Source organism: Pseudolysinimonas sp. (genome assembly GCF_049651805.1).
Lineage (GTDB): Bacteria > Actinomycetota > Actinomycetes > Actinomycetales > Microbacteriaceae > Pseudolysinimonas_A.
This window is the reverse complement of record NZ_JBASCU010000048.1, coordinates 56,542-113,284: the sequence shown is the minus strand read 5'-3', so window position 1 is coordinate 113,284 and position 56,743 is coordinate 56,542. Positions and strand designations below refer to the sequence as shown.

General features: G+C 69.3%; 56 protein-coding genes and 1 tRNA gene (2 of these 57 running past the window's edge). 19 read left to right on the top strand and 38 right to left on the bottom strand.

Translation table 11 applies throughout. From position 1 onward, the window contains the following. Positions 1–998 carry the 5' portion of a redox-regulated ATPase YchF gene (gene ychF, locus WBL06_RS12230; protein ID WP_424456448.1) on the bottom strand. It extends 76 nt beyond the left edge of the window, so only the first 998 of its 1,074 coding nucleotides appear in the window; the start codon lies at positions 996–998; its stop codon lies off the left edge, out of view. A 73-nt stretch (positions 999–1,071) separates the two neighbouring features. Between ychF and WBL06_RS12225 the strand changes: the two genes are divergently transcribed. Continuing rightward, positions 1,072–1,662, top strand: coding sequence for a 3'-5' exonuclease (locus WBL06_RS12225; protein WP_424456446.1), 591 nt, complete (start codon positions 1,072–1,074; stop codon positions 1,660–1,662). Here the strand turns inward: WBL06_RS12225 and ppsA are convergent. From ppsA to WBL06_RS12210, 3 genes are all read right to left on the bottom strand, one after another. Continuing rightward, positions 1,659–4,037 carry a phosphoenolpyruvate synthase gene (gene ppsA / locus WBL06_RS12220; protein ID WP_424456445.1) on the bottom strand — a complete coding sequence of 793 codons (2,379 nt, stop codon included), beginning with the start codon at positions 4,035–4,037 and terminating at the stop codon, positions 1,659–1,661. The genes WBL06_RS12225 and ppsA overlap by 4 nt on opposite strands. Before the next feature lie 75 nt (positions 4,038–4,112). After that, positions 4,113–4,586, bottom strand: a complete 474-nt coding sequence (locus WBL06_RS12215) for a hypothetical protein (RefSeq protein WP_424456443.1) — start codon at positions 4,584–4,586, stop codon at positions 4,113–4,115. Between the two features lies 1 nt (position 4,587). Further along, a complete protein-coding gene (locus WBL06_RS12210; RefSeq protein WP_424456441.1) occupies positions 4,588–6,081 on the bottom strand; it encodes a CoA-acylating methylmalonate-semialdehyde dehydrogenase in 1,494 nt (497 codons plus the stop codon). Positions 6,082–6,174: 93 nt separating this feature from the next. Between WBL06_RS12210 and WBL06_RS12205 the strand changes: the two genes are divergently transcribed. The 5 genes from WBL06_RS12205 to WBL06_RS12185 all read left to right on the top strand — a co-directional run bounded on the left by WBL06_RS12205 (position 6,175) and on the right by WBL06_RS12185 (position 12,462). Continuing rightward, the gene (locus tag WBL06_RS12205) at positions 6,175–7,563 is read left to right on the top strand and encodes a DNA recombination protein RmuC (RefSeq protein WP_424456439.1); all 1,389 of its coding nucleotides are present in this window, start codon (positions 6,175–6,177) and stop codon (positions 7,561–7,563) included. A gap of 79 nt (positions 7,564–7,642) precedes the next feature. Then, on the top strand, positions 7,643–8,005 hold the full coding sequence (locus WBL06_RS12200; protein WP_424456438.1) for an ArsR/SmtB family transcription factor: 363 nt from the start codon (positions 7,643–7,645) through the stop codon (positions 8,003–8,005). Continuing rightward, positions 8,002–9,654, top strand: a complete 1,653-nt coding sequence (locus tag WBL06_RS12195; RefSeq protein WP_424456436.1) for a SulP family inorganic anion transporter — start codon at positions 8,002–8,004, stop codon at positions 9,652–9,654. Before WBL06_RS12200 ends, WBL06_RS12195 begins: the two co-directional genes overlap by 4 nt. Positions 9,655–9,766: 112 nt before the next feature. Continuing rightward, entirely contained in the window at positions 9,767–11,494 is a 1,728-nt protein-coding gene (locus WBL06_RS12190) for an AMP-binding protein (RefSeq protein ID WP_424456434.1), read from the top strand. Further along, positions 11,491–12,462, top strand: coding sequence for a bile acid:sodium symporter (locus tag WBL06_RS12185; RefSeq protein ID WP_424456432.1), 972 nt, complete (start codon positions 11,491–11,493; stop codon positions 12,460–12,462). The genes WBL06_RS12190 and WBL06_RS12185 overlap by 4 nt, the downstream gene beginning before the upstream one ends. A gap of 45 nt (positions 12,463–12,507) precedes the next feature. On the opposite strand, the gene WBL06_RS12180 is transcribed toward WBL06_RS12185, so the two are convergent. Together WBL06_RS12180 and glpX are read right to left on the bottom strand one after the other, a co-directional pair. After that, positions 12,508–13,311: a DUF1206 domain-containing protein gene (locus tag WBL06_RS12180; protein ID WP_424456431.1), complete on the bottom strand. Its 804-nt coding sequence runs from the start codon at positions 13,309–13,311 to the stop codon at positions 12,508–12,510. Between the two features lie 71 nt (positions 13,312–13,382). Continuing rightward, the gene (gene glpX / locus WBL06_RS12175) at positions 13,383–14,378 is read right to left on the bottom strand and encodes a class II fructose-bisphosphatase (RefSeq protein WP_424456429.1); all 996 of its coding nucleotides are present in this window, start codon (positions 14,376–14,378) and stop codon (positions 13,383–13,385) included. Between the two features lie 95 nt (positions 14,379–14,473). Between glpX and fbaA the strand changes: the two genes are divergently transcribed. After that, positions 14,474–15,508: a class II fructose-bisphosphate aldolase gene (fbaA, locus tag WBL06_RS12170; protein WP_424456427.1), complete on the top strand. Its 1,035-nt coding sequence runs from the start codon at positions 14,474–14,476 to the stop codon at positions 15,506–15,508. Positions 15,509–15,532: 24 nt separating this feature from the next. On the opposite strand, the gene WBL06_RS12165 is transcribed toward fbaA, so the two are convergent. From WBL06_RS12165 to WBL06_RS12150, 4 genes are read right to left on the bottom strand one after another with little or no spacing between them, the layout of a single operon-like run. Next, complete coding sequence (locus tag WBL06_RS12165) at positions 15,533–16,690, bottom strand: hypothetical protein (protein WP_424456425.1); 1,158 nt, start codon at positions 16,688–16,690, stop codon at positions 15,533–15,535. Then, on the bottom strand, positions 16,687–17,883 hold the full coding sequence (locus WBL06_RS12160; protein WP_424456423.1) for a sensor histidine kinase: 1,197 nt from the start codon (positions 17,881–17,883) through the stop codon (positions 16,687–16,689). The genes WBL06_RS12165 and WBL06_RS12160 overlap by 4 nt, the downstream gene beginning before the upstream one ends. A gap of 3 nt (positions 17,884–17,886) precedes the next feature. Continuing rightward, on the bottom strand, positions 17,887–18,408 hold the full coding sequence (locus WBL06_RS12155; RefSeq protein WP_424456421.1) for a DUF6264 family protein: 522 nt from the start codon (positions 18,406–18,408) through the stop codon (positions 17,887–17,889). A gap of 5 nt (positions 18,409–18,413) precedes the next feature. Beyond that, entirely contained in the window at positions 18,414–19,499 is a 1,086-nt protein-coding gene (locus WBL06_RS12150; protein WP_424456419.1) for a 4-hydroxy-3-methylbut-2-enyl diphosphate reductase, read from the bottom strand. Between the two features lie 67 nt (positions 19,500–19,566). Between WBL06_RS12150 and xseA the strand changes: the two genes are divergently transcribed. From xseA to WBL06_RS12125, 5 genes are all read left to right on the top strand, one after another. Continuing rightward, positions 19,567–20,790, top strand: a complete 1,224-nt coding sequence (xseA, locus tag WBL06_RS12145) for an exodeoxyribonuclease VII large subunit (protein ID WP_424456417.1) — start codon at positions 19,567–19,569, stop codon at positions 20,788–20,790. Between the two features lies 1 nt (position 20,791). Then, a complete protein-coding gene (locus tag WBL06_RS12140) occupies positions 20,792–21,022 on the top strand; it encodes an exodeoxyribonuclease VII small subunit (RefSeq protein WP_424456415.1) in 231 nt (76 codons plus the stop codon). Beyond that, positions 21,019–21,606 (top strand): DUF4245 domain-containing protein, encoded by a 588-nt coding sequence (locus tag WBL06_RS12135; RefSeq protein WP_424456413.1) that lies wholly within the window; start codon positions 21,019–21,021, stop codon positions 21,604–21,606. The genes WBL06_RS12140 and WBL06_RS12135 overlap by 4 nt, the downstream gene beginning before the upstream one ends. Continuing rightward, entirely contained in the window at positions 21,603–22,229 is a 627-nt protein-coding gene (locus WBL06_RS12130) for a carbonic anhydrase (protein ID WP_424456411.1), read from the top strand. Before WBL06_RS12135 ends, WBL06_RS12130 begins: the two co-directional genes overlap by 4 nt. Before the next feature lie 67 nt (positions 22,230–22,296). Then, positions 22,297–23,694, top strand: coding sequence for a class II fumarate hydratase (locus WBL06_RS12125; protein ID WP_424456409.1), 1,398 nt, complete (start codon positions 22,297–22,299; stop codon positions 23,692–23,694). 20 nt (positions 23,695–23,714) lie between these two features. Here WBL06_RS12125 and WBL06_RS12120 read toward each other — a convergent pair whose 3' ends face one another. Both WBL06_RS12120 and WBL06_RS12115 read right to left on the bottom strand, forming a co-directional pair. Beyond that, a complete protein-coding gene (locus WBL06_RS12120; RefSeq protein ID WP_424456407.1) occupies positions 23,715–24,809 on the bottom strand; it encodes a hypothetical protein in 1,095 nt (364 codons plus the stop codon). Further along, positions 24,806–25,117, bottom strand: a complete 312-nt coding sequence (locus WBL06_RS12115; RefSeq protein WP_424456406.1) for a PadR family transcriptional regulator — start codon at positions 25,115–25,117, stop codon at positions 24,806–24,808. Before WBL06_RS12115 ends, WBL06_RS12120 begins: the two co-directional genes overlap by 4 nt. Before the next feature lie 92 nt (positions 25,118–25,209). On the opposite strand from WBL06_RS12115, the gene WBL06_RS12110 reads away from it, so the two are divergent. Then, positions 25,210–25,614, top strand: coding sequence for an HNH endonuclease (locus WBL06_RS12110; RefSeq protein ID WP_424456404.1), 405 nt, complete (start codon positions 25,210–25,212; stop codon positions 25,612–25,614). A gap of 218 nt (positions 25,615–25,832) precedes the next feature. Here WBL06_RS12110 and WBL06_RS12105 read toward each other — a convergent pair whose 3' ends face one another. From WBL06_RS12105 to WBL06_RS12085, 5 genes are all read right to left on the bottom strand, one after another. After that, positions 25,833–27,092: a PhoH family protein gene (locus WBL06_RS12105; protein WP_424456491.1), complete on the bottom strand. Its 1,260-nt coding sequence runs from the start codon at positions 27,090–27,092 to the stop codon at positions 25,833–25,835. 212 nt (positions 27,093–27,304) lie between these two features. Continuing rightward, positions 27,305–27,871: an RNA polymerase sigma factor gene (locus WBL06_RS12100; RefSeq protein WP_424456403.1), complete on the bottom strand. Its 567-nt coding sequence runs from the start codon at positions 27,869–27,871 to the stop codon at positions 27,305–27,307. Further along, positions 27,865–28,593, bottom strand: a complete 729-nt coding sequence (locus WBL06_RS12095) for a hypothetical protein (RefSeq protein WP_424456401.1) — start codon at positions 28,591–28,593, stop codon at positions 27,865–27,867. The genes WBL06_RS12100 and WBL06_RS12095 overlap by 7 nt, the downstream gene beginning before the upstream one ends. A 174-nt stretch (positions 28,594–28,767) precedes the next feature. After that, a complete protein-coding gene (locus tag WBL06_RS12090; protein WP_424456400.1) occupies positions 28,768–29,892 on the bottom strand; it encodes an aminotransferase class V-fold PLP-dependent enzyme in 1,125 nt (374 codons plus the stop codon). Continuing rightward, on the bottom strand, positions 29,889–30,674 hold the full coding sequence (locus WBL06_RS12085) for an isoprenyl transferase (protein WP_424456398.1): 786 nt from the start codon (positions 30,672–30,674) through the stop codon (positions 29,889–29,891). Before WBL06_RS12085 ends, WBL06_RS12090 begins: the two co-directional genes overlap by 4 nt. Before the next feature lie 59 nt (positions 30,675–30,733). Here WBL06_RS12085 and trhA point away from each other — a divergent pair, with 59 nt between their 5' ends. Next, positions 30,734–31,453 carry a PAQR family membrane homeostasis protein TrhA gene (trhA, locus tag WBL06_RS12080; protein WP_424456396.1) on the top strand — a complete coding sequence of 240 codons (720 nt, stop codon included), beginning with the start codon at positions 30,734–30,736 and terminating at the stop codon, positions 31,451–31,453. A gap of 58 nt (positions 31,454–31,511) precedes the next feature. On the opposite strand, the gene WBL06_RS12075 is transcribed toward trhA, so the two are convergent. Next, the gene (locus WBL06_RS12075) at positions 31,512–31,736 is read right to left on the bottom strand and encodes a hypothetical protein (protein ID WP_424456394.1); all 225 of its coding nucleotides are present in this window, start codon (positions 31,734–31,736) and stop codon (positions 31,512–31,514) included. Between the two features lie 49 nt (positions 31,737–31,785). Here WBL06_RS12075 and WBL06_RS12070 point away from each other — a divergent pair, with 49 nt between their 5' ends. Both WBL06_RS12070 and greA read left to right on the top strand, forming a co-directional pair. Continuing rightward, positions 31,786–32,181 (top strand): DUF4307 domain-containing protein, encoded by a 396-nt coding sequence (locus WBL06_RS12070; protein ID WP_424456393.1) that lies wholly within the window; start codon positions 31,786–31,788, stop codon positions 32,179–32,181. Between the two features lie 99 nt (positions 32,182–32,280). Next, entirely contained in the window at positions 32,281–32,772 is a 492-nt protein-coding gene (gene greA, locus WBL06_RS12065) for a transcription elongation factor GreA (RefSeq protein ID WP_424456391.1), read from the top strand. Between the two features lie 45 nt (positions 32,773–32,817). Here the strand turns inward: greA and ilvA are convergent, their stop codons facing one another. Together ilvA and WBL06_RS12055 are read right to left on the bottom strand one after the other, a co-directional pair. Continuing rightward, positions 32,818–34,062, bottom strand: coding sequence for a threonine ammonia-lyase (ilvA, locus tag WBL06_RS12060; RefSeq protein WP_424456389.1), 1,245 nt, complete (start codon positions 34,060–34,062; stop codon positions 32,818–32,820). Then, the gene (locus WBL06_RS12055) at positions 34,052–35,275 is read right to left on the bottom strand and encodes an AI-2E family transporter (protein WP_424456388.1); all 1,224 of its coding nucleotides are present in this window, start codon (positions 35,273–35,275) and stop codon (positions 34,052–34,054) included. Before WBL06_RS12055 ends, ilvA begins: the two co-directional genes overlap by 11 nt. An 81-nt stretch (positions 35,276–35,356) precedes the next feature. Here WBL06_RS12055 and WBL06_RS12050 point away from each other — a divergent pair, with 81 nt between their 5' ends. Next, positions 35,357–36,565, top strand: a complete 1,209-nt coding sequence (locus WBL06_RS12050) for a winged helix-turn-helix domain-containing protein (protein ID WP_424456387.1) — start codon at positions 35,357–35,359, stop codon at positions 36,563–36,565. A 156-nt stretch (positions 36,566–36,721) separates the two neighbouring features. On the opposite strand, the gene WBL06_RS12045 is transcribed toward WBL06_RS12050, so the two are convergent. The 8 genes from WBL06_RS12045 to WBL06_RS12010 form a co-directional block, all read right to left on the bottom strand. Continuing rightward, on the bottom strand, positions 36,722–37,612 hold the full coding sequence (locus WBL06_RS12045; protein ID WP_424456385.1) for a M48 family metallopeptidase: 891 nt from the start codon (positions 37,610–37,612) through the stop codon (positions 36,722–36,724). A 123-nt stretch (positions 37,613–37,735) separates the two neighbouring features. After that, positions 37,736–38,302, bottom strand: a complete 567-nt coding sequence (locus WBL06_RS12040; protein ID WP_424456384.1) for a LemA family protein — start codon at positions 38,300–38,302, stop codon at positions 37,736–37,738. A 21-nt stretch (positions 38,303–38,323) separates the two neighbouring features. Next, positions 38,324–39,709 carry a glycoside hydrolase family 1 protein gene (locus WBL06_RS12035; protein ID WP_424456383.1) on the bottom strand — a complete coding sequence of 462 codons (1,386 nt, stop codon included), beginning with the start codon at positions 39,707–39,709 and terminating at the stop codon, positions 38,324–38,326. A gap of 4 nt (positions 39,710–39,713) precedes the next feature. Next, on the bottom strand, positions 39,714–41,120 hold the full coding sequence (locus tag WBL06_RS12030) for a glycoside hydrolase family 1 protein (protein WP_424456382.1): 1,407 nt from the start codon (positions 41,118–41,120) through the stop codon (positions 39,714–39,716). Positions 41,121–41,250: 130 nt separating this feature from the next. After that, a complete protein-coding gene (locus WBL06_RS12025) occupies positions 41,251–42,564 on the bottom strand; it encodes a D-arabinono-1,4-lactone oxidase (protein WP_424456489.1) in 1,314 nt (437 codons plus the stop codon). 20 nt (positions 42,565–42,584) lie between these two features. After that, on the bottom strand, positions 42,585–43,823 hold the full coding sequence (locus WBL06_RS12020; RefSeq protein ID WP_424456381.1) for an amino acid deaminase/aldolase: 1,239 nt from the start codon (positions 43,821–43,823) through the stop codon (positions 42,585–42,587). After that, entirely contained in the window at positions 43,820–45,073 is a 1,254-nt protein-coding gene (locus WBL06_RS12015; RefSeq protein ID WP_424456379.1) for an MFS transporter, read from the bottom strand. Before WBL06_RS12015 ends, WBL06_RS12020 begins: the two co-directional genes overlap by 4 nt. Then, on the bottom strand, positions 45,070–45,684 hold the full coding sequence (locus WBL06_RS12010) for a TetR/AcrR family transcriptional regulator (RefSeq protein ID WP_424456377.1): 615 nt from the start codon (positions 45,682–45,684) through the stop codon (positions 45,070–45,072). Before WBL06_RS12010 ends, WBL06_RS12015 begins: the two co-directional genes overlap by 4 nt. A 105-nt stretch (positions 45,685–45,789) precedes the next feature. Between WBL06_RS12010 and WBL06_RS12005 the strand changes: the two genes are divergently transcribed. Both WBL06_RS12005 and WBL06_RS12000 read left to right on the top strand, forming a co-directional pair. After that, the gene (locus WBL06_RS12005) at positions 45,790–45,993 is read left to right on the top strand and encodes an antitoxin MazE family protein (protein ID WP_424456375.1); all 204 of its coding nucleotides are present in this window, start codon (positions 45,790–45,792) and stop codon (positions 45,991–45,993) included. Next, positions 45,990–46,313 carry a type II toxin-antitoxin system PemK/MazF family toxin gene (locus tag WBL06_RS12000; protein ID WP_424456373.1) on the top strand — a complete coding sequence of 108 codons (324 nt, stop codon included), beginning with the start codon at positions 45,990–45,992 and terminating at the stop codon, positions 46,311–46,313. Before WBL06_RS12005 ends, WBL06_RS12000 begins: the two co-directional genes overlap by 4 nt. A gap of 11 nt (positions 46,314–46,324) precedes the next feature. Here WBL06_RS12000 and WBL06_RS11995 read toward each other — a convergent pair whose 3' ends face one another. The 10 genes from WBL06_RS11995 to WBL06_RS11950 all read right to left on the bottom strand — a co-directional run. Next, positions 46,325–47,446 carry an acetate/propionate family kinase gene (locus tag WBL06_RS11995; RefSeq protein WP_424456371.1) on the bottom strand — a complete coding sequence of 374 codons (1,122 nt, stop codon included), beginning with the start codon at positions 47,444–47,446 and terminating at the stop codon, positions 46,325–46,327. Beyond that, the gene (gene pta, locus WBL06_RS11990) at positions 47,443–49,521 is read right to left on the bottom strand and encodes a phosphate acetyltransferase (RefSeq protein WP_424456369.1); all 2,079 of its coding nucleotides are present in this window, start codon (positions 49,519–49,521) and stop codon (positions 47,443–47,445) included. The genes WBL06_RS11995 and pta overlap by 4 nt, the downstream gene beginning before the upstream one ends. Before the next feature lie 171 nt (positions 49,522–49,692). Further along, positions 49,693–49,766: transfer RNA gene (locus WBL06_RS11985), tRNA-Leu, on the bottom strand. Between the two features lie 99 nt (positions 49,767–49,865). Continuing rightward, positions 49,866–51,188, bottom strand: a complete 1,323-nt coding sequence (locus WBL06_RS11980) for an NAD(P)/FAD-dependent oxidoreductase (RefSeq protein ID WP_424456368.1) — start codon at positions 51,186–51,188, stop codon at positions 49,866–49,868. Between the two features lie 34 nt (positions 51,189–51,222). Then, positions 51,223–52,452 carry a S8 family peptidase gene (locus WBL06_RS11975; RefSeq protein WP_424456366.1) on the bottom strand — a complete coding sequence of 410 codons (1,230 nt, stop codon included), beginning with the start codon at positions 52,450–52,452 and terminating at the stop codon, positions 51,223–51,225. Continuing rightward, a complete protein-coding gene (locus tag WBL06_RS11970) occupies positions 52,449–52,967 on the bottom strand; it encodes a DUF501 domain-containing protein (protein ID WP_424456487.1) in 519 nt (172 codons plus the stop codon). Before WBL06_RS11970 ends, WBL06_RS11975 begins: the two co-directional genes overlap by 4 nt. Continuing rightward, a complete protein-coding gene (locus WBL06_RS11965) occupies positions 52,964–53,476 on the bottom strand; it encodes an FtsB family cell division protein (protein WP_424456364.1) in 513 nt (170 codons plus the stop codon). The genes WBL06_RS11970 and WBL06_RS11965 overlap by 4 nt, the downstream gene beginning before the upstream one ends. Before the next feature lie 124 nt (positions 53,477–53,600). Beyond that, the gene (gene eno, locus WBL06_RS11960; RefSeq protein WP_424456362.1) at positions 53,601–54,878 is read right to left on the bottom strand and encodes a phosphopyruvate hydratase; all 1,278 of its coding nucleotides are present in this window, start codon (positions 54,876–54,878) and stop codon (positions 53,601–53,603) included. A 53-nt stretch (positions 54,879–54,931) separates the two neighbouring features. Then, positions 54,932–56,191: a histidine--tRNA ligase gene (locus WBL06_RS11955; protein WP_424456486.1), complete on the bottom strand. Its 1,260-nt coding sequence runs from the start codon at positions 56,189–56,191 to the stop codon at positions 54,932–54,934. A gap of 67 nt (positions 56,192–56,258) precedes the next feature. Beyond that, positions 56,259–56,743: the 3' portion of a carboxymuconolactone decarboxylase family protein gene (locus WBL06_RS11950; RefSeq protein WP_424456360.1), read on the bottom strand. Its footprint extends 55 nt past the window's final position; only the last 485 of its 540 coding nucleotides appear in the window; its start codon lies off the right edge, out of view; it ends in the stop codon at positions 56,259–56,261.

Here is a 56,743-nt window from a genome sequence, read left to right as displayed (position 1 = left end):
GCGCGGGCTTCGGCGATCGAGCCGGTCGCGACGAGGTCGTCGAACGAGATGACCTCCGCCTTGATGAAGCCCTTCTCGAAGTCGGTGTGGATGACGCCCGCCGCCGCCGGGGCCTTGTCGCCCTTGTGGATGGTCCAGGCGCGCGCCTCCTTGGGGCCGGCGGTGAGGTAGGTCTGGAGGCCGAGGGTGTCGAAGCCGATGCGGGCGAGCTGGTCGAGCCCTGACTCGGTCTGGCCGGTCGACTCGAGCAGTTCGGCGGCGTCTTCCGGCGAGAGGTCGATGAGTTCCGACTCGAGCTTCGCGTCGAGGAAGACGGCTTTCGCCGGGGCAACCAGCTCCGCGAGCGTGGCGAGCTTGGCGGCATCCCCCAGCACTGCCTCATCGACGTTGAACACGTAGATGATCGGCTTCGCGGTGAGCAGCCCGAGTTCGCGGATCGCGGCGAGATCCACGCCCGCGGCGCGGGACAGCGGCGTGCTTTGCTCAAGTGCTTTCTGGGCGGCGAGCGCGGCATCCAGAACTGCGGGCTCGAGCTTCTTGCCGCGCACCTCCTTCTCGAAGCGCGGGATCGCCTTCTCGAGGGTCTGCAGGTCGGCGAGCGCCAGCTCGGTCGTGATGACCTCGAGGTCGCTCTTCGCGTCGACGACTCCGGCGACGTGCACGACGTCCGGGTCGTCGAAGCCGCGCACCACCTGGGCGATCGCGTCGGCCTCGCGGATGTTGGCGAGGAACTGGTTGCCCAGCCCCTCCCCCTCGCTGGCGCCCGCGACGATGCCGGCGATGTCGACGAACGACACCGTCGCCGGCAGGATGCGCTCGCTGCCGAAGATCTCGGCGAGCACCTCCAGGCGCGGGTCGGGGAGGTTCACCACGCCCACGTTCGGCTCGATCGTCGCGAACGGGTAGTTCGCCGCGAGTACGTCGTTCTTGGTGAGCGCGTTGAACAGCGTGCTCTTGCCGACGTTGGGGAGTCCGACGATGCCGATGGTGAGTGCCACGGGGAACGAGCCTATCCGTCGGCCTGCGGCGTGCCCGACCGGCGGCGTCGGAGGCCCGTGCGAGAGTCAACATGTGCCGCTCGACTTCACCGCCATCGACTTCGAGACGGCGAACTCCTCGATGGCAAGTGCCTGCTCCGTCGGGCTCGTGAAGGTGCGCGACGGTCAGATCGTCGACCGCATCGGGTGGTTCATCCGGCCGCCGCTCGGGCACGACCACTTCATCGACTGGAACACCCGCATCCACGGCATCACCGCCGAGATGGTGATGGATGCCCCCTCCTGGCTGGACCAGATGGCCGACCTGCTCGCGTTCACCGGCGACGACCACCTGGTCGCCCACAACGCGGGCTTCGACATGGGCGTCATCAAGGCGGCGTGTGCGGCGACCAGACTCGCGGTGCCCTCGTACTCCTACTTCTGCAGTCTGCAGATCGCCCGCAACACCTACACGCTCGACTCCTACAAGCTGCCGTCGGTAGCGCTCGCGGTCGGGTTCGAGGATTTCCCCCACCACGACGCCGTCGCGGATGCCGAGGCCTGCGCCGCGATCATCATCCACGCGGCCGAGCGCTACGGCGCGATCGATGTGGCAGAACTCACCGAACGCTCCGGCGTGCGCATCTCCACGATCGTGCAGCCGCCCGCCGCGGCGATCGCCTAGAGCTTCGCGAGCAACCCTTCCGCCGCCGCGATGCGCGGCAGGGTCTTCAACACGCTGTCGGGGTTGAGCGAGATCGAGTCGATGCCCTCACGCACGAGAAATTCGGCGAAGTCGGCGTGGTCGCTCGGGCCCTGCCCGCAGATGCCGATCTTGATCCCGGCGGCGTGGGCCTTGCGGATCGCTTCGGCGATCATCCAGATGACGGCGGGGTCGCGCTCGTCGAAGAGGGCCGCGAGCGACCCCGAATCCCGGTCGACCCCGAGCGTGAGCTGCGTCAGGTCGTTCGACCCGATCGAGAAGCCATCGAACCGCGTCGCGAAATGTTCGGCGAGCACGACGTTCGAGGGCACCTCGCACATCATGTACACCTCGAGTCCGTTCTCGCCGCGCAACAGACCGTTCGCCGCCATCACCTCGAGCACGCGGTCGGCCTCGTCAACGGTGCGGCAGAACGGGATCATGACGACCACGTTGCGGAATCCGATCTGCTCGCGCACCCGGCGGATGGCACGGCACTCCAGCTCGAACCCCTCCCGGTAGCGCGGGTCGTAGTACCGCGAGGCACCCCGGAAGCCGATCATCGGGTTCTCCTCCAAGCCTTCGAACGCGGCGCCCCCGAGCAGGTGGGCGTACTCGTTGGTCTTGAAGTCGCTCATCCGCACGATCACCGGATTGGGGTGATGCGGAGCCGCGAGTTTCGCGATGCCGAGAGCCAACGTCTCGACGAAGTAGTCGCGCGGGTCGGCGTAGCCGCGGGTGAGGTGGGCGATGCGTTTGCGATCGCCGGCATCGGTCACCTGCTCGGGATGGATGAGCGCCATCGGATGCACGGTGATGAGGTTGTTGATGATGAACTCCATGCGCGCGAGGCCGACCCCGCTCACCGGCAGCCGCCACCACTGGAACGCCGCGGCTGGCGTGGCGACGTTCACGAGCACCTTGGTGCGCGTCTCCGGCAGCGCGCCGAGGTCGATCTCCTCGGTCTCGAACGGCAACGCCCCGGCATACACCTGCCCCTGATCGCCGTCGGCGCACGACAGCGTCACCGTCGCCCCGTCGGGGATGTCACGGGTCGCCGATCCGGTGCCGACGATCGCGGGGATGCCGAGCTCGCGACTCACGATCGCCGCGTGACTCGTCGAACCGCCGTGGTCGGTCACGATGCCGGCCGCACGCGCCATGATCGGCACCCAGTCGGGGTCGGTCATCTCGGTGACCAGGATCGCGCCGTCGACGAACTTCTCGATGTCGGCTGCACTCTTGATCACGCAGGCGGTTCCGGTGGCGATCGCGTCCCCGATCGCCGCACCCGTGACGAGCACGTCGCCCGTGCCGGTCAGCCGGTGCACCGTGAACTTGGTTGCACTGCGCCGCGACTGCACGGTCTCGGGCCGGGCCTGCACGATGAAGAGCTCGCCGGTCACGCCGTCCTTGGCCCACTCCATGTCCATCGGGCGCTCGTAGTGCCGCTCGATGGTGACCGCCCAGCGGGCGAGGGCGAGAATCTCCTCATCGCTCAGCACCAGGCGGGCGCGTTCGGTGGCGGTCGTCTCCTTGATGCGGGTGCGCACCGTTCCGCCGGTGCCGAGCACCATCTTGGTCGCCTTCTCGCCCACCGTCTTCTCGATGATCGGCGACAGCGTGGGGTCATCGAGGAACGGCTTGAAGACGACGTACTTGTCGGGATCGACGATGCCCTGAACGACTGTCTCGCCGAGGCCCCAGGCCGCGCTGATCACCACGACATCCGGAAAGCCGCTGTCGGTGTCGATCGAGAACATCACGCCGGAGCCGCCGGAATCCGAGCGCACCATGCGCTGCACGCCGATCGAGAGCGCGACATCCAGCTGGTCGATGCCGTTGAGGTCGCGGTAGCTGATGGCGCGGTCGGTGAAGAGCGACGCGTAGCAGCGCAGGCAGGCATCGAGCAGGTCGTGCTCGCCGACGACGTTGAGGTAGGTCTCCTGCTGGCCGGCGAAACTGGCGTCGGGCAGGTCTTCGGCCGTCGCGCTGCTGCGCACGGCAACGGGAACGGGATGCTTGCCCCCGGCGAGGTCGCGATAGGCGCTGCGGATGGCGTCGGCCGTCGCATCGGAGAAACTGCCGCCGAGGATGGCGTCGCGGATGGTGAGACCGGCGACCTGAAGGGTCGTCTCGCCCGCGTGGTAGCGGTCGAGCGCCGACGCGATCCCCGCGCGCAGATCGTTGGCGTCGATGAAGGCGCGGAAGGCGGCGCTCGTGGTCGCGAAACCCCCCGGCACGCTCACCCCCTGCGATCCGAGTTCGCGGATCATCTCGCCGAGCGAGGCGTTCTTGCCTCCGACCTCCGGGATGTCGACAAGCCCGATCTCGGTGAAATCGATGACGTGCTGCATGCGAGCCCTCCTCGTGCGGATGGGCCGAGGCTACGGAGGCCACGCCGCCCCGAGTAGGGCCTAAAGCCACTTGGTCTACGGCGGGTGGGGGTGCACGAGCAACTCGACGCGTTCTGCGAGGTATGCGTCGAGCGGAACGGGGGTCGCCCCCACCGCCCAGAACACGCCGAGGCCGTCGGCGGTCGCGACCAATGGTGGCTCGGGGGCATCGAGATCAAGGGGCCGCGCGTCCACCACGACCGTCGTGCCGGCCGCGATCCCCGCGCGGCGCAGCTGGGCACGCCGATCGTTGCGCTCGACGGCGAGCGCGTTACGGTGATTCGGATGCGTGGGCTCCGTCACGATGAGCACGTCACCGGTGGCGAACACGGCCCCGTCGTCGGCGAGGCACAGCGCTCCGACCCGCCACACCTCCCCCGCGGCACGGTACTTCGTGCGACCGAACGCGCCGCGCAGGGTCGCGACGCGGGTTTCGGTCGGCACCCCGGCATCCCGCAGCTTCGCCACCGCCACAACGATGACAGCGCTCGCGGCGGGAGTCGGTGTCACGTCAGTTGGTCGGGAAGCCCAGGTTGATGCCGCCGTGGGAGGGGTCGAGCCAGCGGGAGGTGATGGCCTTCTGGCGGGTGAAGAAGTGGATGGCGTCGGGGCCGTAGGCCTTCGTGTCGCCGAAGAGGGAGTCCTTCCAGCCGCCAAAGGAGTAGTAGCCGACGGGCACGGGGATGGGCACGTTGATGCCGATCATGCCGACCGTCGCCTCGCGCTGGAAGCGCCGGGCAGCACCACCGTCGTTGGTGAAGATCGCGGTGCCGTTGCCGTACGGGGAGCCGTTGATCAGGGCCAGACCCTCTTCGTAGGTGGCGACGCGCACGACCGACAAGACGGGGCCGAAGATCTCGTGGAGGTAGACGTCCGACGTGGTCGGCACCTTGTCGATCAGGGTCGGCCCGAGCCAGAACCCGTCGGCCTCGCCATCGACCTCGATACCGCGCCCGTCGACGACGATCTCAGCGCCGTCTGTGACGGCGACGTCGAGGTAGCCGGCGACCTTGTCGCGGTGCTCCTTCGTGATGAGCGGGCCCATGTCGCACCCGCGGGTGCCGTCGCCGACCTTGAGCCCCGACATCCGCTCGACGATCTTCGGGATGAGGTCATCGGCGATGTCGCCCACCGCCACGACGACCGAGATCGCCATGCAACGCTCCCCCGCCGAGCCGAAGCCCGCGTTGACCGCCGAGTCGGCGACGAGGTCGAGGTCGGCGTCGGGCAGCACCAGCATGTGGTTCTTCGCTCCCCCGAGGGCCTGCACGCGCTTGCCCGCAGCCGTGCCGGTTTCATACACGTAGCGAGCGATCGGGGTCGAGCCGACGAACGAGATGGATGCGACGTCAGGGTGCGTGAGGATCGCATCCACCGCTTCCTTGTCGCCGTGCACGACGTTGAAGACGCCGTCGGGAAGGCCGGCCTCCTTCATCGCCTGCGCCATCCAGATCGCCGCCGACGGGTCCTTCTCGGAAGGCTTCAGTACGACCGTGTTGCCCAGCGCGATCGCGATGGGGAAGAACCACATCGGCACCATCGCCGGAAAGTTGAACGGTGAGATGATGCCCACGACGCCGAGCGCCTGGCGCACCGAGTAGACGTCGACGCCGGTCGACACGTTCTCGCTGTACTCGCCCTTCGCCAGGTGCGGGATGCCGCAGGCGAACTCGACGACCTCGATGCCGCGGGCGATCTCGCCGAGGGCGTCGGGGGTGACCTTGCCGTGCTCGCTCGTCAGGATCGCGGCGAGCTCTTCTTTGCGGGCGTTGAGGATCTCACGGAACGAGAACAGCACCGCCTGGCGCTTGTTCCACGACGCCTCGCTCCACGCGGGGAAGGCCGCCGTTGCCGCCTGCACCGCGGTGTCGACATCCGCGACCGAGGCGAGCCGCACCTCGCGCTGCACGATGCCGCGGGCGGGGTCGTAGACGGGAGCGGTGCGGGTCGAGGCGCCCGTGAAGGCGGCCCCCGAAACCCAGTGATCGAGCACAGTCGTAGCCATGCCGACAGGCTAGCTCCCAGACATTTCCCGAACATTTTGGCTTTTCGGTGGGTGCAACGCCGGGATGTCGGTCGCCCTTGGGACACTTCAGGCATGGATGCGACGCTCACCCTGATCATCGGCCTCGCGGTCGGACTCGCCCTCGGCGCAGTCGTCGGCGTGCTCGTCGGTCGTGCCCGCCGCACCGAGGCTGTCGCGGGCGCCGACCCCGCGCTGCTCGCGGCGCAGCACGAGTCGCGGCTCGCCGCCGTGCGGGCCGAACTGGGCAGCGAACTCGCGGCCGCCCAGGCGACTCTCGCCGGCCTGCGCGAACAGCTCGGCAGCGCCCAAGAGCAGTACCGCGACCTGATGGAGCGCACCCGCCGAGAGACCGAGCAGCGCGCCGAGGCCGAGCGGGCTGAGAGCAAGGTGCTGCAGGCCCTCGCCCCCGTCAAGGAGTCGCTGTCGTCGATGCAGCAGAAGGTCACCGAGCTCGAGCAGCAGCGCAGCGTGCAGCACGGCGAGCTCGCCCAGCAGCTCAAGAGCGCCGTCGAATCCGAGGAGCGCCTGCGCACGACGGCCGAGTCGCTCGCGTCGGCGCTGAAGAACAACGCCACCCGCGGTGTCTGGGGCGAGACCCAGCTCCGTGCCGTCGTGGAGTCGGCCGGAATGATGGAGCACGTCAACTTCGACGTGCAGTCGAGCATCAAGATCGACAGCCGCACCTCCCGGCCCGACATGGTCGTCACCCTTCCCGGCGGCAAGAGCATCGCGGTCGACGCGAAGGTGCCTTTCAACGCGTACCTCGACGCCGCCGCGATCCTGCCGACCGCGAACGACGCCGAACTCGCGCGCCGCGAGCAGCTCATGAAGCAGCACGTCAAGGCGGTACGCGACCACATCGTCGCCCTCGGCTCGCGGTCGTACTGGGACGGGCTCGATTCAAGCCCCGAGATGGTGATCGCGTTCATCCCGAGCGAGTCGCTGCTCTCGGCTGCCCTCGAAGCCGACCCGTCGGTCATGGAGTTCGCGTTCAGCAAGCACGTCGCCCTCGCCTCGCCCGTGACCCTCTTCTCGGTGCTGAAGGCCGTCGCCGTGAGCTGGCGGCACGAGGTCGTGACGCAGGAGGCGAAGAGTCTGTTCGACGTCAGCCGCGAGCTGTACGGCCGGCTCACCAAGCTGGCGGGGCACGTCGACAAGCTCGGCCGCACGATCGAACGCAGCGTCAAGGACTACAACGCGTTCGTCGGCTCGTTCGAACGCCAAGTGCTGCCGTCGGCCCGCCGCATCAGCCAGCTCGACAGCTCGAAGCTGCTGCCGCCGCTGGTCGAGATCGACGAGCTGCCGCGCGAGCTGACGGCATCCGATCTCACTGCGGTACTCGACGAGCGTGTCGTCGACGAACTGGCTGCGCTGGATGAGACGGGCATCGCTCGGCCTGAACTCGACCTCGGACTCGCCGCCGACGGCGTCACCCCGATCAAGAAGCCGAAGACGGCCTAGGGGCGGGTGCCTTCCCAGGCATCCCGCACATGCCGCCACCATTACCCCGTCCGCTGCGACTCGGTATGATGGTTTCATCATGTCACTCACCCACAGCGAGCGGCCCCTCTACGAAGTGAAGGCCGGCCTGTTCAAAGGGCTCGCGCATCCGCTGCGCATCCGGCTGCTCGAGCTGCTCGCCGACGGCGCCGAGCACAGCGTCGCCGAGCTGCAGCGCGACACCGGTCTCGAGCCGTCGCACCTCTCTCAACACCTCGCCGTGCTCCGCCGCCACCGGCTCGTCGCCTCCGACCGTCGCGCCAGCAACGTCTTCTATCGCATCACCGGACCCGACGTCGCTGAACTCCTGACCGTGGCCCGGCGCCTACTGACCGTCGTGCTCACCTCCGACGCCGACCACCTCGAACGCATTGCCGCCCTCCCCGACATCGCCACGCCATGAACCGGTTCCTCGCCGCCGCACGCCGGCTGCTGCCGAGCCCGCGCGACTACGCGGGCTTGCGTCGGTCGTGGCGGCGCGACCTCCTTGCCGGTCTCACGGTCGGCATCGTCGCTCTGCCGCTCGCGCTCGGATTCGGCATCTCGTCGGGCGCGGGTGCCGAAGCCGGGCTGATCACGGCGATCGTCGCCGGGGTCGTCGCGGCCGTCTTCGGCGGGTCGAACGTGCAGGTTTCGGGCCCGACGGGCGCGATGGTGGTGGTGCTCGCGCCGATCGTCGCGTCGCACGGACTCGGCGCCGTGGCCCTGGTCAGCATGATGGCGGGCGTCATCGTTCTCGTCGCCGGCGTGCTGCGCCTCGGCCGCGCGGTGTCGTTCATCCCCTGGCCGGTGATTGAAGGGTTCACGCTCGGCATCGCGGTGATCATCTTCCTGCAGCAGGTGCCGGCGCTCACCGGCTCGGGCGCGACCGGGGTCGCACACGGCAACGTGGTCGTGACAGCGCTCTCGGCGCTGACCTCCGCAGACCCGGGCTACCTGCTCTGGTCGTTGGCCGCCGTCGCGATCGTCGCGGCGTGCATGCTGCTGCTCCCCCGCCTGCATCCGGCAATCCCGGGCTCGCTCGTCGGCGTCGGCGTCGTCACCGCGCTGGCCCTGGTCGTATCCGACCCACTGGCCGTCATCGGAACGCTGCCCCACAGCCTTGCTGCCCCCACGCTTCCCGACTTCGACGCGGCGACCCTGAGCAGCCTGCTCCTCCCCGCGCTCACCGTCGCCGCCCTCGCCGCCATCGAGTCGCTGCTCTCGGCCCGCGTCGCCGCCGGACTGGCCGACACCGGCCCCTACGACCCCGACCGTGAACTCGTCGGGCAGGGCCTCGCCTCCGTCGCGGCGGGACTGTTCGGAGGGATGCCAGCGACGGGTGCCATCGCCCGCACCGCCGTCAATGTTCGGTCGGGAGCGGCGACCCGGCTCGCGGCGATCACGCATTCCGCGGTGCTGCTGCTCGTCGTGCTCGTGGTCGCCGGACCAGTCGGCACCATCCCGCTTGCCGCACTCTCGGGGGTGCTCATGGTCACAGCGATCCGGATGGTGCACGCAGCCACGGTGCGTTCGATCCTGCGCTCGACCCGGGCGGATGCCTTCGCCTTCGTGCTGACCGCCATCGTCACCGTCTCGGTCGACCTGATCGTCGCCGTCGTGATCGGGATGCTCGCCGCCGGCGTGTTCGCGCTGCGCAGCCTCGCCCGCGCCACCGGGGTGCAGCGTGAGCCGATCGTCGGCGACCCGCACCCGGGCGACGAACGCATCGCGATCATCCGGCTCGACGGACCGCTGTTCTTCGCCGCCTCCGACCGGGTGCTCGACGCCGTCACGGCGCTCGACGGGGTATCGGTGGTGGTTCTGCGGATGTCGCAGCTCGAACTCGTCGATGCCACGGGAGCGCACATCCTGAGCGAGATCGTGCACCGGCTCGAAGGGCGCGGGGTCACGGTGCTCATCAAGGGCGTGCGGGAAGGGCACACCGAGTTGTTCCGCGCGGTCGGCGTGCTCGCGGCGCTGCGCGACCACCGGCACCTGTTCGACGACCTCCCGGCCGCGATCGCCCACGCTCGCAGCCACGTCGCACGGGAGGCGGCCGCGACCGACTGAGGATTCGGCTGCGAAAACTCCTCGTGTCCAGGCACCCCGCCTGGCTAGGCTCTGGCGTGACAACGCCGTCGGCTTCCGCCTTCGGCGACCCCGATGACGGTGAGGATCAACGATGATCGACCGCCCCTGGCTCGCGCATTACCCGACGGGCGTCTCGCCCGAACTCGAGGCTGTGCCGTACCGCAACCTTCCCGAGCTGTTGCACCGGGCATCCACGGCGCACGCCGACGCGATCGCGTTCACCCAGTGCATGCCCAACGGCATGAACGGGTCGCTGCGCTATCGCGATGTCGACGCTCACGCGGACGCGTTTGCCGCGTACCTGCGCGAGGTCGTCGGCCTCAAGGCGGGCGACCGCGTCGCCGTGCAGATGCCCAACTGCCTGAGCTATCCGATCGTCGCATTCGGGGTGCTCAAGGCCGGCTGCGTGCTGGTGAACACCAACCCGATGTACACCCCGTCGGAGATGATCCACCAGTTCTCCGACTCCGGCGCCAAGGTACTCGTCGTCATCGACATGTTCGCCGACCGGGTGCCCGAGGTGCTCGCCGCGACGTCGATCACCACGGTCGTCACCGTCAAGATTTCGGAGTTCTTCCCGCCGGTCGTCGCCGGCGTCATCCGCCTCGTGCAGAAGGTCTGGAACCGGTCGCTGCCGAAGATCGCGTTCGAACACACGAAGTTCCGGGCAGCGCTGACGCAGGGCCGTGAACGTCGCACCGACGCCGGTTCCGACGCCTACCTCGAGGGAATCGGACCCGACTCGTTGGCCGCGCTCCAGTACACGGGCGGCACCACCGGGGTGTCGAAGGGAGCGATGCTCTCGCACGGCAACCTCGTCTCGAACACGATGCAGATGCTGGCGATGTGCGACGCGTTCATCCGCGAGGGCAAAGAGGTCGTGCTCACGGCTCTGCCGCTGTACCACATCTTCGCCTTCACGGTGAATCTGCTCGGCTTCTACGACCGGGGTGCGCGCAACATCCTGATCCCCTCGCCGCGTCCACCGAGCAACCTCAAACGCGCGTTCGAGAACTACAAGATCACCTGGCTCACCGGGGTCAACACGCTCTTCAACGCCCTGCTCAACGAGCGCTGGTTCAGCGAGACACCGCCCCGCCACCTCGTGGCGTCGGCGGCCGGCGGCATGGCGCTCCACCAGTCGGTGGCCGAGAAGTGGCGCACCGTCACCGGCACCCCGATCGTCGAAGGCTACGGGCTGACGGAGTCGTCGCCGGTGCTGAGCTTCAACCCGCTCGGCGGCACCGTCAAAGACGGCACCTTCGGCATCCCGGTGCCGTCTACCGACCTGCGGTGCGTCGGCGACGATGACAAGCCGGTCGCCGTCGGCGAACCGGGCGAGATCATCGCCCGCGGCCCGCAGATCATGCAGGGCTATTGGCAGCGCGACGCCGACTCGAAGGACACGCTGAAGGGCGGCTGGCTGCACACCGGCGACATCGGCGTCATGGATGCCGACGGCTACTTCACGATCGTCGACCGCAAGAAAGACATGGTGCTGGTCAGCGGCTTCAACGTCTACCCGAACGAGGTCGAGGAGCAGATCGCCGCAGTGCCCGGCGTGACCGAGGTCGGCGTCATCGGGGTGCCCGACGACAAGACGGGCGAGGCGGTGCGCGCCTACGTCGTCGCCGGATCCCCCGCCACGACGGAGGCCGACATCCTCGCGTACTGCCGCGAACACCTCGCCGCGTACAAGGTGCCCCGCAGCGTCGTCTTCGTCGACGAACTGCCCAAGAGCCCCATCGGCAAGATCCTGCGGCGCGAGCTACGCACCCTCACCGAATCAGCCACCACCTCGCGGAAGGACGCATCATGACCCTCGCACCCCTGATGCTCCCGCTTCTGGAGGGGCCGCCCGCCGACCACGAGGTCGTGACGGCGTTCGAGCAGAACCTGCTCGTCGGCCTCGTCTTCGTGATCATGTTCGGCCTCGGGGCGGGGCTGACCCCGCGCGACTTCCGCTCGGCGCTCCGCCGCCCGTGGGGGCTGTTGATCGCCTTCATCACCCAGTTCGGCATCATGCCGCTTCTGGCCTACGTGCTGGTCGTGACTCTCATCCTGCAGTTGCCGCAGGAGTATGCGCTGCCCGTCGCGGTCGGCGCCCTGCTCATGGGATGCGTGCCGGCCGGAACGACGTCGAACATCTTCACGTACTTCTCGAAGGGCAACCTCGCCCTCAGCGTGATCATGACGACGAACTCGACACTGTGGGCCATCTTGATGACGCCCCTGCTGCTCGTCGCCTACGGCAGCCAGGTGCTCCCCGCTGACTCAGACCTCCAGATCCCGATTCTGAACATCGTGGTGACCCTTGCGATCCTGCTCGTGCCGGTGATCTTCGGCATGCTGATCCGGCGCTACAGCGCGAACATCGGCGCGATCCTCGAGCTCATGGGCGGCCTGATGGGCGTGTTCTTCATCGTCTTCCTCATGGCAACGTGGGTTCCGCGCAACTGGATCCTGTTGGTGGCGACGCCGTGGCAGGTGTTCGCGGTGGCGATCGCGCTGGGCCTGGTCGGAATCGTGGTCGCCTACTTCATCGCGCGGGCGCTCCGGATCCATCCCGCGAACGCCCGCACGATCGGGCTCGAGACCGGCATCCAGAACGGGCCTCTGGCGATCGCGATCCTCGCGCTCAGCTTCCAGGGCAGCCCGCAGCTCGGGTTGCTGCTGCTGGTGCCGGCGCTCTACTCGCTGTTCATCGTCATCATCTCGACGTTCGTGACCTTCGTGTTCCGGCGCGCGAATCTCGCCGCCGAGCAGAAGATCCCAAACCTCCTGTGACGGCGGTCGTGGTGCGCAGAGTCACCTGACTCAGAGTCACCCGACTCAGAGTCTCGCAAACCGTGCGCGCGCCACACCGTAGACGCCGTAGGCGATGAAGCCCACCCCGATCGCCACGAGCGCGACCTGACCATACGGAAGAGCGGCAAGACGCGCGAGCGCCTTGTCGAGCCCGCCCGCGTGCGATGCGTCGGCGGTAACGGCGGCCGCGATGAACAGGATGCCGACCACCCCGATCGCAATGCCCCGCGCGACGTAGCCGACCACCCCGAGCAAGGTTGTCGCGGTTTCCACCGCGCCCGCGGGAAGGTTCAGGTCGTCGAGGAAGGTGCGCCTGAGCCCCTTGGCGATCAGGTAGCCGCCGACGGCGAGCGCCGCGAGTCCGACCACGACCACCAGCACCACGCCCCCGGGGGTTCCGAGTGGCCCCGCCGTGAAATCTTCCTCCGACTCGCCGCCCCCGCCGCCGCCGATCGCGACCCCGCAAGCCAAGGCGGCGATGACGAGATAGGCGACACCTTTGGCGATCAGGCTCGCCCTCGCAAGTCGCCGACGGCGCGGGTTAGTCCCGTTCTCCCGGATGGCGGACGCGAGATACCAGAGGCCGAGCGCGAGCATTCCCACGACGATGATCCAGATCAACACCAGTCCGCCCGGACCACGCGCAAGGCTGGTGAGCGCACCGTTCGGATCGGCCTCGCCGCCCGAAGCCACACCGACGATCCCCAACGCGAGTGCGCCGATCGTGGCGTTGAGCAGCCCGTTGACGGCGTACCCGAGCCGAGCCGCGATCTGCGCCGCCTGGGGCCGCTGCGCGTGGGCCGCAGCCGATCGTGCGTTCGCGCTCATGTCCACACAGTGGCAGCGCACAGCCGGGGCCGGGAGCCCCTTGCCTTACGACCGATTCGATGCGTGAATCGTCAGTCTTCGCCGAGCCACTTTTGCACGAGGTGGTCGGCGGTGACGCGCCGGATGGTGCCGGAGCGGGCCCGCAGCACGATGCTCTCGGTGCGGATGATCGGACCCTTACGCTCGACGCCGCGCACGAGCGCCCCGTCGGTGACCCCGGTCGCGACGAAAAACGTGTTGTCGCCCTTCACCAGGTCGTCGGCTTCGTAGACCTCACCGAAGCGCAACCCGGCGGCCGCCCCCTTCTCGCGTTCGGCATCCGTCTGCGGGGCGAGCACCGTTTGGATGAAGCCACCCAATGCCTTGATCGCGCACGCCGTCGCGACGCCCTCGGGGCTGCCGCCGATGCCGACGCACATGTCGAGGCGGCTGTCGTAGCGCGCCGCGTTGATTCCGCCGGCGACGTCGCCGTCGAGCAGCAGCCGGGTGCCCGCGCCGGCCGCCCGGATGTCGTCGATCAGTTGCTCGTGCCGGGGCCGGTCGAGCACGCCGATGAGCATCTCGTCGAGCGCCTTGCCCTTCGCCTTCGCCAGAGCCCGGATGTTCTCGCCGATCGGATTCCGGATGTCGACGACCCCGATGCCGGTCGCGTCGGTGACGAGCTTGTCCATGTAGAACACGCTCGAGGCGTCGAGCATCGAACCCCGGTCGGCGGCGGCGATCATCGAGATCGCGTGGCTGCGCCCGGCGGCCGTCAACGAGGTGCCGTCGATCGGGTCGACCGCGATGTCGCACGCCGGGCCGTTGCCGTTGCCGACGACCTCGCCGTTGAACAGCATCGGCGCCTCGTCTTTCTCGCCCTCACCGATGACGACCGTGCCCGCGAAATCGACGGTGCCGAGGAACTTGCGCATCGCATCCACGGCTGCACCGTCGGCGCCGTTCTTGTCGCCGCGCCCGATGTACGGGAACGCCCGGATGGCGGCGGCCTCGGTCGCCCGCACCAGCTCCATCGCGAGGTTGCGGTCAGGCTGGGTGAACAGGATGCCGGGGTCGTCGTCCGCCATAGGGGTGTCCTCAAACTCGAATCGGAGGGGTGGGTGGCCCCCGGTGGCGGAAGAGGGCGTGGAGCCAGCCTATCGAGCGTCGGTAGGCTCGACGCATGCCTATCGCAACCCCGGATCAGTACGCCCAGATGCTCGACACCGCCAAGAAGACGGGGTTCGCGTTTCCGGCGATCAACGTCTCGTCGTCGCAGACGATCAACGCGGTGCTGCAGGGTCTGACCGACGCCGGGTCCGACGGCATCATCCAGGTCACCACCGGCGGCGCCGACTATTTCGCCGGCCAGACCGTCAAGGCCCGCGCGGCGGGCGCGCTCGCGTTCGCCGCGTTCGCCACCGAGGTGGCCAAGAACTACCCCATCACGGTGGCGCTGCACACCGACCACTGCCCGAAGGACGCCCTCGGCGGCTTCGTCGAGCCGCTCATCGCGGCGTCCGAGGCCCAGGTGAAGGCCCGTGGCAACCCGATCTTCCAGTCGCACATGTGGGACGGCTCGGCGGTGCCGCTGGCCGAGAACCTTGAGATCGCGAAAGACCTGTTGCCGCGCATGAAGGCGATCAACGCGATTCTCGAGGTGGAGATCGGCGTCGTCGGCGGCGAAGAAGATGGCGTGCAGCATGAGGGCAGCAACGAGGCCCTCTACACGACGCTCGGCGACGTGACCGCGGCCGTCGAAGCCCTCGGTCTCGGCGAACAGGGCCGGTACATCGCGGCGCTCACCTTCGGCAACGTGCACGGCGTCTACAAGCCGGGCAATGTGAAGCTGCGTCCGGAGCTGCTCGGTGAGATCCAGGCCGGTATCGCGGCGAAGTACGGCACCGCCGCGAAGCCGCTCGACCTCGTCTTCCACGGCGGATCCGGCTCGACGGATGCCGAGATCGCCGAGGCCGTCGCGAACGGCGTCATCAAGATGAACATCGACACCGACACCCAGTACGCCTTCACTCGTTCCATCGCCGACACCATGTTCAAGAACTACGACGGGGTGCTCAAGGTCGACGGCGAGGTGGGCAACAAGAAGATCTACGACCCGCGCGCCTGGGGCAAGCTCGCCGAGACCGCGATGGCCGCTCGTGTGACGAGCGCGACGCACCAGCTCGGCAGCGCCGGCAAGTCGATCAGCTCGAAGTAGGTCTCGACACGCCCGCTACGCGGGCTACTCGACCACCGAGTTGGGTGGCAGGTTGAAGGTCAACCGCAGGAACTTGTCGTCTTTCCACTCCAGATCGTCGACACTGCCGCGCAGCGCGAGGTAGTAGGGCGCGAGCTGCATCACCCGGCGACCTTCGGGGAGTTCGAAGTCGAGACTCACGCCGACCGCCGTCGAGCCGTCGGGATGCGCACGCAGTTCGATGAGCAGGGACCCGGCGTCCGTGCCGGGCGTGTCGAGGATCGCGCGGAGGAAAGCGCGCAGCGCGGTGCGCTGGGAGGCCCGCATCCGGTTCGCCTGCCGGTCGGGGTCGACGACGACGAGTCGGTCCTGCGCGACCGAGTCGAGCCAGCTCAGGTTGGATTGAGTGACGAGGTCGTCGCGCAGCCGGCGTGCGAGGTTGCCGGCCAGTGTGCGGTCGGCCGCCGTGATCCTTCCCGAGCGGGCGAGTCCTTCGATGAAGGGTGCCGCCCGTGAGATCAGCCGCGCCAGCCGGTCGCGCTCGAGCCGCTCGTTCTTGGCCCCTCGCGGCGCGTCGAGCGAGAGCATCGTCTGGCTGCGCCGCTCGATGAGCGGGAGCGTGCGAGCCACGACCGCGATGGAGAATGCCGCCGTTGCCACGATGCCGCTGATGATGGGCGATGCGATGATGACGCCGGTCGCCGCCGGCCCCCAGGCGGTGGCCTGCGGCTGGATGACGACTTCCGCGATCGTTACGGCGATGACGGTCGCCGCCCCGCCGAGCAGAGTGATCGCCCGCGCCGGAAGGTAGGGTCCGAGCGAGGCGAGAACCAGGGCGAGCCCGAACGGCGCCCACCAGAGCTCGATCGAGAGCGCGCTCTCGGCGTAGCCGAACGCCGACAGCGCGAATCCCGTGATCCCGATCGCCACGGCGAAGCCGGCCGCGGCCCAGCCGAGGCGCCGGCGCATCGGCCGGGTGAGCACGTGCACCACGACGCACGCGATCGAACAGAGGCCGACCCCGACGACCTGCAGGAGAGGTTCGCGCGATGCTCCCCAGGTGAGAGCGGCGAATGTGCCGCCGTACAGCAGGTTGAGCGCGGCGAAGACCAGCGGCACGAGCGGCCCGGTGAACCAGCTCAGTGGATCCGCGTCCTGCGCCGAGAGCCGCAGCCACCGGCGGTCGACCCTCGGGGCCCTCACGGGAGGCGCCGATCGATCGGGGCGGAGATGATCACCGAGGTGCCTTCGCCCGGTGCCGACCAGACTCGGGCCTCACCGCCGACGGTCGTCATCCGCTCGATCACCGAGGTGCGAATACCCAACCGGTCGCCCGCCACCGCCTTCGGGTCGAAACCCTGGCCGCGGTCGGTGACCATGACGGTCACGTTGTCGGCATCCGCGATCACTTCGACCTCTGCCGTCGTGACCCCGGAGTGCCGGATCACATTCTCGAGGGCGGCGCGTAGCGCGCCGAGCAGCGCTGTCGCAACCTCGGGGGCGAGCACGTGGTGGGCGAGAGGCGACCCGGTCAGGTGGAGGCTCAGCCCCCGCCACTGGAACTCGCTCGCGAGTCGAGCGAGTTCGTTGCGCAGCCCGGCGTCTTCGGCCGGGAGGTCGACGGCGGCCGACGCGCTGATCCAGTCGGCACCGCGCAACGTCTCGAGATCGGCGAGCAGCCGATCTCGAGTGCGCCGGTCGATACGGTCGGGGGCGTTCATGACCACGGCGAGGTCGTTGAGCAGGGTGTCGTGCACGACCGCTGTCGTGCGCCGGGCCAGGTCTTCGCCGTGCGCGAGCGCCTGGGTCTCGGCCTCGAGTTCGTCGAAGTTCGGAACCCGGCTGCGAATTCGCGCCTGGATCGCGGCGAGTGTCAGGTACGCGACGGCCGTCAGCGCGAGCACCATGAGCGGTCCGAACCCGGGCCGGAAGGTCAACCCTGCGATGGCGAACGCCCCGACACCCGCGATGACGGCCACGACGAAACCGAGCAGCGACCACGCGATCCCCACGAGCGCGCGCGTCGCGGGGATGCCGACCAGCACCAGCGCGAGCGCCGGCCGGTTGACCAGGTACGGCGAGTGCTCGACGATTCCGGGATCGCCGCTCAGCAGCACGGCCCCGTACCCCAGGGTCGCCAGGCCGGCGCCGGCGAGATACGCCATCACGACCCAGCGGCGCGGCCGCAACACGACAGCCAGGATCCCCCCGAGTACGACGCCCAGCAGAATCAGAGTGAGCGGGATGTCGGCGCTCCGTCCCCGGAGGACGAGCGTCTCGACGAGAACCGGGGCCGTCAACAGGATCGTGGCGGCGGCGACCGCCCAGCCCGCAGCCGACACGGAGCCTGTGATGACAGCGGCGGCCGTCTCCCGGGGCAGGATTCGGACGCGCACCGATCAGAAACCCGACGTCGCGACGGCGCCCGGCGTCTGCAAGACGATCACGACGAGCACCGCGACCCAGGCGAGCACCGAGAACGCGCCCGCCACCAGCGGGACCCAGAACGCGAGCCGGCCGCGTCTCAGCCGAAGGACCGCGATCGCACTGGATGCCAGCAACAGCCCGAGGCACACCACGAAGAGCACGACGCCGCCGATCCGAGCGGCATCGCCGAAGTCGATCGCGTCGGCGAAGGTGCCCTGCGTCGCGACCTCGAGGAAGTACTCGAAATCGAGCAGGGGCCCGGCGTACTGGATGAGGTTGAGCACCCCGAAAGCGATGAGTGCGATGGTGAGCGGTCGGTCCATCCGCCGCAACGTCGAGCCGCGCGGAGCGCCACTCGCTCCTGAGGTTCGCGCCACCGGGGCGGGAGTCGGCGCGGGAGCCGCGGGCGGGTCGGCGACCGTGCCCCGAAGTGCTGCGACCTCCTCGGGGGTCGCGTACTCCCCGTACTGCGGCGCCGGGCGCGGGTCCGACATCCGGATCAGCCCTGCCAGTCGAGACGCCGATTGCGTCCGCCGAGTCCGCGCTCGTCGGGGTTGCCCTGCGCGTCGGTGCGCAGTTCCTTCGGCAGCGAGAACATGAGGTCTTCCTCGGCGGTGACGACCGTCTCGACGTCGCGATAGCCGGCATCCGCCAGCTCGGCGAGCACCTCCTGCACGAGCACCTCGGGCACGGAGGCGCCACTGGTGACCCCGACGGTCGCGACGCCGTCGAGCCACTCCTGCCGGATCTCGGCGGCGTAGTCGACCCGGTGCGCGGCTTTGGCGCCGTGCTCGAGCGCAACGTCGACGAGCCGCACCGTGTTGGAGCTGTTCGCCGAGCCGACGACGATGACCAGATCGGCAGCCGGGGCGACCTTCTTGATCGCCACCTGCCGGTTCTGGGTGGCGTAACAGATGTCGTCGCTCGGCGGATCCTGCAGGTTGGGGAACCGCTCGCGCAGCCGCCGCACGGTCTCCATGGTCTCGTCGACGCTGAGCGTGGTCTGCGAGATCCAGACCAGATTCTCGGGGTCGCGCACCTCGAGCCCGGCGACATCCTCGGGGCCGGTGACGAGGGTGGTGCGCTCGGGCGCGTGACCCATCGTGCCCTCGACCTCTTCGTGGCCGGTGTGACCGATCAAGAGGATGTCGAGGCCCTGCTTCGAGAAGCGGGTCGCCTCGCGATGCACCTTCGTCACGAGCGGGCAGGTGGCGTCGATCGCGTCGAGACCGCGGTCGGCGGCACCCTGCACGACGGCCGGCGAGACGCCGTGCGCGCTGAATACGATGTGCGATCCCGTGGGCACTTCGGCGACGTCGTCAACGAAGATGGCGCCGCGCTTCTCGAGCTCGCTCACCACGTGAACGTTGTGCACGATCTGTTTGCGCACGTACACGGGAGCGCCGAAGTTCTCGAGAGCCTTCTCGACCGCGATCACCGCGCGGTCGACGCCGGCGCAGTACCCGCGCGGGGCGGCGAGCAGCACGCGCTTCTCACCGGCGACCGGACGATCGACGAGAAGCCCGCGAACCGCGGGGACGCGGGGCGGGGTCAGTACGACCGCGCCGTTCGTGATGCCGGCCACCCCCCGAGTCTACGGAGACTGCGGATACGCGGCTGGGAGGCCGGTGGGCTCGGCTAGCCTCGACCGCATGGCCGACGTAGCACCCCCCGAGCGCTCCTCGCCCGAGGCGCCGTGGCCCGTCGCGGTCATGTCGGGGAAGCTCAAGGAGTACATCGACCGCCTCGGCACCGTGTGGGTCGAGGGCGAGGTCACGCAGTGGGGGCTCTCGGGCGGCAACGCGTACGGCAAGCTCAAAGACCTTCAGCAGGATGTGACGCTCTCGTTCCGGGTCTGGTCGACGACGCTGCAGAAGCTCAAGGAGGAGTTCAAGCAGGGCGACCGCGTCGTCGCGCTGGTGAAGTCGGAGTGGTGGCCCAAGGGCGGCACCCTCACGATGCAGGTCTACGACATCCGTCATGTCGGCATCGGTGACCTGCTCGCCAAACTCGAGGCGCTGCGTCGCAAGCTGAGCGACGAGGGGTTGTTCGCGCCCGAGCGCAAGCAGCGGCTGCCGTTCCTTCCGCGGTGCATCGGGCTCGTGACGGGTAAGGACTCGGATGCCGAGAAGGACGTGCTGCGCAACGCCCAGTTGCGCTGGCCGGCCGTGCAGTTCCGCATCCGGTATGCCGCCGTGCAGGGTGAACGCGCCGTCTCCGACGTGATGGGCGCGATCACGTCGCTCGACACCGACCCCGAGGTGGACGTCATCATCGTCGCCCGCGGTGGCGGCGACTTCCAGAACCTGCTGCCGTTCAGCGACGAACGACTCATCCGCGCCGTCGCCGAATGCCGCACGCCGGTGGTCAGCGCCATCGGGCACGAGGCCGACCGGCCGCTGCTCGACGACGTCGCCGACCTGCGCGCATCGACGCCGACGGATGCCGCGAAGCGGGTCGTGCCCGACATCGCCGACGAGCTCGCCCGCGTGCGCCAGGCTCGCAGCCGGATGCTCGCGCGTGTCACCGGCCTGGTGACGGGCGAGATCGACCGCATCGGCCACATCCGCTCTCGCCCCGTGCTCGCGCAACCCGACCGCATCGTGAGCGACCGCGCCGAAGAACTCACCCGCTGGGTGGCCCGCGGGTCGGAGCTCATCGACTACACCGTCGAACGGGCCGGCCAGCGCGTCGCCGAGCTTCGCGCGCAGCTGCGGGCCCTGTCGCCGAAGGCCACGCTCGAACGCGGGTACGCGATCGCCCGGCTCGACTCGGGAGCCGTATTGCGGCGTGCCGACGAGGCGACGGCCGGCGACCGGGTGCGGCTGACCCTGGCCGAGGGAGAGATCGCGGCGACCGTCGAGGGCCGCGGGTAAAGTGGGGGCCGTGTCTGAGATCGCCGAGCTGAGCTATGAGCAGGCCCGCGACGAACTCGTGAAGGTCGTCGGGCAACTCGAGCAGGGCGGGTCGACGCTCGAAGAGTCGCTCGCCCTATGGGAACGCGGCGAGGCGCTCGCGAAGCGCTGCGAGGAGTGGCTCATCGGAGCGAAGGCTCGGCTGGATGCTGCCCGCAGTTCCGCTGAGAAGCCTGCCGACGGCCCCGCATGACGATGCCCGACCAGGAGGCGGCCCCGACCGTCGCCGAGCGCCGTGCTGCGCGTCGCGCGAATCAGACGACCTTCAACCTCGTGCTGGCCCTGCTCGCGTCGCTCGGCATCGTGCTGTTCCTGGTCGTCGTCGTCGTGCGACCCGATATGGAGCCGAAGACCGTCGACTACCAGCAGGTCGGTGTCGATGCGCAGTCCGGCGTCGACGAGCCGCTCGCGGCGCCCGACCTGCCTGCGGAGTGGACGGCGAACCGCGCCGAACTCGTCGCCGACCCGGCCGACGGGGTCGTGCGTTGGGAGATCGGGTTCCTGACGCCGGACGGCGAATACATCGGGCTCGTGCAGGGCGTGGACGCCAACCCGTCCTGGGTCGCCGATCAGGTGCGCTCCGCTCCCGCGGCCGGCACCGAACGCATCGGCGGGCTCACCTGGGCGGCCTACGACCGCCGGGATGTCGACGACCCTGGCAACGTCGAATACGCCCTGGTGACCACCTCGGGAGCTTCCACGATCGTGCTCGGCGGCACGGCATCCGATGAGGAGTTCGCGGTTCTGGCCGCCGCAATCGCGAAGGAGCTGTCATGAGCGCCCGACGTACTCCCGCCCAGGTGTGGCGCGAAATGGAACGCGGCAACGAACGCTTCATGGCGGGCGAGCCGCAGCATCCCCGCCAGGATGTCGAGCGCCGCACCGAACTCGCCGGGTTCCAGGCTCCGCACGCGGCCTTGTTCGGCTGCAGTGACTCGCGGCTCGCGGCCGAGATCATCTTCGACAAGGGCCTCGGCGATCTGTTCGTCGTGCGCAACGCCGGCCAGGTGATCTCCGACTCCGTCGTCGGGTCGCTGGAGTACGCGGTCGCGGTGCTCGACGTGCCGCTCATCGTCGTGCTCGGCCACGACGAGTGCGGGGCGGTGCGGGCGGCGATCGACTCCGAGAGGCCCGACGCCACCCCCCTCCCGCCGCACATCGCGAACCTCATCGCGCCGATCCGGCCCGCCGTGAAGCGGGTGCCGAGCGGCACTGACGGCCCCGACATCCTCGAGGTCGGTCGCGAGCACCTGCGCGACACCGTCGCGGAGTTGCTGGAGAGCTCGGAACTCATCGGCGCCGCCATCGCCGCGGGTACGCTGGCTGTCGTCGGCGCGAACTACCGGCTCCTCGAGGGCCGCGTGGTTCCGGATGTCGTCCTCGGCGCGATCGACTCCTGAAGTCCTGATTCGACCCGCCACCACGCCACCGCTTCCCGCCCGCTTCAAACCGAAAGGCCACGTCGCCGTGAGCACGCAAGACGCGTTCCGTATCGAGCACGACACCATGGGCGAGGTGCGGGTGCCCGCATCCGCCCTCTACAGCGCCCAGACGCAGCGCGCCGTCGAGAACTTCCCGATTTCCGGCTCGGGGCTCGAGGCCGGCCAGATCGTCGCGCTCGCTCGCATCAAGCGCGCCGCCGCCCTGGTCAACAAGGAGCTCGGCATCTTGGATGCCGCGATCGCCGGCGCGATCGTCGCCGCCGCCGACGACATCATCGGGGGCGCGCATCACGACCAGTTCCCGGTCGACACCTACCAGACCGGGTCGGGCACGTCGTCGAACATGAACATGAACGAGGTGCTCGCGACCCTCGCCACGACGAAGCTCGGCGCCCCCGTGCACCCGAACGATCACGTCAACATGTCGCAGTCGTCGAACGACGTGTTCCCGACGTCGGTGCACGTCGCCGTCACCGGCGCGTTGGTGAACGACCTCGTGCCTGCCCTCGACCACCTCGCCGTCGCCCTGGAGAAGAAGGCCGACCTGTGGAAGGGCGTCGTGAAGTCGGGCCGCACCCACCTGATGGATGCCACCCCCGTCACCCTCGGGCAGGAGTTCGGCGGCTACGCGCGTCAGGTGCGACTCGGCATCGAGCGCATCCAGGCCGCGCTCCCCCGCGTCGCCGAGGTTCCGCTCGGCGGCACAGCGACCGGAACGGGGATCAACACCCCGACGGGCTTCTCGGCTCGCGTGATCTCGGTCGTTGCCGAGACGTCGGGCCTGCCGATCACCGAAGCGCTCGACCACTTCGAGGCCCAAGGCGCGCGCGACGGGCTCGTCGAGGCATCCGGCGCGCTGCGGGTCATCGCCGTGTCGCTCACCAAGATCTGCAACGACCTGCGCTGGATGGGCTCGGGTCCGAACACCGGGCTCGCGGAACTGTCGATCCCCGACCTGCAGCCGGGGTCGTCGATCATGCCCGGCAAGGTCAACCCCGTCATCCCCGAAGCGGTCATCATGGTCGGCGCGCGGGTCGTCGGCAACGACGCCACGATCGCCTGGGCCGGCGCGACGGGCAACTTCGAGCTGAACGTCGCCATCCCGGTGATGGGCACGGCGCTGCTGGAGTCGATCCGGCTGCTCGCGAACTCGTCGGTGCTGCTGGCCGACAAGACCGTCGACGGCCTCGAAGCCAACGTCGAGCGCGCTCGGGCGATGGCTGAGTCGTCGCCGTCGATCGTCACGCCGCTCAACAAGTTCATCGGCTACGAGAACGCCGCGAAGATCGCCAAGCACTCGGTGAAGAACGGCCTGACGGTGCGTGAGGCGACGATCGACCTCGGCTTCGTCGAGCGCGGCGAGATCACCCTCGAGCAGCTCGACAGCGCCCTCGACGTGCTGTCGATGACCCGCCCGGGCTGAGCCCCGCCCTTCCGCTGCCGTCAGGTGCGGGCGACGACGAGAGGCACCCTCTGCCGCAGCGGCGGGCGCACGAATGCGACGAGCAGCGAACCCACGAGAGCCACCTGCCCCAGGATTCCGAGCAGCGGCCCCGTTGCGGCGGCGTCGCCTCCAGTCGTCATGAAGGTGTCGGCGAGACCCATGCCCATGCTGAACGCGGGAAGGTAGCCGATCGCCGTGGTGCCGGCGAGCAGCAGAAACCCGCCCGCGACGAGTCGCCGAGTCGTCGCCCCACGCCACACCACGGCAACGACGACGAAGCCGACGGCGAGGACGCCGACGATCACCGCCCACGCGACGAGCCAGGCACCGAAACCCGGGGCCTCATTCGCGGCGGCGAGTCCCGCGTAGATCTCGTCCAGCGTGAGGCCGGGAACCGGCGCGAGAGGGTTCCAGATCGCGATGTGCAGGATGCCGATCCCACATGCTGCCGCCGCGAGGAGACCGAAAGCGGCGGCGAGGGCGACCCGCGTGCCGACGGAGTCGATTCTGCGGCCGGCCGAGAAGAGCACGATCAGCACGGCGACGGTGATGAGCACGAACGGGCCGGCCAGTACCGCGGTCACGGCGAGCACGAAGGGCATGGCGACGAGCACCACGATGACGAGGAGCAGCGTCGCCACGAGCATCCCGACGATGCCGTAGCGGCGCGCCTCGAGCGCCACCGCGAGCGCTCCGCCGAGGGCCATGAGTCCGGCGAGCCCGAGAACGATGGCGACGGCCAGCGCGATCCCGCCGATCACGGCCACCACGGCGGCCCCATCCATCGATGGCTGCCGATAGCCCCCGTAGGCGGAGTAGCCGGTCGCCAACACGGCGGCTCCTCCGAGCAGCGCGCCCGCGATCCTGAGGCGGTGGGCGAACAGCCGATCGAGGGTGAGGCCGCTGAGCTCGGGCGCGGTCCGCGACATCGTCGCGGCCGTCGCGAAGGCGCCGACGACGACGCCGCTGGGTGCCACCCCGGCTTCGTCCGCGCCGGCGAGATCGGCGAGCCATTCCTCGCGATACCGGTCGCGCGCGAGGGGTGGCAGAAGCGACGCCGCAATCCGCACGAGTCGTTCCGCGACGGAGGTCATGCTCCTGCCGCCGTCGGCCGGAAAGTCGCCTGCGGTGCCCGCGCGCGGGCGGTGGTCGCCCGGGCCGCCTCCGCGCCGTCGGCCGTCAGACGGTAGAGCCGCCGCCGGGGTCCGCTGCGTGCCGGATCGTCCTCCCATACGGAGTCGACCCAGCCCGCCCGTTCCAGGCGCTCGAGGATGGGATAGACGCTGCCTGCCGGCCGGCCGGTGAGGCCGACGATGCGCAGGCCCCAGATGCGGTCGGGCTCCCCGACCAGAGCGGAGAGCACGTCGAGCGTGGCCGGCGTGATGCGGCTGAGCGGTTCCATCCCGCAACTCTATCTATATAGAGATAGGAGTCAATCCCTCGTGGCCCGCGTGCTGAGCACGAGGCCGGGGGCGCCAATGGCACACTCGCGGCATGACGCTCGATCGGTCCCGGCGCGCCCGCGCGGCGCGCAAGCGCCGACGCCGGTTCCTCGCCGCCGACAACGACCTGACGCCGGCACAGTGGGCGGCCATCCGTTCCGCGTGGGGCCAGTGCGCGTACTGCGGCGGGCCGGATGAGGCGCTGCAGAAGGACTGCGTGCTGCCCCTCTCCCGCGGTGGGCGTTACACGCTCGAGAACGTCGTGCCCGCCTGCCGGTCGTGCAACGCGAGCAAGAGCAACGACGAAGTCACGGGTTGGCTGCGACGCAAGCGGCTCGACGAGCCGGGCTTCTTGCTCCGGTGGGCCGAGATCGTGATCGGTCTGCGCACCCAACTCTCGGAATCAGAGGGATTCATCGACGTCTCGTCGACTGACCCCCGGGCTTCCGAAAGTTAGGCGCGTGCTAGCCCGTCGACGCCTCGAGCCGTTCGACTGCCGGTGGTCGCCGCATGGTGTTCAGAATTCAGGCCACTCGGGCCATCCCGTCGAGTTTCGGCGCCAAAGCATCGTCTGAGCCTGATTTCTGAACACCCGTGCGTGGGGTTGGACGGGACGGGCCCGCGCCGCACTTCCCGGCGACGCGGTGCCCGACCCTCGACGCAGACGCGAACGCGCTACGCCAGCTCGTTGCCCTCGAGCATCTCCGTGACGAGGGCGGCGATGGCTGACCTTTCGGAGCGGGTGAGCGTGATGTGCGCGAACAGCGGATGCCCCTTCAACGTTTCGATCACCGAAGCCACCCCGTCGTGGCGGCCGACCCGGAGGTTGTCACGTTGGGCGACGTCGTGGGTGAGCACGACCCGGGAGTTCTGGCCGATGCGGCTGAGCACCGTGAGCAACACGTTCCGCTCGAGCGATTGCGCCTCATCGACGATCACGAACGCGTCGTGCAGCGAACGACCGCGGATGTGGGTGAGCGGCAGCACCTCGAGGATGCCGCGCTCGACGACCTCTTCGAGCACGTTCTCGCTGACCAAGGCGCCGAGGGTGTCGAAGACCGCCTGACCCCAGGGGTTCATCTTCTCGTCCTTGTCGCCCGGCAGGTAGCCGAGCTCCTGACCGCCGACCGCGTACAGCGGCCGGAACACCATGATCTTGCGATGCTGCTGCTTCTCGAGCACGGCTTCCAGGCCGGCGCAGAGCGCGAGCGCCGACTTACCCGTGCCCGCTCGGCCGCCGAGCGACACGATGCCGATCTCGGGGTCGAGCAGCAGGTCGATCGCAAGGCGTTGCTCGGCGCTGCGACCGTGGAGTCCGAAGACATCCCGATCGCCGCGCACGACGCGGAACTCGCCCTTGCCGCTCACCCGCCCGAGCGCCGACCCGCGCTCCGAGTGCACGACGAGGCTCGTGTTGATCGGAAGGTCGGCAACCTGCCGCGACGAGATCGTCTCGTTCTCGTACAGGTCAGCCATCTGCTCGGCCGAGAGGTCGACCTCGGCGAGTCCGGTGTAGCCGGAGTCGACCGCGAGTTCGGCCTTGTACTCCTCGGCGGTGAGGCCGATGGATGCCGCCTTCACCCGCATGGGCAGGTCCTTCGAGACGACGGTGACGGCCAGGCCGTCGTTGGCGAGGTTCATCGCGACGGCGAGGATGCGGGAGTCGTTGTCGCCCAGTTGCAGCCCCGACGGCAGCACCGACTGGTTCGAGTGGTTCAGCTCGACGCGCAGCGATCCGTTGTCGCCGACGGCGATCGGGAAGTCGAGGCGCTCGTGCTGGCGGCGCAACTCATCCAGATTGCGGAGCGCCTGCCTCGCGAAGTATCCGATCTCCGGATCGTTGCGCTTGGCTTCGAGCTCCGTGACGACGACGACGGGCAGCACGACGGCGTGTTCCGCAAACCGGAAGATCGCCTTCGGATCGCTCAGCAGCACCGAGGTATCGAGAACGAATGTCCGCTCCCCCTGCTTCGGTTTCCCACCTCCGCTCTTCGCGTTGGTGGACTTCTGCTGGGGCTTGTCGAGTGCGGGCACTCCCACTCCATCCCCGGGGATGTCTCCCCCGGCTCTGCAACGGTTCGGCCACTTCAACTCGGAACGAACTTACGTGGCCGCTCTGACCAGGCGCCGTGCCTGATGTCTCGACGCTAACCCTGGGCGGTTGACTCCCGCGCTCCGACACGCCCCGCGCGCGTTTCGGTCGCGTGAATCTTCGAGGATGCCGTGAGCCGGTCGCGCAGGCGAGCGCGCGCCCGGGAGTAGCGCTGCCGCGCCGCGTCGGGGCGCTGGCCGAGCACCGCCCCGGCGTCGGCCACTCCGAAGCCCTCCCAAGCGACGAGCAGCACGAGCTCTCGGTCGCGCTCAGGTAGCTCCGTGAGCGCTGCCTCCAGGTCGAAATCGACGGGCGTCGGCGACTCGATGCGTGCGACGGTGAGCTCCTCAGCGATCCGATCAGCAAGTTCGCGTCTGCGGATCCGGCCGCGACGCGCAGCGGCAAGCACGTTTCGCGCGATCCCGAATGCGTACTGACGAGACGACTCGGCTCCCTCGGGAACTGAACGGCGACGGCGCCACAACACGAGGAGCGTCTCGCCGAGAGCGTCAGCCGCGTCATCGGGGCTGTCCAGTCGCCGCCCGAAGTAGGCGAGCAGGTCGGGCACGAGGTCGCGCACTCTGGCGTCGAAAGCTCGCTGGGCAGAGGTCGCGGTCACCACGGCTGCACGTTCGGCTCGACCCACCACGACCGGTGGTCGCCGTCCCAGGCTGAGCATCCGTGCTGCCAGGCGGCGAACTGGATGCCGTCACGGTCTCCCCGCTCAGCGGCTGACGCGTAGGCGGTGAGGAAGGCGACGACGCCCCCGTCGCCGTCCGTGGCGTTGAAGGCGGGCCAGCCGATCGCCTCGCGGATGATCTGCGTCGCTCGTGCCACAGTCGCGGGGTCGTCCGAGGTCAGCCACGCGTCGATCCACCCGCAGTAGGCGATTCGTTCGAAGTCGTAGCGGAAGCCGATCTCCTGCGTAAAGCCCACATCTGGCTTTCCCTGCCACAAGTCGACGACGTCGTCGATCATCCGGTCGCGAGTGGTTCCGGGCGGGATGGGCAACCACTCCGGAAACCTCGCGGCGATGTACTCGGGCAGGTCGGGGGCCGACAAGTCGATCATGTCGCTGTCTGGGAGGATCTCGCCGCCCGCCTCTGGCTGCCATTCGGCGATCGCGAGCCAGTCCTGAAACGCGTCTGCTGCTGCTGGCGCCGTCGCCAACCCGCCGAGTGCGAGCACCCCGATCCCAGCCACTCCCAGCGCCCGTCGCCGCAACGTTCTCGTCGACGCAGCCCGCGCATCGGCGTGCACCCGATCAAGCAGCGGCTCAGAGAGTCGCACCCCCGCCATGCGGTCGGCGGCCCCCAGGCGCCGATCCAGTTCCTCGTCGTTCATCGCGTCCTCCCGTTCACCCTGTACCTGTCAGCAGGGCGGTCGAATGTGACGTCGGCTTTCCGTTTTCAGGAATCGGTGTGGCAGAAGTTTCTGGAGTCAATCATCCGGCCCGAGATCCTGCACTTCCCCCACTTCGCCCCCACACTTTCCTGAAAACGGAAAGCTACCCGAACGTCAGATCGTCGTCGAGAAGGAGACGAGGGCAGCGCGCAGCATCGCGAAGGTCTCCTCGTCGACGGTGGCATGGGCCGAGAGGCGCACGGCGGTGTCGCGCACCGTCGCGGTGATGCCGTGGTTGTGCAGGGATGCGGCGAGCACGGTGAGCTGCTCGGGCAGCGGCTCGAGCACGACGATGCCGGCACGCTCCCCTTCGGCGCGCGGCGACGTCACCGGGATGGCGAACTCGTCAGCGAGGTCGATGATGCGCGAGACGTTGCGGGCGATCTCGGCGTTGAGGGTCGGGATGCCGACCTCCGCGATCTCTTCGAGGGCCGCCGCGAACCGTCCCGCGGCGATCGGGTCGGCGTGGCTGATCTGGAACGCCGCCGCGCCGGGCAGCGGGTCGGTGACCGCGTCGTAGAAGCCGTCTTCGGCGCCCGGGTAGCCCGACCACACGGGAGTGAGATGATCGCGCGCCCGGTCGCTGATGGCCAGGAACCCGGTGCCGATCCCCGCCCGCGCCCACTTCTGCCCACCGGAGGCGACGACATCAGCCACCTCGAAGGGTGCGTCGACGACGCCGAACGCTTGGGCGGCATCCACGATCAGCAACCGGTCGCCGATCACCTGACGGATGCCGTCGAGGTCGACGAGATATCCGGTGCGGTAGTCGACGAGGCTCACGGCGACGGCGACGGCGGATGAGGTCAACTGGTCGCGCAGGTTGCCCGGGGTGACTCGGCCGTTCTCGGTCTCGAGCCAGAGCGGAGCGAGCACCCCGAGGGAGGCGGCGGCGCGGGTCGCCGCGAAGGTCAGCGACGGGAACTCGGTCGGCGCGAGGGCGACGCCACCGGTGACACCGAACATCGTGTGCATGAGCCCCTGCGAGGTGCTCGGCTGGAACACCACCTGGTCGGGCCGGAAACCGCCCAGCCGCGCCACGGCATCCTTCATGCGATCGTGCTGGGAGAGCAGCGCCGCCAGTGACCCGAACCGGGCGTGCTCCAGCCCGCTGCTCAGCGCCGTCTGCTCCTCGAGCGCCGTGCGGCCCATGGGCGCGATGCGGGCGTAGTCGAGGTAGCCCGGCTCCTCGTCGAAGCGTTCCCGGAACTCGACGAGGCTGAGCTTGCCGACACTCATGCGCCGAACCGCCGATCCCGCCTGGCGTAGGCACGCAGCGCGCGCAGGAAGTCGACCTCGCGCAGGTCGGGGCCGAGCGACTCGAGAAAGTAGAACTCGCTGTGGGCGCTTTGCCAGATCATGAAATCCGAGAGTCGCTGCTCACCCGAGGTGCGGATGATGAGGTCGGGGTCGGGCTGGCCCTGGGTGTACAGGTGGTCGGCGATGAGTTCCGGGGTGAGGATCTCGGCGAGGTCGTCGATCGTGCCCCCGCCCTTGCCGTGGGTGCGCACGATGCTGCGCATGGCATCCGCGATCTCTCGCCGGCCGCCGTAGCCGATCGCCAGGTTGACGTGCAGGCCGCCGTTGGCGGCGGTGCGATCTTCGGCGCCACGCAACACCTCGATGAGCTGCTGCGGCAAGCCCTCGGTCGTGCCGACGTGCTGAATCCGCCAATCCGCCGCCCGCGAGAGGTCGTCGGCGAGGTCGGCGATGATCTCGAAGAGCTGATCCAACTCGTCGGGGTCGCGCCCCGTGAGGTTGTCGGTGGAGAGCAAGTAGATGGTGACCATACGAATGCCGAGCGAGTCGCACCAGCCGAGGAACTCGCGCATCTTCGCCGCCCCCGCGCGATGCCCGTGGGCGGCGGTTTCGAGCGCCTGCTCCCGCGCCCAGCGACGGTTGCCGTCGATGATCATGCCGACGTGGTGGGGTCGCGGCAGGTCGCTGAGTTCCTTGCGCAGTCGGGCCGAGTAGAGCCCATACAAGAGGCCCTTGCCGGATGACCCGTTCCGTTGTGGCACCTGACTAAGGTAGTCGACCCTCCCAGGGTCTCCGTCCGGAGCCGTCATAAACTCCCGGCATGAGTGCGCCGCGTTCCGAGACCGAGGACGACATCCCCAACATCCCGCTGCTCGACGACGCGATCGCCCACCCGGATGTGGAGGGCAAGCCGACGTGGCGGGGCTGGATCCACGCTGTCACCGCCCCGCTCGCTGTGGCCGCCGGGATCGTGCTCATCGTGCTCGCCGACGGCGGGCCTGCGAAGGCGGGTGCGGCGGTCTTCATGGCGTCGTCGATCCTGCTGTTCGGAGTGTCGGCCGTCTACCACCGGTTCAACTGGAGCCCGCAGGTCAAGGCCGTGTTCCGCCGGCTCGACCACGCGAACATCTTCGTGCTGATCGCCGGCACCTACACCCCGCTTGCGGTCAGCGCGTTGCCGTTCGACAAGGGAATCGTGTTGCTCATCGCGGTGTGGGCGGGTGCGCTGCTCGGCATCATCTTCCGCGTGTTCTGGGTGCACGCGCCCCGCTGGTCGTACGTGCCGCTCTACCTCGGGCTCGGCTGGGCGGCGGTATTCTATGCGGTCGACCTGGTGCAGTTCAACGCCGTCGCGATGCTGCTCGTGCTCATCGGCGGCCTGTCATACACCGCGGGGGCGTTGTTCTACGGGTTCAAACGCCCCAACCCGTGGCCCGGGCGGTTCGGCTTCCACGAGTTGTTCCACACGTGTACCGTGATCGCGTTCTTGAGCCACTGGACCGCGATCCTGCTCATCCTGCTCGACCCGCTCGGGTGGTGACGTTCGCCGCCGACGCTCTTTGTCGATCCGCGCGAAAAGTCACGGATAGGTGAGGGGTTCAGGCCTCGCGGGACTCCCCGGCGGCCTCTTCGGCATCCAGTCGCTCGTTGGCGGCCGCACGATGGATGACGCGGCGGGTGCGGCGCGCCATCGAGATCACGAGCACGATCACGGCCGCCGCGAACAGGATCGTGACAACGAACCCAGCGACGCCGGGCGTGACTGTGTTGGGGTCGACACCCCCGTCGGGACCCGGAGTCGATATCGCGATCAGATGGAACACACGGGCCTCCTGTGTTGAATAGCCTGGGTTCCAGAGTAATGGAGGCGAGATGACGGACCATGCGGTCGCGGAGCGTTACGGGCGAACCCCGGCCGACCGGCGGCGGCGCTTCACGATCGCGATCATCGGCGCCGTAGCACTGCTCGCCGCCGTCGTCGCGTGGGTGGTCTGGGTCGGGTTGTTCAGCCCCGCCCCCAACCTCGAGTCCCGCGACACCGGATACACGGCATACGCCGAGTCCGTCGACATCCGTTTCCAGGTCACCACCGACCCCGGCCGTCCAGTCTCGTGCGCGCTTCAAGCGCTCAACGACCAGTTCGCGATCGTCGGGTGGAAGATCGTCGCCTTGCCCCCCGGGGCCGACCGCACACGAGCGTTCGTCGAGAACGTTCGGGTCACCGAGCCCGCTGTCACCGGGTTGATCTACCGTTGCTGGCTGACCTAGCATGGTCCGACTGCCCGGCTTCGGCCGGGCTGTCGCTTTGGTCGGGGGCTCGCTTCGAATAGGCGCTGCCCCCGCCACCCATCCCGCAAGGAGCACCCGATGTCTGACACCGCTGCCACCACGTGGCTCACGCAGGAGTCCTACGACCGGCTGAGCGCTGAGCTCGCCGAGCTGGAAGGTCCCGCCCGCCTCGACATCGCCAAGAAGATCGAGATGGCGCGCGAAGAGGGCGACCTCAAAGAGAACGGCGGCTACCACGCCGCGAAAGACGAGCAAGGCAAGATCGAGGCGCGCATCCGCCAGCTCACCCAGCTGCTGCGCGAGGCCACCGTCGGCGAGCCGCCCGCGGCATCGGGTGTCGTCGAGGTCGGCACCGTCGTCACCGCGACGATCGCGGGCGATGCGACCACCTTCCTGCTCGGCAGCCGCGAGATCGCCGACGACTCCAGCGACATCGACGTCTACCCGGCGACGAGTGCACTCGGCGAGTCGATTCTGGGTCTGAAGGTCGGCGAGAAGACCAGCTACACGGCACCCAATGGCAAAGAGATCGCCGTCGAGGTCACCAAGGTCGAGACTTACCGCGGCTGACCCTTCGACACGCCCGCTCCGCGGTCTACTCAGGTCCCGCGCCGGCTAGGTCGTGACGCGCGGACGGTACCCCGCGTCGCGCAGGTGCGCGAGAACGAGTTCGGCGTGCTTCGGCCCGCGGGTCTCCATGTGGATCTCGATGCCGACTTCACTGATCATGAGACCCGAGCCGTGGCGGGTGTGCAGTACCTCGACGACGTTCGCGTTGGCTTCCGAGATGATCTCGGCGATGCGCGCGAGCTGACCGGGCCGGTCAGGCAGCGGGATGTCGACCTTGAGGTAGCGCTGGTCGGCGGCGAGGCCGCGGCCGATGACGCGTTCCATCACCATGGGGTCGATGTTGCCGCCGGAGAGCACCACCACGGTGGGTCCCTCGAGCTCGACGGCGTCGGCGAGAAGCGCGGCGACCCCGGCGGCTCCCGCCGGCTCGACGACGAGTTTCGCGCGCTCGAGCAGCACGACGAGCGCGCGGGCGATGTCGTCGTCGCTCACGGTGGCGACATCGTCGACCGTCAGGCGGATGATCTCGAAGTTGAGGGTTCCCGGACGCGCGACCGCGATGCCGTCGGCGATCGTCGGGCCCAGGGTGACGGGGATGATCTCGTCGGCGGCGAGTGACGGCACGTAGGGTGCGGCGTTGTGGGCCTGCACCCCGAGGATGCGGATGTTGCGCTCCGGCGCCGCCTGGGCGATCGCCGAGGCGAGACCGGAGATCAGACCGCCACCGCCGATCGGAACGATGATCGTACCGACATCGGGCAGCTGGTCGAGGATCTCAAGCCCGAGCGTGCCCTGCCCGGCGATCACGTCATGGTGGTCGAACGGCGGGATGAACGTCGCCCCGGTGGTCGCGGCGAACGCCTGCGCGGCCGCGTTGGTGTCGTCGAAGATGTCGCCCTCGAGCACGACGTCGGCGCCATACCCACGGGTGGCCTGCAGCTTCGGCAGGGCGACCCCGGTGGGCATGTAGATGGTCGCGGCAATTCCGAGTTCGCGCGCGGCGAGGGCGACGCCCTGCGCGTGGTTGCCGGCAGATGCCGCGACGACACCGCGGGCGCGTTCGTCGTCGCTGAGCTGCGAGAGCCGGTTGTAAGCGCCACGGATCTTGTACGACCCGGTGCGTTGCAGGTTCTCGGCCTTGAGAAACACCGGGACGCCGGCGATCTCGGAGAGGAACCGCGACACCTCCATCGGCGTCGTCTGCACGACCGCCGACACGCGTTCCCGCGCCGCGACGAACTCCTCAAGGGTCGGCCCCGGCAGGGTCGACCGATCCAGTTCAGCCCTCACGACGCCGCCTCGGAATGGTAATCGGCGACGTCACGTCGGCGACACTCGGATGTGGGTTGGTGCGCCAGTCTTCGCGGGCGATGTAGCCGATCATGACGTTGAGCACGGCGACGAGCGGCACCGCGAACAACGCGCCCGGGATGCCGGCGACGAATCCACCCGTGGCGACGGCCAGCACCACCGCGACCGGGTGCACCTTGACGGCGGCTCCCACGAGGAGAGGCTGCAACACGTGGCCCTCGAGCTGCTGCACCAAGATCACGATGCCGAGCATGATGAGGGCCGGCACCGGCCCGAGGTAGACGAGGGCGACGAACACGGCGAGGCCGCCGGAGACGACGGCGCCGACGACGGGGATGAACGACGCGAGGAAGACAGCGATCGCGATCGGGATGACGAGCGGGAAGCCGCCGTAGAACAGACCGAGGATGAAGGCCCCGAGGCCGATGCCGACTGCGTCGATCGCGGCGACGAAGATCTGCACGCGCACGAACACCGAGAGGGTCAGCCAACCGGCTTCACCTGCCCCGATGATCGCGGGCCGCGCCCGCTGCGGGAACACTTTCACAACCCAGTTCCAGATGCCGCGACCGTCGATCAGGATGAACAGGGTCACGAACAGCGCGAGCAGCGTGCCGGCGAGGATGTGACCGCCCACCGACGCCAGGTCGAGACCCTGCTCGACGAGGGCAGTCGTGTCGTCGCTGATCGAGGTGATCAGACCCTCGAAATACCCCTCGATGTCGGATTCCGTGAGGTGAAGCGGCGACGCGAGCAGGAAGTCCTTGAAATCCTCGTACTTCTCGAGCGTTTGCCGTTGCAGATCGGGGAACCCGCTGCGCACCTGGATGACGACGACCGTGATCAGCCCCGCGACCACCGCGATGACGGCGAGTTCGTTGACGGCGACGGCGAGCCACTTCGGCCAGCCCTTGCGCTGAAGCCAGGCCGAGAACGGCACCAACAGCGCGGCGAGCAGCAGTGCGACGAAGAACGGGATGGCGACGAGCCGCAGTTGCACGATGAGGAAGCCGACGAGGCCGACCACTCCCGCGACGACGAGGATGCGCCACGACCAAGCTGCGGCGATGCGCATCGCCGGGGGGACGAGATCGTCTGGATTCGCCGGGCCGGGTGCATCCGCAACGGGCGCCGCCCGGTGGGAACGCTTGCGCGGCGCAGGGCGCTCAGCGGTGTCGTCGGCTCGGGCCACCCGCTCAGTCTAGGCATTCGCGGCAGGGCGGCCGGCGGGCCCCTTGGAGGCGATGTCTGGGGCGGTCACTAGGGTCGAAGCGTGCCGGAGACCATCTCGGCGGCAAGTGCTCGCCGCATCGCCCTCGCGGCTCAAGGCTTCGGCATCCCGCGCCCGTCCACGGTCGGTACCCGCCAGCTCAACCTGCTCCTGCAGCGCCTCGGTACGCTGCAGATCGACTCGGTCAACGTGTTCGAGCGCAGCCACTATCTGCCCGTCGTCGCGCGCCTCGGGCCGTACGACAAAGCGCTGCTCGACCGGCTGACACTGCGGCCCAAGGCGCCCTATCTCGAGTACTGGGCGCACGTCGCGACGTTCGTCCCGCGCGACGACTGGGGTTTGTGGAAGTGGCGGATGGCGCGGATGCGCGAGAAGTACACCAAGCCCGGCAGCTGGGTCGCCGAGCATCCGCAGATGATGCGTTTCGTGCTGGACGAGCTGCGCACCAACGGCCCGATGGCGGCGAGCGACATCGAACACGACGAGAACGTGCGCCGCGGCCCGTGGTGGGGGCTCTCCGACATCAAGGAGGCGCTCGAGCTCCTGTTCGTCTTCGGTGACGTCGTGACCGCGGGACGCAAGGGCTTCGAGCGGGTGTACGCGCTGCCCGAGCAGATCCTGCCGCCGGCACTGCTCGACGCGGAGGTGCCGATCGACGACGCCCACCGCGAACTCGTGCGTCGGGCGATCCACGCCCACGGCATCGGCACGGCGAAAGACGTCGCCGACTACTACCGGCTCTACGTGGCGACCGCGACCCGGTTTCTGAACGAGTTGGCGGATGCCGGCGAAGTACAGCGGGTGGACGTCGAGGGCTGGAAGGCTCCGGCGTTTCTCGCGACCGGTGCCCGCATCCCTCGTCGCATCGAAACGGCCGCGCTGTTGTCGCCGTTCGACCCGGTCGTGTGGGAACGCGAGCGCACCGAGCGGATGTTCGGCTTCCGCTACCGCATCGAGATCTACACCCCCGCCCCGAAGCGCATCTACGGCTACTACACGCTTCCCGCGCTCGTCGACGACCAGATCGTCGGCCGCATCGACCTCAAGAGCGACCGGCAGGCGGGCGTGCTGCGCGTGCAGTCGGCGTGGCGGGAAGCCGACGTCCCCCGTGGTGTCGAGGAGCGACTGGTGCCCGTGTTACGAGAACTCGCGGAATGGCAGGGGCTCGGCGACATCCTCGTGGTCGACCGCGGCGATCTCGCGCACAATCTCGCGGCCGCCCTGCACACCCCGCTCTCGATGGTCGAGTAGCGCCGAAGGCGCATGTCGCGACCAGGCGGCGGGGGTCTCGGCACGGCCGCTTCGCGGCCTACTCGCCCACCGAGGTGACGGCGGGTGGAACCCCGCGAAGCGGTGCGACCGCGCTCGTACCGCGGAGCGGCCCGCGCCGCAGGAGCGGCGGCGCGGCTAAAAGCGCGTGGCGTTTCCGCGGAGGCGGGCGACCCGGTCGGGGATCGGCGGGTGGGTCGCGAACATCCGCGAGAGGAAGCCGGGGCGGTTCGGGTCGGAGATCCAGAGGTGCGACATCGACGTGTTGGTGCGCGCGACCGGACGCCCGTAGGCGGCGAGCTTCTCGAGCGCGGAGGCGAGCGCTTCCGGATGCCGGGTCGTCAGGGCGCCGGTGGCATCCGCGAGGTACTCACGCTGGCGCGACACCGCCGCCTGCACGACCCCCGCGACGATCGGGGCGAGGATGGCCGCGACGATGCCGATCGCGAGCACGACCAGAGCGGCCGGGCCGCCGATGTTGCTGTTGCGACCGCGCCCGCCCCAGAAGATCATGCGGAAGATGATGTCGGCGATGAGACCGATCGCGATCACCAGACCGAACACGATGAGCGAGACGCGGATGTCGTAGTTCTTGACGTGACCCATCTCGTGCGCCATGACGCCTTCGAGCTCGGAGTCGGTCATGATCTCGAGCAGCCCGGTGGTCGCCGCGACGACGGCGTGGTCGGGGTCACGGCCCGTGGCGAACGCGTTCGGCGCCGGGTCGTTGATGACGTACACCTTCGGCATCGGCATGCCTTCGGTGATCGCGAGGTTCTCGACGATGCGGTACAGCCGCGGCTCGTCGCGCTTCTCGATCTGGTGAGCGCCGGCGAGGGCAAGCGTCTGCCGGGTCGCCATGAAGTACTGGAAGAGCGCGTACGCCGCCGCGATGACCACGGTGATGATCGAGATCGACCAGTCGCCGTAGATGTAGGCGGGGATGGCGCTGAGCGCGGCGATGATCACCATGAACAGGATGATGATCAGGATCGTGTTGCGCTTATTCTTCGCGATTGCGGAGTACATGGGTCGGGCTTCAGTTCTTCATGGGTTCGGGGGGTCTCGGCACGCGTCCGGCATTCGCCGGGCGCTACTCGACCTTGACGCGTGCGTGCGCCCCTTGGGGGCGCCCGCTCGTGTCAACTCGAATCAGAATTGCACCTTCGGCGGCTCGGCGATCGCCGACGGCTCGTCGACCTCGAAGAACTCGCGCTCGGTGAAGCCGAGGCTGCGCACGAACAGCGTGTTCGGGAACACCTTGATCTTGGTGTTCAGCTCGCGCACGCCGCCGTTGTAGAACCGGCGCGAGGCCTGGATCTTGTCTTCGGTGTCGACCAGTTCACCCTGCAGCTGGAGGAAGTTCTGGCTGGCCTGCAGTTGCGGGTACGCCTCGGCGACCGCGAACAGGCTCTTGAGCGCCTGCTGGAACATGTTCTCGGCCGCACCGGCCTCGGCCGGGGTCTGAGCGCTGACAGTTGCCGCTCGCGCCTTGGTGACGTTCTCGAAGACCTGCTTCTCGTGGGCGGCGTAGCCCTTGACCGCTTCGATCAGGTTCGGGATGAGGTCGGCGCGCCGCTTGAGCTGCACCGTGATGTCGCTCCACGCCTCATCGACGCGGACGTTGAGCCGGACGAGGCCGTTGTAGGTCGCCCAGAGGTAGCCGCCGACGATGACGACGAGCAGCACGATGACTGCGACGACGATGAGGATCTCCATGCCCGCCATCATAGGCCCCGATCAACGCTCACGTGCAGCGAGAACGCTGCGATACCAGTCGAACGACGACTTCGGGCGGCGCTCCTGCGTCTCGGGGTCGACGGCGATGAGACCGAACTTCTGGGTGTAGCCGGCGGCCCACTCGAAGTTGTCGAGCAACGACCACACGAAGTAGCCCTCGACCTCGACTCCGGGCACGTGGTCGACTGCCGCGCTGATGTGGCTCTCGAGGTATTCGATGCGATGGTCGTCGTCGACGCTGCCGTCGGGCTGCGGGCGATCGGGGTAGCTCGCACCGCCTTCGGTGAAGATCAGCGGGGGCAGGCGCCCGCCATAACGGTCGGCGAACTGCCCGAGCAGCACCGGCAGCAGGTCGGGCGAGTCGGGCCACCCGAAACCGGTCACCCCGTACTCCGGCCAGGGCTCCAGCCGCAACGGCAGGTCGACCATCGCCTTCGAGTGACCGTCGTGGGTGCCGACCTTGACGTGCGGAGGCCCGGCGGCCACCTTGCTCGGAAAGTAGTACTGCACCCCGTAGAAGTCGATCGGCTCGCGCATGATCTTGCGGTCGCCCCAGTGCGGTAACGCCGCCAGCCGGACCCCGAGCCCCACGAGGCCCGGTGGGCGCTTGCCGAGCAGCACCGGGTCGGCGAAGACCCGGTTGCAGAGGATGTCGAAGTTGCGCGCCGCGAACCGGTCGCGCCATTTGGAGGTCGCCGCGAACACGGGAGTGTGGGCGTTCGAGATGCCGATGCGGCCCTTCACCGGAACCTCGCGCAGCGCGCGCACGGCGAGGCCGTGACCGAGCAGCATGTGGTGGGCGGCACGGGCTCCGGCGACCCAGAGCGCCGTGCCTGGCGAGTGCACGTCGAGCGTGTACCCCTCCAGGGCGAGAGTCGCCGGTTCGTTGATCGTCACCCAGTCGGCGACCCGATCGCCGAACGCCTCGCCGCACAGCCGCGCGTACTCGGCGTAGCGGTACGCGGTGTCGCGCTTGACCCAGCCCCCCGCCTCATCGATCTCGAGGGGCGTGTCCCAGTGGTAGATGGTCGCCATCGGGCGGATGCCGGCGGCGAGCAACTCGTCGAGCAACCGGTCGTAGAAGGCGACGCCTTCGGGGTTGGCCGGTCCCTTGCCGCCCGGTTGCACGCGCGGCCAGGAGATCGAATACCGGTAGGCGTCGACCCCGAGGTCTTTCATCAGCGCGACGTCTTCCGGCATCCGGTTGTAATGGTCGGCCGCCACCAAGGCGTTCGACCCGTCGAGCACGACGCCGGGGTCGGCCGCGAAGCGATCCCACCCGGCGGGGCCGCGCTCGTCGGCGCCGCCTTCGATCTGGTACGCCGAGGTGCTCACTCCCAGCACGAAGCCCGGCGGCAGCTTCGCCGCCAGCTCTTCGGGTGTCATGTCACTAGCTTGGTGCCTCGCGGCTTCGCGCTTGCTGCACGGCGCGGAACCAGTGATACGAACTCTTCGGCGTGCGCACCAGGGTCTCGGTGTCGAGGTGCACCATCCCGAAGCGTTGGGTGAACCCGGCCGCCCATTCCCAGTTGTCGACGAAGGTCCAGACGAAGTAGCCATCGACCTCGGGCCGCGCCGCCGCGATCGCCACGTGGCGGGCGAGATAGTCGACCCGGGCGGAATCGTCGACGGTGCCGTCGGGCGCGATCTCGTCGGGGAAGCTCGCGCCCCCCTCGGTGATCAGAATGCGAGGGAGCCGGTCGCCGTAGCGTTCGACCATACGGTCGATGACGACTCCGAGCGAGCACGGGTCGATCGGCCAGTCGAACCCGGTGACGGGATGCTCGGGAAACCGCTCCAGCCGGAACGGCACGTCTTTCATCGCCTCGGTCGCGCCGTCGGGGGTGCGGCCCTCCGGGTCGGCGCCGGCCGCGATCCGGGTCGGGAAGTAGTAGTTGAGCCCGTAGAAGTCGAGCGGGCGCGAGATGACCGCACGGTCGCGCCCCAGGCGGGAGAGGATGTGCAGCCCCAGCCGGTCGATGCCCTGCGCGCCACGCGGCAGCTCGGCATCCCGCCCCAACAGCACCGGATCGGCGAACAGCCGGTTGTGCACGAAGTCGAAGAGGTCGGCCGCGTCGTGATCTTCGCGGGCAGCGCTTGCCGACTCGACAGGCGTGTGCACGTTCGTGATGCCGATGCGACCCGTGACCGGAACCGCGCGCAAGGCATCGACGGCGAGCCCGTGGGCGAGCAGGATGGTGCGCACCGCCCGGATCGCGCCGAACAGTTTCGCGCGACCCGGCGCATGCACCCCGAGTGCGTAGCCGTCGAGCATGACCGTCGTCGGTTCGTTGAGGGTGATCCAGTCGGCGACGCGATCCCCGAACGCGTGCCCCGCGGCCGAGGCGAACTCGGCGAACCGGTAGGCGGTGTCGCGGCGCAGCCAGCCGCCTCGCTCCTCGAGCGAGGCCGGGGTATCCCAATGGAACAGCGTCACGACGGGGCGGATGCCCGCCTCGAGCAGGCCGTCGATGACCCGGTCGTAGTAGGCGACGCCTTTCGGGTTCACCGGCCCGCGACCATCCGGCATGAGTCGCGACCACGACAGCGAGAACCGGGAGGCGTCGACGCCCACGTCACGCATCAGCGCGAGGTCGTCGTCGAAGCGGTGGTAGGCATCCGTCGTCACCGCGGGCGTCGACCCGTCGCTGATGGTTCCGGGCTGGGCGGCGAAGACATCCCAGGTCGACGGGGTGCGTCCGTCTTCGTCGGCGGCCCCTTCGATCTGAGCCGCCGCCGACGCCACCCCGAACACGAAGTCCGGTCGCATCAGCGCGGCAACCTCCTCGGGCGTCATGGTGAGGCTTTCGGTGGTCGAGTAGCGGCGCCCGCAGGGCGACGCGTGTCGAGACCCAGCCCCGAGAAGCCCGCACCGAAGGTCTCGACACGCGCCCTTCGGGCGCTACTCGACCACCGAGCGGTGACCATCACGGGCCGAGAACCCGGTCGAGGTAGCGATTCGCGAAGCGGCGGTCGGGGTCGAGTTCGCGGCGCACCGCGAGGAAGTCGTCGAAGCGCGGGTAGGCGGGCCGGAGGTCGTCGGCGGTGCGGTCGTGCATCTTGCCCCAGTGCGGACGCCCGTCGTACGTGCGCATCAGCGCGTCGAACGCCCGGAAGTACGCGGACGGGTCGTCGCGGAAGTAGCGGTGCACCGCGATGTAGGCGCTCGGGCGCTGGTAGGCGGTCGACATCCAGTTCTCGTCGGGCGCGGCCGCGCGCACCTCGACCGGGAACGAGATGCGCCAGCCGTTGCGTTCGACGAGGCCGCGCACATCACGCAGTGCCTGCGGCAGAGCGTCGAGCGGGATCGCGTACTCGCTCTCCCGGAAGCGCACCAGCCGCGGGCTGGCATAGATCTCGTAGGAGACGCTCGTGCGCTCCCCGTCGCCGTAGACGTTCGTCGCGAGCCGGCTGAGGGGCGGCACGAGGGCGGGGATGCTGTGCCCCACCGCCTGCTGCAACCGCAACGCGTCGTTTTCGAGCAGTCGACGCTCGGCCCATAGAGCGAGCCGTCCCGGCGGGCGGTGCGGAGTGTCGATCGGCAGCCTCGTCTTGGTCTGGGTCATCGCCAGGTCGGTGTGCGGCCACCAATAGAACTCGAAGTGGTCGGCTTCGCGGGTGCGCTCGTCCCATCCGTCGAGCACCTCGTCGAACGGGGCGGGATGGTCGACCGAACGCAGCAGGAACGCGTCGACGCACTGCAGTTCGACCTCGACGAGGATGCCGAGAGCGCCGAGTCCGAGACGCACGGCCGGCAGCAGCTCAGGCCGGTGCGCGTCGTCGACCCGCAGCACCTCGCCGCGACCGGTGACGAGGGTCGCCGCGGTGATCTGGGTCGCGAGCCCGCCGAACCGCCGGCCGGTGCCGTGGGTGCCGGTGGAGGTCGCCCCCGCGATCGACTGACGGTCGATGTCGCCCATGTTCTCCAGGGCGAGGCCGTGCGCTCGCAGGGCCGGACCGAGTCGCCACAACCGCGTGCCTGCGGCGACCCGCACCCGCTTGCGCGCCGCGTCGACGCCGAGCACTCCCTGCAACCCGTCGAGTTCGATCAGCACGCCGGGGGTCGCGGCGATGTCGGTGAAGCTGTGGCCGGCGCCGACGGCCTTGACGGCGAGCCCACGCTCGGCGGCGGCGCGAACGATGGCGACGACGTCGTCGACGCTCGAGGGCCGGGCGAGGTGAACCGGCTCGGCCGCCGCGGAGCGACCCCAGTTGCGCCACCGGGAACTCGGCTGCAACAGGTCGGCGCCCGGAGTCGGTGTCACAAGAACACCCTCCCCTCGCCGCGGTAAGTGAGCAACTCCCCCATCAGGGCGCCGTTGTGCACGAGCGCGAAGGCACCGAGGTGCTCGCTCAGTTCGCCGGCCTTGGTGTGCCGCAGCCAGACGCGGTCGCCGATCGCGAGGTCGCGCGCCGCGGCACCTTGCAGGGGCGTCTGCACCTCGCCGGCCGACTCGCGGGACAGCATCTTCAGGCCCGTCGGCCACACGACCTTCGGAACCCGGTCGGGTGCGGGCGGCCCGGATGCCGTCCAGCCGCCGCCGAGCACGGTCGCGATGTCGGCGGTGGGCCGCCGCACGACGTCGAGTGCGAAGGCGGCCGCGGGGGCAGGGGTGAAGTGCACGTAGCGGTCGAAGAGGTGCGGGCCGAACAGGCCGGAGCCCGCGGCGACTTCGGTGACCGACGGGTCGGCATGCGTCGACTCGATCGATCCGGTGCCGCCACCGTTGACGAACTCGAGGTCGGCGACCGCCCGCACCCGGCGCACGGCTTCGCCGCGACGGCGCGCCAGCTCTTTGGCCGACGCGCGTTGCATCGCGCGGATCGCCGCCTTGCGGGGCCCTGCATTGGTCACCCCCGCGATCTGGGCTTCGTACGCCATCATTCCGACGAGCCGGAAGCCGCGCCGTGCGACGACGGCCTCGGCGAGCGCCTCCGCGTCCGCGGGCGAGTAGACGGGAGACCGTCGCACCCCGACATGCCCGAGGGCGCGCGAACGGAAGGAGGCATCGAGTTCGATGGCGACCCGGATGACGGCCCGCTTGTTCGGCGCGACCACGGCATCCACCAGATCGAGCTGGGCGACGTCGTCGACCATGAGCGTCACCCGGGACGCGAGCTTCTCGTCAGCGGCGAGCCGGGCGATCGCGCCCCGATCGGCGCTCGGATAGCCCACCACGATGTCGTCGTGCCCCTCCCGCTCCGGCGAATCGGCGGCGAGCCAGAGCGCCTCGGCGAGGGAGTACGCGAGGATGCCGCGGTACCCCGGCAGCGCGAGCACGGCATCCAGCACCCCCCGCACCCGCACCGACTTGCTCGCCACCCGGATGGGCAGACCCGCGGCGCGGTCGAGCATGTCGAACGCGTTCGCCGCGAGCGCCTCGACGGCGAGCACGCCGACCGGCGCGTCGAGGTCGTGCGTGGCCGCGGTGAGAGCGGGCCACCAGTTCGCCGGATCGTCCCAGGGGGCGGAGGTCGGGCGCGTCAGTTTCAGCGTCATCGCACGCCCTTCACCGGCAGGACGGCGAGAGCTCCCAGCACTGAGGCGATCGCGGCGATCAGGAACAGTCCGGTGAACCCGGCGACGACCGCGACGAGCCAGGCGCCGAGCAGCGGACCAAGGGCCTGCGGCACCGTGGTCGCGATGTTCATGATGCCCAGATCCTTGCCGCGAGTGAGAGCGTTCGGCAGAACCTGGGTAGCGAGCGCCTGATCGACGGACAGGAAAGCGCCGTATCCGATGCCGAGCAGACCGGCCGCGACGATCGCCACGGTGAAGTCCGGCACGAAGGCGAGCAGGCCGGCGGCGACCGCCTGGAACAGTGCCGCCGCCATGACGAACGGCTTGCGTCGCCCGACCCTGTCGGACCAGCGGCCGAGTAGCAGCGACGACAGCACGATGAAGACCACGTAGACAAGGCTCAGCAGGATGAGATCGCCCGCAGCATCTTCGCGTTCGAGCCCGAACAACAGGAAGTACAGAAGAAGGGTGGTTCCCAGGGCGTTGCCGACGTTCACCAGGATGCGGCCGAGGAGCGTCCAGCCGAAGTCGGGGTGCTGACGGGGGCTGATCCAGAAGCCGGCAAGCAGCGCGCGCCCGGTGAGCGTAGGACTGTCGGCGGCGGCGAGCGGCACGTCGCGGGCGACGACGAGGAAGGGGATGACGGTCGCCACCACGACGAGCGCCATCACGAGGTAGCCGACGACGATGCCGAGCGCGAGCTCTTCGACGATGAGCAGGCCGAGAACCGTTCCGATCGCCTGCGGCGCGGCGATCAAGCCGGAGATCACCCCGCGCTGGCCGACGGGTACCTGGTCGGAGATCGTCGCGGTGAGGGCGGCAGTGAGCACGCAGAACCCGATGATGGCCAGCGACCAGAACACGCCGACGCCCATCAGCGTCGACTGCAGGCCGAGCACCACGAGTGACGCGGCGAAGAGCAGCGTGCCCCCGAGGATCCAGGGGCGCCGGCGGCCGAAACGGCCCGTCGTTCGATCCGAGAGTGCGCCCGCGACCGGGTACGCGATCAGGGCGAACATGCCCGCGATGCCGGAGATGATGCCGAACGACACGACGCTGTCGACCCAGTCGGTCGTCGCGCGCATCGACTCGATCTGCAGCGGCAGCAACAGTTGAACCGGTGCGAGCTGCGCCATCCAGATGCCGAGCCAGGCGGTCGCGAACGCCGCCATCCACCGCCCCGGAACGCGCAGCGTCGGCTCGTCGAGCGGCCGCAGGGTGTCGGTCATCGGGTCTCCTCGGATAGCGGGGTGGCGTGCGCGGCGATCGCGTCGGCGGCGAGATCGAGAAGACGTTCGGTGGCGCCGTCGTCGCGGGTGGCGAGCCAGGTGAGGGTGGCCCCCTCGCTGAGGGCAACGGCGAGAGCCGCGAGGTCGGGAATCGGCACGTCCCAGTGCACGCGGTAGCGAACAGCCCCCGCTTCGAGCAAGCGGCCGGCGAGAGCGCGGTAGACGTCGTACTGCTCGTCGGGAAAACCATCGAGGGCGGGCGTGCGCAGCGCGTACTGCGTGAGTTCGAACATCGCCTGCTGACGCGCGGGGTCGGCTCGCAGGATGTCGAGGTTCGACCCGAACACGCCGCGGATAGCGGTGCGGATGTCGGGGGCGTCGAGTTCGAGGGTGCCGAAGGCAGCCGAACCCTGACTGCTGACCACGAGTTCGACGACGTCGCGCATCAGCTCGTCGCGGGACGCGACGGCGTAGTGGAACGACGCGAGCGGCATCCCGGCCTCAGCCACAATCGCCCGCGTCGTCGCCGCGTGAACTCCGTCGCGGGCGATCACCGCGAGCGCAGCGCGAGCCAGCACCTCGCGACGTTCCGTCGCCGCCATGCGCGCCATGTCCAACCGCCTCCCGTCACCCGACCGCAAAGTTGGTCAAGCGTCCCAGACGGATGTCCCGAACGTCAAGTGACGTGTGGGGTGTGTTACATGTAACATCGGAAGATGGCAGTTCGAGACCGGGTCACAGCGCACCGCGCGCGCCTCCGCGAACAAGGGCTCCGGCCCATCCAGATCTGGGTTCCGGATGTGCGCTCGGAGCGTTTCGTGACAGAAGCACACCGGCAGTCCCGGCTCGTCGCCGCCGCGGACGCCACGTCGGACGACCAGTCCTTCATCGAGGCGGTCTCTACGGATTGGGACGAGTGAAGCGCGGAGAGATCTGGCTCGTCGCGGGCGGCGTGTACGCCTCAAAGCCGCGACCGGCGCTCATCGTTCAAGACGACCGCTTCGACACCGACTCGGTGACGGTCTGCCCGTTCACGACGACGCCGGTCGACGCGCCGCTCTTGCGCCTGCCGATTCCGGCCGACGCCACGTCCGGCATCCACCACCCCAGCTTCGTGATGATCGACAAGCTGACCACGGTGCGCAGAGTGAACGTGACAGAGCACGTCGGTCGCCTCAGTGCCGTTCAGCTCACCGAGTTCGAGCGCCGCGCGATCGTCTTCCTGGGTCTGGCAGGCTGAGAGGACCCGAGCTAGTCCGCGAACGCGACCTTCGCGGTCTGCTCAGCGATCTCCAGCTCCTCATCGGTGGGGATCACCAACACCTCGACCGGCGACCCGTCGGGCGAGATGCGGCGGGCGCCGTCGCCCCGGCCGTTGCGCTCCGCATCCACCGCGATTCCGAGGAACCCGAGCCGCTCGACGGCACGCGCCCGCAACCATCCCGCGTTCTCGCCGATGCCGGCGGTGAACACCACGGCATCCACTCCCCCGATTTCTCCCGCATACGCCCCGAGGTACTTGCGCAGGCGGTGCAGCATGACCTCGATCGCCAGGCCGGCGGAGGGATCCCCGGCTTCGGCGGCCGACGCCACGTCGCGCAGATCGTTGGAGCCGGCCATGCCGAACAGGCCGGACCGGCGGTTGAGCAGGTCGTCGATCTCGTCAACCGAGCGGCCGAGGCGCGCGAGGTGGAGCAGCACGCCGGGGTCGATGTCGCCGGAACGGGTTCCCATGACGAGCCCCTCGAGCGGGGTGAGTCCCATCGTCGTGTCGATCGACACGCCACCCGAGATCGCACACGCCGAGGCGCCGTTGCCGAGGTGCAGCACGATCAGTCGCAGCTCCTCGATCGGACGATCGAGAAACTGAGCGGTCGCGCGGGACACGAAAGCGAAAGATGTGCCGTGGAACCCGTAGCGCCGGATGCCGGCCTCCGCGGCGACGGCGGGGTCGATCGCGTAGGCCGCGGCGTGGTCGGGAAGCGTCGCGTGGAACGCCGTGTCGAAGACCGCCACGTGCGGAACGTGGGGCAGCACCGCGCGAGCGGCCCGGATGCCGGCGAGCCCGGGTGGGTTGTGCAGCGGGGCGAGGTCGACGAGCGCCTCGATGCCCGCCTCGACGTCGTCGTCGATGAGGGTCGGTTCGACGAAACGGGTGCCGCCGTGCACGATGCGGTGCCCGACGGCATCCGGGCGGGTGTCGCCCAGGGTGTCGAGCACGCGCCGCGCCGCCGCCGCATGGTCGGGCACGCCCGACCCCGGCTCACCGATGCGTTCGACGATCCCGCCGACCCGCTCATCGGGCGCCGCGAGGTCGATGACCTCGTACTTGAGGCTCGACGACCCGGCGTTGAGCACGAGGATGCGGGTCACGAGGCGTCCTGCGCCTGGATCGCCGTGACCGCGATCGTGTTGATGATGTCGCGCACGAGCGCCCCGCGGGAGAGGTCGTTGACCGGCTTGTTGAGCCCCTGGAGCACCGGTCCGATCGCGAGCGCCCCGGCGCTGCGTTGCACGGCCTTGTAGGTGTTGTTGCCGGTGTTGAGGTCGGGGAAGACGAACACGGTCGCCCGCCCCGCGACGTCGGATCCGGGAAGCTTCGCGTCGCCCACCGTCGGGTCAGCCGCCGCGTCGTACTGGATCGGGCCCGCGACGGGAAGGTCGGGGGCGCGCTCCTTGACCAGCGCCGTCGCCGCGCGCACGTCATCCACGTCGCCGCCGCTGCCCGACTCCCCCGTCGAGTACGACAGCATCGCGACGCGCGGCTCGATGCCGAACTGGCGGGCCGTGGCGGCAGAGGCGATCGCGATGTCGGCGAGCTGGTCGCGGGTGGGCTCCGGGATGACGGCGCAGTCGCCGTAGACGAGCACCCGATCGGCGAGCACCATGAGGAACACGCTCGACACCACCGAGATGCCGGGCTTGGTCTTGATGATCTGGAACGACGGCGTGATCGTGTGGGCCGTCGTGTGCCGGGCCCCCGACACCATGCCGTCGGCGAGCCCGAGATGCACCATCATCGTGCCGAAGAACGACACGTCGCGCACGGTCTGGGCCGCCGTCGCGGCATCGATGCCCTTGTGCGCGCGCAGTCGGTGGTACTCGGCGGCGAAGCGCTCGTGCAACTCGGGGTCGTCGACGCTCGTGATCGTCGCGGCGTCGAGGTCGAAGCCCAGCTCGGCGGCGCGGGCGCGCACCACCGACTCGTCGCCGAGGATCGTGAGGTCGGCGACGCCGTCGCGCAGCACCGCCGCGGCGGCCTCGAGCACGCGGTCGTCGTCGCCCTCGGGCAGCACGATGTGCCGGCGATCGTGCCGGGCGCGCTCCAGCAGCTCGTACTCGAACCGGTTGGGCGTCATCGGCCCGGGCGGGGCCTCGCGGATGCTGCGCACGATCGCCGCGCCGTCGACGTTGTCGCGGAACAGGCCGAGCGCCCGCTGATACTTCTCCTCGGACTCGGCGGCCAGCAGGCTGCGGGTCGCGTCGATGCGCTTCGCCGTCTCGAAGGTGCCCCACTCGCACGCCAGGAACGGCAGCGCCTCGTCGAGGCCGTCGATGAGCTGTTCGACGGCGGGCGCCATCGGCAGGCCGCCGTTGAGCACGACCGCGGCCGGGGTGGGGAACGCCGCCGACCGCTCCGCCAGCACGACGCCGAGCAACGCGTCGGCACGGTCGGCGGGCACGACGACGACCCCGCCCTCGATCAGGCGCGGCAGCAGGTTCTCGACCGACATCCCCGCGACGACCGTGCCGAGCACGGGCCGCTCGAGGTGGTCGTCGCGGCCCTTCACGAGAGTCGCCTCGAGACTCTCGGCGAGCCGCCGCAGCGACGGGGCATCGAGCAGCGGATCTTCGGGGATGACGTGCACCGGTCCACCGACGGCCGCTTCGACGGCGGATGCCAGCGACGCTCGGTTGTCGGGGTCGGCGCGGTTCACGACGATCGCGGCTGGGCCGGCGTGATCGTTGCGCAGCTCCGCAACGGCGACCCGAGCGGCATCCGCCAGCTCTTCCGGGGAGCGGAATCCGGAGGCACCCGGGCGGAGCCCGTTGAGGACGAGCACGACCGCGGCACCGAGGTCGGCGGCGATGCGGCCGTTCATCGACAGCTCCGTCGGCGCCCCCACCCCGGTGTAATCACTGCCGAGTACCAGCACCACGTCGCACGACTCATCGAGCTTCGCCGCCTGGGCCACGATGCGGCGCACGGCGACCTCGGGATCGGCATGCACGTACTCGTCGTCGACCCCGACGCCGGTCGCGGTGGCGCCGTGCGCCGCGAGCGCGTCGAGCACCGGATCCGGCTCCTCGAGTGACCGGGCGACCGGACGGAACACCCCGACGCGTGCGTCGCCCGTGTCGCGGGTCAGGGCGTCGAGCAACCCCACGGCGACCGTCGACTTTGCCGTGCGGCCTTCGGCAGACAGGACGGCGATGCGCAGGGTCACGTCCCCTACGCTACGCGGCAGACGGCCAGCGATTCGGCGAGCGTCGATCTCAAGGTCGATGATCTCCGCCTCCACCGGGTCGAACGGCAGTAGCTCGTGCACGCCCGCAGGGCGATGCGGCGCGATTCGTCCCGGGACAGGGTGACCACCACATCCACCCGGCTATCGGCGTGCCCTCGCTGGGATTCGAACCCAGACTGAAGCGATTTTAAGTCGCCTGCCTCTGCCGATTGGGCTACGAGGGCGCGGATTCGAGAGTACGCGGAGCGACGGAGGGTGTCGCGTCGCCGTAGAACCCCGCGCGCAGGGTTCTTTCACGCCAAAGAACCCTCTATGCGGCGGTACTAGACCTTCGGACGGACGGCGAACTGCTCGAACGCGGTGCGGGGGGTGTCGCGGGCCGGGATGCCGACCAGGTCGCGGCGGAACAGGAAGTTGATGATCCAGTTGCCGAACACGCGCGCCTTGCGCTCCCACATCGGCATCGCGAAGCCGTGGTAGCCGCGATGCGCGAGCCAGGCGACGAAGCCCTTGAGGGCGATCGGGCCCGACTGGAAGACGCCGTAGTAGAGGCCGATGCCGGCCACCGCGCCCGCGTTCTTGTGGCGGTACTCGCGCGGCTGCTCGCCGCGGATGTCGGCCACCAGGTTCTTCGCGAGCAGCTTGCCCTGCCGCACGGCGTGCTGGGCGTTCGGCACCGTGAACCCGCCGACGCCCTGGTTCGGAATGAGGTCGGGAACCGCGGCGACGTCACCCGCGCCCCAGGCATCCGGAACGATGCCGGCGTCGGAGATCACCCGCAGGTCGGCGCCCACGCGCAGACGGCCACGCTCTTCGGCGGGGAGGTCGGTGTTGCGCAGCATCGGATTCGCCATGACGCCGGCGGTCCACATGATGGTGTCGGACTCGAACGACTCGCCCGTCGAGAGCTCGACCACGCCGCCGACGGCGCTCGCGAGCTGGGTGTCGAGGTGCACGGTCGCGGCGCGTTCCTCGAGGTTCTTGATCACCCAGTGGCTGGTCTTCAGCGAAACTTCGGGCATGATGCGGCCCATCGCCTCGATGAGGTGGAAGTGGGTGTCGTCGATCGTGAGGTTCTTGTACTGGCGCAGCAGGGCGCTCGCGTACGACCGCAGTTCGCCGAACAGCTCGATGCCGGCGAAGCCACCACCGACGACGACGAAGGTCAGCAGGCGGTCGCGCTCGGGGCCGGCGGGCAGGTTGGATGCCTTGGCGAAGCAGTCGGCGACGCGGTCGCGGATCGCGACGGCCTCTTCGATGTTCTTCAGGCCGATCGCCTCATCGGCGAGCCCGGGGATGGGGAACGTGCGGGTGACGGCTCCGGCGGTGACGACGATCGTGTCGTAGTCGACCTCCCACGGGTCGCCCGCGGCCGGAGTGACCGTGACCTTCTTGGCGGCGTGGTCGATCTTGCTGACGCTCGCCGTGATCACGGTGGTCTTCTTGAGATGACGGCGGTGTGAGACCACCGCGTGGCGCGGCTCGACGGTTCCGGCAGCGACCTCGGGGAGGAACGGCTGGTAGGTCATGTACGGCAGCGGGTCGACGACCGTGACCTGGGCCTCTCCGCGGGCCAGGTGCTTCTGCAGCTTCTTGGCCGTGTAGAAGCCGGCGTAGCCACCGCCGACGATCAGGATTTTGCGCACGTTGATGAAACTCCTCGCTGGATTGCCACCCAATCTACCGCGAACGCGGGGGCCGAATTCCCCGGAGCGCCCCGACAACGAGGCCGCCGACGACGAACAGCATCAGAGCCACAGCCAGCACCGGGGCGCCCACGAGTTGCAGAGCGACGAGACTCGGCAGCAGAACGCCCGTCGGGTCCGCTGTGCCGGGTTCGCCAGGCGCTTCGGGCGCTTCCGGCACAGCCACGATGGGATCAACGGCCTGCGGCGTAGCGTCGGCTCGGCGATTGACCCGCACCCACTCCGCGAGGTCGCCCATCGGGTTCGCCGACACCTGTGGCACGTCGCTCGACACGGCGGCCGCCGCATCGAGGTATCCGAATCCGTAGGTGTAGTCGGCGCCGGCCGGTCCGGCATCCCGAGCGGTCGCGACGATGCGGTTGATCACGTTGGCGGCATCCAGGTCGGGATGCGCCGCCCGCACCAGCGCGACCACTCCGGCGACGATCGGGGTCGCACCGCTCGTGCCCGCCCAGGTGATGTACCGTCCCGCCGGCGTGACGCCGACGAGGCGCTCACTCGGCGCGGCGACCCCGATCGTGATGCCTTGGGAGGATGCGTCCCAGGATGCCTGACCGCTCTCGTCGACACCACCAACGGTCAGCACCCCCGGCATCGTCGCGGGTGCGCCGACCTCGACCGTTCCGCTGGCGCGGTTGCCGGCCGCTGCGACGATCACGACGTCGTGCTCGGCGGCGTGCAGGAAGGCGTCATCCCAGCTCTCCGGCCAATCGAGGGTGTTGCGGGTCAGCGACATGTTGATGACATCCGCCCCGTTGTCGACCGCCCAGGTGACCGCCTCGGCGATCTGGGCGTCGGAGCCGCCGCCGAACCCGACCGAGAGGCTGAGAATCGATGCCTCCGGCGCCGACCCGATCACCCCGGATGTCGGGCCCGTGCCGCGACCGGCGGCGAGTGACGCGACCAGGGTGCCGTGCTGAGGATTGTCGCCGATCGGGCGCTGTCCGTCAGGTGAGCCGATGCCGGAGAAGTCCGCTCCCCCGACCACGGCGCCGGCGAGATCGGCCACGTCGCCCGCGACCCCGGTGTCGATGATCGCGATCGTCACGCCGGCGCCCCGCGTCACCGCCCACGCGTCGCGGATGCCGTAGTCGTCGAGCCAGTACTCGCGATCGCGCACGGCATCCTGCGGTGCGCCTTGCGCGGGCGGAGCGAACGCGAACACGGCGGCCGCGCCCAGCAGGAGTGCGACCGCCCGCCTCATCCGGCCGCGGCTCCCGGTTCCGCGCATTCGCAGCGCGTCGGCGACCAGGCGCACCGTTCGAGAGCGCGGTCGCCGATGGGGTTGACCCCGGGGCCCGCCGCGAGCGAGTGCCCGGCGAGAGCGTGCAGGCATTTCACCCGGTCCGGCATCCCGCCCGCCGAGAAGCCGGCGATCTCGTCGACGACCTCGATCGTGTCGCGGTCGGTGAGGTAGCTCAGGTGGGCCTCACGGTAGGCGGCGGCCACCGCCTCGTCGTGAAGATCGGCCGCCAGCTCGGCCATCACCCCGGTGGCTTCGAGGGTGGAGATCGCGGCCGTCGCCGCCGGATGCGTGAGGTAATAGAGGGTCGGGAACGGCGTACCGTCGGGAAGTCGCGGGGCGGTCGCCACGACCGTCGGGTTACCGCACACGCAGCGAGCGGCGATGCCGATCACCCCGCGGGCGGGGCGACCGATCTGCGTGGAGACGACGGCGATCTCGGCGGCGGTCGGCTCGGTGAATGGCCGACGCATCAGCCGCCCTGCTGCGGGCTCTCGAGCTGGTCGGGAGTCGCATCCGTCAGCCCCGCCTGGTAGACGGTGGAGAGCAGCGCACGCACCCAGTCGACCTGGGTCGTCTGGATCTCGTCGCTGATCGGCAGCCCACCCTCGTCGAGGCCGGCGTCGTCGTTGCCGATCACCAGGAAGGTGATGTCGCCCGGATACACGTAGTAGAGGCGGTCGCGCGCCTGCGCCTCGATGTACGCCGGGTCGCTCCACCGGTCGATCTCGGCCGTGATGTCGTCGACATCCGCCTGGGCGTCAGCGACCTGCTGCTCGAGCGCGGCGATCTGCTGCCGCTGCTCGACGAAGGTCTTGAGGCTCGGCGCCAGCACGACGAGCGCCGCCACGATGAGCAGCAGCATCGACAAGGTGAACCCCGACAGCCGGAAGTCACGCAGCCACGCGGCCGCGCGCGGCTCCTCAGCCATCGCCACCGGCACCGTGCGCGTGCGCTCCCGGATGGGTCGCTGTGCTCGGGCCATGCGTCCAGGTTAAGCGTCTCGGTGGTCGAGTAGCCGCGCAGCGGCGTGTCGAGACCAGGGCGGGCGTCTCGACACGGGTCTCGACACGCGCCCTGCGGGCGCTACTCGACCGCCGAGATGGGGACTACTTCGCGCGGGGGAAGGCCGAGCGGCCGGCGTAGACGGCGGCGTCGCCCAGTTCTTCCTCGATGCGCAGCAACTGGTTGTACTTCGCCACGCGGTCGGAGCGGGCCGGGGCTCCGGTCTTGATCTGACCCGAGTCGGTCGCCACAGCCAGGTCGGCGATCGTGGTGTCTTCGGTCTCGCCCGAACGGTGGGAGAGGATGGCGGTGTAGCCCGCGCGCTGGGCGAGCGACACGGCATCCAGGGTCTCGGTGAGGGTTCCGATCTGGTTGACCTTGACCAGGATCGAGTTGGCGACACCGAGGTCGAGGCCCTTCTGCAGGCGCACCGGGTTGGTGACGAACAGGTCGTCGCCGACGATCTGCACCTTGTCGCCGAGGGCCTGCGTGAGGTGCACGTAGCCGTCCCAGTCGTCTTCGGCCAGCGGGTCTTCGATCGACGCGAGCGGGTAGTCGGCGACGAGCCCGGCCCAGAACTCGGTGAGCTGCTCGCCCGACAACTTCTGCTTCTCGAAGGAGTAGACGCCGTCGGCGAAGAACTCGGTCGCGGCGACGTCGAGCCCGAGAAGGAAGTCCTTACCCGCCGAGAAGCCGGCGGTTCCGATGGCTTCGAGGATGAAGTCGAGCGCGGCACGAGCACCAGGCAGGTCGGGGGCAAAGCCGCCCTCGTCGCCGAGGCCGGTCGACTGGCCCTTCTTCTTCAGGCCCGACTTGAGCGCGTGGTAGACCTCGGCGCCCCAGCGGAGGGCATCCGCGAAGGTGTCGGCGCCCACCGGCAGCACCATGAACTCCTGGATGTCGAGCGCGGTGTCGGCGTGCGCGCCACCGTTGATGATGTTCATCAGCGGCACCGGCAGGGTGTGCGCGTTGGGTCCGCCGAGGTAGCGGAACAGCGGCAGGTCGGCCGAGTCGGCGGCGGCCTTCGCGACCGCGAGCGAGACACCGAGGATGGCGTTCGCCCCGACCTTGCTCTTGTTGTCGGTGCCGTCGGCGGCGATCAGTTCGGCATCCACGAGCCGCTGGTCGGCGGCGTCGAAGCCTTCGATGGCCGGGCCGAGCACGTCGAGCACCCCGGCGACGGCCTTGAGCACGCCCTTGCCGCCGTAGCGGTTCTCGTCGCCGTCGCGCAGCTCGTACGCCTCGAACGCTCCGGTCGACGCCCCCGAGGGAACGGCGGCGCGCGAGACGGTTCCGTCGTCGAGCAGCACCTCGACCTCGACCGTCGGGTTGCCCCGGGAGTCGAGGATTTCGCGGGCGCCGACGGCTTCGATGGCAGACATGGTTTTCCTTTGATCAGGGTGTGGGGTCTGGTGGCGTAGCCCCTGAGTCGAGCTTAGGACGACGCGGATTCGGTGAGAGAACGCAGTGAGAGGGATGCCAGGGTCGTCGAGGCGTCGACGAACGCGAAACTTGTGAAGCCTTCGGCCGCGAGCGCGTCGAGAGTCGGCTTGACGTTCTTCGGGCGCGCGACGAGCCGCACGCGCGCCCCGGTCGCGATGAGTTCGGCTTTGAGGGTCAGCAGCTGAGCGAGGTCGACGTCGGCGTCGTGCAGCAGCGCGATCGCCTCCGATCCCTCCCCCACCGGCAGGTCGACGAGTTCGACGAGCCGCTCGAAGCCGAGCGAGAAGCCGGTCGCCGGCACATCGGTGCCGAGGAAACGCCCGATCATCCCGTCGTAGCGACCGCCGCCGCCGAGCGAGTACTCGACGCTCGGGTGCGCGAGCTCGAAGATCGGGCCGGTGTAGTACCCCATGCCGCGCACGAGGAACGGGTCGAACCGTAGCACCTCGGTGTCAGATGCCCGAGCGGCTGCCACCGCCTCGCCGATCGCGACGAGCCCCGCGAGCGCGTCGGCATCCGGGTTCTCGGGCAGCGCCCGACGGATGGCGGCCTCACCGAACGGCAGGACCGTCGGGCGCCGGAATAACGCCTCGAGCGCATCCACCGCCGCTGCCGTGTAGCCGCGCTTGCGCAGTTCGGCGAGCACGCCATCCTGGGCGATCTTGTCGAGCTTGTCGATCGTGATGAGCGCGCCGTCATACTCGTGGGCGGCAAAGCCGAGGGTCGCGAGCATCCCGGTCAACAGCCGGCGGTCGTTGACCCGGATGAAGCCGTCCTCGAGACCGAGGGCATCGAGAGCGTCGAGCGTGGCGACGAGAAGCTCGGCCTCGGCGCGCGGACCGGGCTCACCGAGCACGTCGATGTCGCACTGCACGAACTGCCGGTAACGACCCTTCTGCGGACGCTCGGCCCGCCACACCGGGGCGATCTGGATGCTGCGGAACACCGTCGGCAGCTCAGCGCGGTGGGTCGCGTAGAAGCGGGCGAGCGGCACCGTGAGGTCGAAGCGCAGGCCGAGGTCGGAGAGGTCGAGCGGCTCCTGCGCCGCCTGGAGATCATCCCGGGTGAGCCCGCGCTTCAGGAGGCTGTAGGCGAGCTTCTCGTTGTCGCCGCCGAGGCCGGCGAACAGCCGGTCGCTGTCTTCGGCGACGGGGGTCTCGATCTCGTCGAAGCCGTGCGTGCGGTACACGTCGCGGATGGCGGCGAGGATCCGCTCCCGGCGCGCCTTCTCGGCGGGGAGGAAGTCGCGCATCCCGCGCGGAGGATTGACCTGCTGTGCCACGGGCACCCAGTCTGCCAGTCTCCGCGTCACCGGGGAGTCAGCCGAGGGCCGGGCAGCCGAGGCCCTGCGCCACTCGCGCCCAGTACCCGACCTGAGCGACCGTCGTCGCGAGCACCACGATCTCCCGCTCGGTGAAGTGCTCCGTGAGCCGCTCCCCCATCTCGCGCGGCACGGCGATCGGGGTGGCCGAGAGCACGCGGGCGTACTCGATGGCGAGTCGCTCGGCGTCGTCAAAGCTCGCGACGTCGGAGGCCTCCCGCCGACCCTGCACCACCTCGAGCTCCTCGCCGGTGAGGTGCTTCTGCCAGTCGTGCCCGTTGAACCCGACACAGAACGGGCAGTCGACGACCGACGACACCGTCGTGCGCACGAGTTTGAGCATCCGCTCGTCGACCCGTCCGACGTCGTGGGCGACGAGCGCCTCCATCACACCCGCACCGACAGCCGCCTTCGGGTACCAGGTGAGCAGTCGCGCAACCAAGGTGTCCTCGCCCGACGCGCGCTTCGCGATCCAGAGTCCGA

Coding starts and splice junctions, on each gene's coding strand:
- WBL06_RS12120 (WP_424456407.1), bottom strand. CDS start 24,809: ATGACCTCCGTCGCGGAACGACTCGTGCGGATTGCGGCGTCGCTTCTG.
- xseA (WP_424456417.1), top strand. CDS start 19,567: ATGGCCGACGTAGCACCCCCCGAGCGCTCCTCGCCCGAGGCGCCGTGG.
- glpX (WP_424456429.1), bottom strand. CDS start 14,378: ATGGCGGACGACGACCCCGGCATCCTGTTCACCCAGCCTGACCGCAAC.
- WBL06_RS12195 (WP_424456436.1), top strand. CDS start 8,002: ATGAACCGGTTCCTCGCCGCCGCACGCCGGCTGCTGCCGAGCCCGCGC.
- WBL06_RS11965 (WP_424456364.1), bottom strand. CDS start 53,476: ATGGCCCGAGCACAGCGACCCATCCGGGAGCGCACGCGCACGGTGCCG.
- WBL06_RS12110 (WP_424456404.1), top strand. CDS start 25,210: ATGACGCTCGATCGGTCCCGGCGCGCCCGCGCGGCGCGCAAGCGCCGA.
- WBL06_RS12005 (WP_424456375.1), top strand. CDS start 45,790: ATGGCAGTTCGAGACCGGGTCACAGCGCACCGCGCGCGCCTCCGCGAA.
- WBL06_RS12130 (WP_424456411.1), top strand. CDS start 21,603: ATGAGCGCCCGACGTACTCCCGCCCAGGTGTGGCGCGAAATGGAACGC.
- WBL06_RS12020 (WP_424456381.1), bottom strand. CDS start 43,823: ATGACGCTGAAACTGACGCGCCCGACCTCCGCCCCCTGGGACGATCCG.
- WBL06_RS12015 (WP_424456379.1), bottom strand. CDS start 45,073: ATGACCGACACCCTGCGGCCGCTCGACGAGCCGACGCTGCGCGTTCCG.
- trhA (WP_424456396.1), top strand. CDS start 30,734: ATGAGTGCGCCGCGTTCCGAGACCGAGGACGACATCCCCAACATCCCG.
- WBL06_RS12205 (WP_424456439.1), top strand. CDS start 6,175: ATGGATGCGACGCTCACCCTGATCATCGGCCTCGCGGTCGGACTCGCC.
- WBL06_RS12070 (WP_424456393.1), top strand. CDS start 31,786: ATGACGGACCATGCGGTCGCGGAGCGTTACGGGCGAACCCCGGCCGAC.
- WBL06_RS12045 (WP_424456385.1), bottom strand. CDS start 37,612: ATGTACTCCGCAATCGCGAAGAATAAGCGCAACACGATCCTGATCATC.
- eno (WP_424456362.1), bottom strand. CDS start 54,878: ATGTCTGCCATCGAAGCCGTCGGCGCCCGCGAAATCCTCGACTCCCGG.
- WBL06_RS12180 (WP_424456431.1), bottom strand. CDS start 13,311: ATGAGCGCGAACGCACGATCGGCTGCGGCCCACGCGCAGCGGCCCCAG.
- WBL06_RS12190 (WP_424456434.1), top strand. CDS start 9,767: ATGATCGACCGCCCCTGGCTCGCGCATTACCCGACGGGCGTCTCGCCC.
- WBL06_RS12090 (WP_424456400.1), bottom strand. CDS start 29,892: ATGAGTGTCGGCAAGCTCAGCCTCGTCGAGTTCCGGGAACGCTTCGAC.
- WBL06_RS12185 (WP_424456432.1), top strand. CDS start 11,491: ATGACCCTCGCACCCCTGATGCTCCCGCTTCTGGAGGGGCCGCCCGCC.
- WBL06_RS12030 (WP_424456382.1), bottom strand. CDS start 41,120: ATGACGCCCGAGGAGGTTGCCGCGCTGATGCGACCGGACTTCGTGTTC.
- WBL06_RS12095 (WP_424456401.1), bottom strand. CDS start 28,593: ATGAACGACGAGGAACTGGATCGGCGCCTGGGGGCCGCCGACCGCATG.
- ppsA (WP_424456445.1), bottom strand. CDS start 4,037: ATGCAGCACGTCATCGATTTCACCGAGATCGGGCTTGTCGACATCCCG.
- WBL06_RS11955 (WP_424456486.1), bottom strand. CDS start 56,191: ATGCGCGACTTCCTCCCCGCCGAGAAGGCGCGCCGGGAGCGGATCCTC.
- WBL06_RS12200 (WP_424456438.1), top strand. CDS start 7,643: ATGTCACTCACCCACAGCGAGCGGCCCCTCTACGAAGTGAAGGCCGGC.
- WBL06_RS12035 (WP_424456383.1), bottom strand. CDS start 39,709: ATGACACCCGAAGAGCTGGCGGCGAAGCTGCCGCCGGGCTTCGTGCTG.
- fbaA (WP_424456427.1), top strand. CDS start 14,474: ATGCCTATCGCAACCCCGGATCAGTACGCCCAGATGCTCGACACCGCC.
- greA (WP_424456391.1), top strand. CDS start 32,281: ATGTCTGACACCGCTGCCACCACGTGGCTCACGCAGGAGTCCTACGAC.
- WBL06_RS12135 (WP_424456413.1), top strand. CDS start 21,019: ATGACGATGCCCGACCAGGAGGCGGCCCCGACCGTCGCCGAGCGCCGT.
- WBL06_RS12155 (WP_424456421.1), bottom strand. CDS start 18,408: ATGTCGGACCCGCGCCCGGCGCCGCAGTACGGGGAGTACGCGACCCCC.
- WBL06_RS12115 (WP_424456406.1), bottom strand. CDS start 25,117: ATGGAACCGCTCAGCCGCATCACGCCGGCCACGCTCGACGTGCTCTCC.
- WBL06_RS11975 (WP_424456366.1), bottom strand. CDS start 52,452: ATGAGGCGGGCGGTCGCACTCCTGCTGGGCGCGGCCGCCGTGTTCGCG.
- WBL06_RS12040 (WP_424456384.1), bottom strand. CDS start 38,302: ATGGAGATCCTCATCGTCGTCGCAGTCATCGTGCTGCTCGTCGTCATC.
- WBL06_RS12010 (WP_424456377.1), bottom strand. CDS start 45,684: ATGGCGCGCATGGCGGCGACGGAACGTCGCGAGGTGCTGGCTCGCGCT.
- WBL06_RS12210 (WP_424456441.1), bottom strand. CDS start 6,081: ATGGCTACGACTGTGCTCGATCACTGGGTTTCGGGGGCCGCCTTCACG.